We start from the raw sequence: 57671 nt of genomic DNA on the forward strand, positions 1-57671 counted from the left end.
ACGGTGGTGGCCCCCGAGGGCGCGTTCCGCTCCGCCATCCGCAACCCGAACATCAGCAACATTGCCCTGGTGTCGATGTTGGCCATCGTCGGCTATTTCGGCATCAGCTTCTGGTTGCCGCAGTACCTGGCGTTTGTCGCCCGCTACAACTTTGCCGAGGCCGCGGCCTATTCGGTGCTGTTCACCATCACCGGTGGTATTGGCCAGATCGCCTGGGGCTGGATCTCGGACCGGGTGGGCCGCAAGTTATGCCTGATCCTGGTATTCGCCTGGCTGGCCGTCGGTATCTACCTGTTCAAGTTCTCCTCGGTCAGCCTGACCTGGCTGATCTGCATCCAGCTGTTTGCCGGCTTTGCCATGAACGCGCCCTACACGCTGCTGTATGCGATTGCTTTTGACTCGGCCAAGCCTGGCTCTTCGGGTATCGCCGGTTCGATCGTCAACGTGGGTATTTACGCCGGTGGCTTCGGCCCGCTGGTGATCGGCTTGTTTATCGGTGCCGGTGGTGGTTTCGACCAGGCGGCAGGCTACAACTACGCGCTGTATTTCATCTCCGGGCTGATGGTGATAGCCGCGTTGATCACCGCGTTCTTCACACGGGAAACCACCGGCTGGTTCCTCAAACATGATCGGGCGCTGGTCTCCAAAGCGTCCTGCAACATGGCCACCTGAAGAGCGGCGTCGCGGCTTGTGACGCCACGTCAACAGACCCTCGGCAACACCTGAAACCTATAAAAAATCCCCATGGGATAGCCAAAATCAGGAGAAACACCATGTCAGTAATGAGCAATCAACAGTGGTTGACGCAGTTTGCCGAAACACTCAATAGCGATGCCGACTGGGTACAGGCCGCGCGTTATTTCGAGGGGCGGATTCAGTTCGACCACGACAGCGGTTCGGCGACCCTGAGCGTACTCGGCGGCAAGGTGGTGGGCAGCACGAACGAAGCCAACCCCCTGGGCGCAGATATCGTCGTGGTCGGGCCGGATGATGAGTGGCAGCGTGTGCTGGATGGCCGCATCGATTGGTTCGAGGCGCTGTCGCCGGGCCTCGGCCGGCTCGAGTTGCGCGGCAATGTGGTGGCGGCCTGGCGCCATGTCGATGTTATGGCGCGGGCCTTCGACGCAATGAGCCGCGTCGGCAAGAGCCAACAGCAGGAGGCGGTTGCCTGGTCTCCCGAGCCCAAACCGTCGGGCAAGGCCACCACCGGCCATTACATTACCGTTGATGGCATCCGTGTGTATTACGAGGAGGCCGGCGAGGGCCATCCGGTGGTCTGCTTCCACGCCGCCTCGCAGGACTCGCTGATGTACCGCCATGTGCTCGACGGGCTGTCCGATGAGTTTCGCGTAATTGCGATCGATGCACCGGGGCACTCCAAGTCGGAGCTGCCCGCTTCCGGCCCCTTCCACAGCCTGACGCGGCATGCCGAGTTCAACGAACGCTTGATGCAGGCCCTCGGTCTTGAGCACCCGGCCATCATCGGCTGCTCGATGGGCGGCAACCTGGTGCTTGAGTTGGGTGCGCGTAAGCCTGAAGGCTATGGCGCGATCATTTCCGCCGAAGGCGCGGACTACACGCCGACCGTGTCCGAGTTCTTCCTGGACATGCTGCTGATGAATGGCACGGAGATTATCGGCGCCTGGTCGCGTTCGATGACCGGATACCGCACCCCGCCGGATCGCGCCCGCGAAGTGGTCTGGCAAATATCGCGCACCACACCGCAGGTGATGCGCGGCGACCTAACGGGTTATGCCAATTTCGATCAGCGTACCCAGGTGGGCAAGATCAAGGCGCCGGTGATGCTGCTGCGCGGAGATGCCGACTGGCTGGTTTATCAGGAGAAAGTCGAGGAAACCGCCTCACGTATACCGGGCAGCAAAATCGCCGTGCTGGCGGGCACCGGCCATTATCCGATGACCGAGAACCCGCTGGAGTTCTGTGAGACGGTCCGCGAGTTCCTGCATGAAGCCGGGCTCGGAAATCGGGGCTGACTTGCCCCGCTTGGTGTATCACCGCGCGGTTGCCGAACAGCACCGTCGCGGCTCAACTGACTGATTCCCGTAAATAGATGAGTTTATGACATGACAGATTCCAGACATTCCGGGCGCGTCGTGCTGGTCACCGGTGCTGGTGGCGGTATCGGCGCGGCTATCGCTGAGCAGTATTGTCGGGAAGGCGCGGCGGTGGCCTTGGTGGACGCCGATGCGGCCAAGGTCGAGGCGCAGGCCGAGCAGTTGCGCGAGGCCGGCTTCAAGGTGAGCTGGGCGCATGCCGACGTAGCCGATTACGCCGGTTGTGCCCAGGCCTGCGAGCGGCTGAGCCAGGCGCTGGGGCCTATCGACACCCTGATCAATAACGCCGGCATCTCGCCCAAGCACAACGGCGCCCCGGCGCCGATCTGGCAGATGACGCCGGACGAGTGGCAGCGTGTTGTCGCGATCAACCTCAATGGTTCGTTCAACCTGGTGCGCATCCTGACGCCGTCCATGGTGGAGCGGCGCTTCGGGCGTATCGTCAACATGTCATCGGTGGCCGGCAGTGCGTTTCTGCCGCTGGTGGCGGCCCATTACAGCGCGACCAAGGCAGCCATTATCGGCTTTACCCGCCACCTGGCCGGCGAGCTGGGACCGTTTGGCATTACCGCCAACGCCCTGGCGCCGGGGAGGATCGAGACGCCGCTGCTCAAGACGGTATCGGCAGAGGCGAATCAGGCGGTGGTCGATGACACGCCACTGCGTCGGCTCGGCACCCCGCTGGAAGTGGCCCGTGCTGCCTGCTTTCTGACGTCGAGCGAAAGCGAGTTTATTACCGGCCAGGTCGTCGATGTGGCGGGCGGCTGGTTGATGCGCTGAGTGGTCAAGGCGTAGCCGTGAACCGGTTAGGCAATGTGCAGAGGGTCTGAGTCATGGTTAAAACAATGGGATTTCCGGGCCGCTACGAGCAGGGCCCCGGAGCATTGCAAGAGTTGGGCAGGGTGCTGGCGGACATGGGCCGGTCGCGGCCGTTGGTGTTGTGCGATGAGTTTGTGGCCGAGCATTTGTGGCCCGATGTCGCCCGTGCGCTGCAGGCATACGGCGTCGAGGCCACGCCCATTGTGTTCCCCGGTGAATGCACGCGGGCGGCGATTGCGCAGTTGTCCGAGCAGGCGCAGCCACTGGCGCCGGACACCGTCGTGGCGCTGGGCGGCGGCAAGACCATCGATACCGCCAAGGGCCTGTCGGTCAATCTTGGGGTGCCGATCATCGTCTGCCCCACCATCGCCTCAAGCGATGCGCCCACCAGTCGGCTGATCGTGCTGTATGACGAGAGCCACAAGGTGGTTGGGGTGGAGTACCTGAAGATGAACCCCTCGGCGGTCATCGTCGACACTCAGGTGATCGCCCAGGCGCCGGCGCGTTTCTTCGCCGCCGGCATTGGCGATGCCATCAGCAAGAAGTTCGAGGCCCACCAGTGCCACGCGGCGGGCGGCAACAACTCCTTCGGCACGCCGGCCCTGCACACCGCGCTGATGCTGACCGACATGGTCTTCGACACCCTGATGCAATACGGCGTCGCCGCCTACCAGGCGGTGTGCCGTAACGAGGTCAATGACGATGTCGAGCGGGTGGTGGAAGGCACGGTGCTGATCAGTGGGGTGGGCTTTGAAAGTGGCGGCCTGTCGCTGTCCCACGCGCTGGTTCGTGGCCTGACCTCGATCCCGACCATGGCCGCAATGCTGCATGGCGAGCTGGTTGCGTTCGGCACCCTGGTGCAAATGGCTGTCGAGGAGCGGCCAGTCGCGGAAATCAGTCGGGTCGCGCACCTGCTGCAGGCCGTGAAGCTGCCCGTCACCCTCGCTGAGCTGGGCCAGACCCAGCCGCTGAGCGCCGCCGAACTCGACACCTTGGTCGGCGCAACCTTGTCGGCCGCCTATGCCAAGAACATGCAACCGGCGTTGACCTACGAGCGTCTGGTCCGTGGCTTGGCGGCCGCCGACCACCTCGGTGCCGGGCTCAAGAGTACCAAGCCTGCCGCTGTGTGATGCGGCATTAACCGCCAGCCTGGGTGCTGCAAATAACTACAAGAGTGAGATCAATAAAATGACCGAGAAAACCGTTCCCCACGTCCACGACCTGCTCAAAGACTCGCCGAAAAACTGGGGCAAATGGGGCCCCGATGACGAAGTGGGCGCGCTCAATTACCTGACAGGTGTTGAAGTGCTGCAGGGCATTGCCGAGGTTAAGCAAGGCAAGACCTTCACCCTGCAGGTGCGTATCGGTGACCCCAAAGGCGACCCGGTTTGGCCGGGTCGCTCCCAGGCCCGACGCATGAACATCATGGACCGTGGCCACTACAACTGCGGCAAAGGCCCGCACTTTCCCGGCTCTTATGAATACGCCGATGACGTGATGTTTTTCCACCTCCAAGGCTCGACGCAGTACGACGCCCTGGGCCACGTCTGGTATGACGATCAGATCTGGAACGGCTATGACGCCGACACCACCATAGGCTCCCTGGCCAAGGCCAGCGTCGCGCCGATTGGTGAGCGCGGCGTGGTGGGGCGCGGCATTCTTATCGATATGGCGCGTTACCGCGGCAAGGCTGTGCTCGACCCCGGCGAAACCTTCAACCACCTGGACCTGATGAACGCCGCCAAAGCCCAGGGCGTGACCATCAACAAGCGCGATATCCTGATTATCCGCACCGGCTGGATCGGCTCCTTCTACCACCGCGAGTCCGAGGAGTTTTACAAAGACTTTATCGAGCCTGGGCTGACTTACAGCCCTGAGCTGGTCCAGTGGTTCCAGGAGATGGAAATCCCCAACATCGTGACCGACACCATCGCCAACGAAGTGACCGTGGACCCGGTCTCGGGCGTGGCCTTGCCGCTGCACAATGCGCTGATGCGCAACCTGGGCATCACGCTCACCGAGATCGCGCTGCTCGACCCGCTGGCCGAGGACTGCGCCGCTGATAATCAGTGGACCTTCCTCTACACCGCAGCGCCCCTGAAAGTGGTCGGCGGGACTGGCGCACCGGTCAACCCTATCGTCATCAAGTAACGCGGCTGTCAGCTGGGGCTCTGTAGAGCCCCAACGCTTTAGCTCGCCTGTAGAACGCACTCCCGGGGTCTATCTGATCCTGTGAGTTGAGGTGTGTGTCGGTGCATTGTTCCTTCTGTGCTCTGGCGTCATAGGTGGTGTGCTCTTGGCGCTATTTTCACGGCCAGATCGCTGCCATAACCTCTGAATCAGCCGTAATCGCCATGCAGAGCCCGTGCAGCGATTGCGAGAAAACCAACTGAAGAGGACTCAACGTGAACACTCCTGTTAAGCCTGATGAACTGGCGATTCCCTACCAATTGCCGCAAGTCCCGTACATGACCCCCGACATGGTTCACCCCGGTGTAATGACCACCTGGCTGGAAGATGACAACCTGTGGGTGCCGGTAACCAAATCCGTGTCGTTCAAGCCCCTGCTGCTCAGCACCACCGGCGGCTACTACATCAACCTGCTGCGCGTGCGCCAGGCCGGTGTACTGTCGCGTCATCGGCACACCGGTGGTGTCCACGCCATCGTGCTCAAAGGCCGCTGGTATTACCTGGAGCACGATTGGGTCGCTGAAGAGGGCTCGTTCGCCTACGAGCCGCCGGGCGAAACCCACACGCTGTTCGTGCCCGAAGACGTCGAAGAAATGATCACCTGGTTCCATGTGCAAGGTGGCTACACTTACGTCGACCCCCAGGGTGTCGCGGTAGGCTATGAGGACGTGTTCACCAAGCTCGAAACCGCCCGTGCCCACTACAAGACCCTGGGCCTGCCGGATGACTACATCGAGCAGTTCATCCGGTAAACCGGACGGTCTGAAAAAACGCGCTCCGGCGCGTTTTTTTCAGCGCCCACTTCGGCACCGCGTCGCGACCATTACGCAGGACGATGCATGGACAATTACTCACAATTACTCGCGTTTATCTGGTCCACGGAATGTGGCAGTTTTTCGGCCGCTGCCCGGGTGCACAAGATGACGCCATCAGCCGTGAGCAAGCTGATTACCCGGCTGGAGAATCGGCTGCAGGTGCGCTTGTTCCAGCGCGGCTCCCGGGTGCTCACCCTGACCGAAGAAGGCGCGGCCTACCTGCGCAGTGCCAAGGCCGTGGTGGATGCAATGAATGAGGCCGATTCGCTGGCCGAGGCGTTACCGTCCAGGGTCAGCGGCACGCTGCGGCTGCACACCATGACCTCGTTCGCCAAACACCAGATCGTGCCCTGGTTGCCCGAGTTTATGGACCTGTACCCGGCGCTGGATGTGGAAATACAACTGGGCGCGCAATTCGTCGATCACTTCGAGCAAGGGCTGGATATCGCCATCCACAGCGGCGTGTTGCCCAGCTCGTCGCGCATCGCCAAGCGTATCGGCGAGACGCAGTGGCTGATCTGCGCGTCGCCACAGTACCTGGCCGAGCATGGCACCCCCGCGGTGCCGGCGGACCTGCTGCAGCATCGCTGCTTTAATTTCAGCTTTGTCAGCCCGTGGAACAAGTGGTCGTTCTTGCAGGAAGGCGAGGGGATCTCGGTGCCCATCACCGCCAGGGCGTCGTTCACCCAGGGCGATTTGCTGCGCGACATGGCGCTTTCCGGGGCCGGCATCGTCAAGCTGGCGGACTTTCATATTGGCCTGGACATCAAGGCCGGCACCCTGGTGCCGCTGCTTGAGGCGTTCACTACCGGGGTCGTTGAACCGGTCTATCTGCTGTATTCAGACCGCAAACACCTGAGCCCACGGATTCGGGTGTTTATCGAATTCTTTCAGGAAAAATGGCGGCAGCATCCCTGGAAGTTGAACTAGCGCCTAGCTGGTTTCTCCACCGCCAAGCTCTCTTAGCCCGCATACGCGCGGCATTTCTAAGCGCCACTGCGCGGCGCCTACCATCCCCCGTTCCCCGCGCGGCGCCGCCCTGGCCCGTGCATCTGCTGCGGCTAAGCCATAGGCTTTGACCCTGCTGTAGCGGCTGGGGACTCTTCTGCCCAGGTTGCGCTGCGCAACGTTATTCACGAATAGATTCGCGCCTACCAAGGCATTGTTTTGCTGACGCCTTGACGTGGGCTTGGCGCGCCTTCAGGTAACGGCACGTCAGGGAGGGCAATGAGAAACCAATAATATTGGTTTACAAGATACTTATCTTTGATAAATATAAGGCCCTGTGCAGGCACGACCACTGCGCGTTGCGGGAGGTTCGCTCACGGGAGCTTCTGCCGCGTGAATGCTGAATGCACGCGGCCAGGTGCGCGCTGGCTGTGCAGGTATCACCGAAACCCTTGTGTAGAGCGCCGGTCGCCGGCTGTGGTTCGAGGTTACTGTTCCGTTCTAATTGCCATCAACACTAACAAGAATAGGAAAATAGTATGGATATGATGTCTGCTGCCCGGCTCCATGACGTGGCCAGCCCCTTCGTTGTCGACCGTGTGCCGGTCCCCACCCCGGGGGACGATGATGTGCTGGTACGGGTGCGCGCCTGCGCACTGGTGCCGAACCTTAAGAACGTTGCCTACCACTACCCCGAGTGGTTCCCGTTCTTGCCGTTACCGCCGCTGCCGGCCATCTATGGCCTCGATCCGGCCGGTGAAATTGTCGCCGTGGGCAGCCATGTCGGTGGCCTGAAGCCGGGCCAGCGGGTTTACGTCAACCCGGCTCGTTCGTGTGGCGCGTGCATCAAGTGCCGGCGTGGCGATACCGTGAGCTGCTCGTCGTTCACCCTGGCCGGCTATTTTGGCTGCGGGCCTGGCTCTAAGCAGGTGTTCGAGCGCTACCCGTCGGGCGGTTTTGCCGAGTACATGATCGCCCCGGCCTCCGCCATCGTGACGCTGCCTGATGAGGTGACGTTCGAGCAGGCCTCCCGCTTCGGTTACCTGGGCACCTCCTATGCGGCGCTGTGCCATGCCCAGGCCGGCCCGCAAACCAGTGTCCTGATCAATGGTGCGACAGGCACCCTGGGGGTTGGCGCGACCCTGCTTGCGCTGGCGATGGGCGTGCCCAAGATTCTCGCCGTGGCCCGCAACGAGGCGCTCTTGAGTGAACTCAAGGCTCTGGATCCGAAGCGCATCATCACCTACTCGACCAAGGCCGGCCCTTGCACCGACTGGGCCAGGGAGAATACCGACGGTTTTGGTCCTGACTGCGTGATCGAGGCATTAGGCCCCGATGCCCCGCCGGAAGCGACCATGGCGGCCATTCAGTCGGTATCCCGAGGCGGTCGGATTGTCACCGTGGGCGGCATGGATAAAGAACTGCCGATCAGCCCGATCTGGCTTATGGTCAATCAGATTTCCTACATCGGCTCCGCCTGGTTCACCACGGCACAAGGGCAGGACATGGCGGTGATGGCCCAGTCCGGTACGCTCGACCTGTCGCGCCTGGAGCAGCAGTGCTTCGAGCTGGATCAGGTCAATCATGCGCTGGATGCGGCCCATCACCGTGAGCGCGGCGGCTTTATCAACATAGTGGTGAAACCATGACTACCTCATCAACGCACACTCAACCCACCGACGGCGCCACGCTGCGGGTTGTCACGGTAATAGGCGCGGATGGCCGTTCTGGCATTCACGACAATCAGCTCGGCCCACGGGTCTATTACTACCGGCACATCCCCGGGATGGCCACCTCCATCCTTTGGGCCACCACGGCCGATGCCGTGCTGCCCGAAGGCTTTGTGGACCCCGTGCCGAGCCTGGCATCGCTGCACCCAAGCCCAGGTGGCAGCGTGTTCATGACCCTGACGCTGCCGCCCGATGCGCTGTTTGCCACGCCAGGGTTCGACTTTGCAGCCGCAGCCCTCGAGCAGGCTCAGCAGGCACCGGGCCTGGCCGAGCTGTTTGAGCCTGCCGCGCCGGGGTTTCATACCACCGAGACGGTCGATTACGTGACCGTGCTCGATGGTGAAGTCTGGCTCGAAACCGACACCCAAGAAGTCCGCCTGGGGCTGCACGACAGCGTGGTGCAAAACGGCACGCGGCATGCCTGGCGCAACAAAAGCAGCAAACCCGCCACCTTATCGGTGGTGCTGGTGGGCGTGCATCGCCAGCCGGTTACGGCGCGCGACTAAGCCAGAAAAGCCCTCGCGGCTCCAGCACTGGAGCCCTTACGAGCGCGGACTTCTGCATTGAACCCCGCGCTCGTCCCTCATACGCCCGCCACCTTTTGGCCGGTTTCGTCTGCGCCTTGCCTGCGCGCCGCCCCTCTATTTTGCCCAGGCCGCACGCCTGCACAGATGCCTGTGCGCGCCCTGATGACGCGGCGCGCAGGGGCGCCTGACAGGCTGTCGGCGTGCTTACAAATTAGGCCAATCACCGGTTGATTTATATTTAATTTATACTTATCGTTGATAACGAGATTGGCCGATCTTACCGGGCGTGCCACTCGCGGGCGTGATCCAGTTGGGAGAAATAGCTCCCTGCCAGGGCTGCGACCGATGGTCTGCAAAAAAAGCTCCTTGAGAGCCAATAACAAAAACAAAAAATCTGGAGACACCCCATGGTATTGCGACTGCATGCGTTGAGCAGCACCTCTGGTTTGCTGGCATTTAGCTCACTGCTGGTTGGTTTGTCGGCCTCGCTGCCGACGACGGCTGCAGAGAACGGGCAAATTCACTACCCCATCGGGGTAAACACCATCATGAATGCCGCCTTGCCTGCCCCAGGCGAAACCGGCTTCTACCTCTATACCCAGTACTACGAAAGCACGCGTTTGAATGATCGCAACGGCGATGCCATCGACGCCGATTTCAAGGCGCAGGTGTATGCGGTGGTGCCCCGCATCGTGCATACGTGGAAGGACACCTACGGGCCGTTCTCCTTATCCTCGGGCGTCATTCTGCCGATGACCCGCGTCGAGCTTGAGGCGTTCGGCCGCAGAGACACCAGCACCGGGATGGGCGACCCCGTTCTGGCGCCGCTCTACGTCAACTACGTCAACTCCACGGGAACCCTGTTCGCCTATGCCGGCCCGGAGATTTACGTGCCGGTGGGCAAGTACGACAAGGACCGGCTGGCCAATAACGGGCTCAACTACTGGGCCGTGGCGCCCACGGCCAGCGTGACCTGGCTACCAACCCCGCGCTGGGAACTCTCGGCGACGCTCTATTCCGAGTTCAACCTGAAGAACGAGGACACCGATTACCGCTCCGGTACGAGCGTGAGCCTGGATTTCGATGTGGCGTATCGCCCACTGACTGCGCTGCCTAAGCTGAAAGTAGCGGTGCAGGGCTTTGCTATGAAGCAATACACCGATGATGAGCAGTTTGGCCAAGACATTCCCGGCGGCAATCGCGGCAGAGCGTTTGGCTTGGGTCCACAGGTCTCCTATGACATCGCCGGAGTAGGGGCTGTGCTGGTCAAGTACCAGAAAGAGTTTGGGGTCGAAAACCGCTCTTCAGGCAATCGCTTCTGGTTTGAGCTGGCGCTGCCGCTGTGAGCATTCTTCACGCTAAATAAAAATTAAACGAAGAGGTGTCGTATGGAAAACATGCTTGCCGCCCGGCTCCACAGTGTTGCCCAGCCGTTTACTGTTGATCGGATCGAGATACCTGTCCCTGGCGATAACGACGTGCTGGTGCGCGTACGTGCGTGCGGGATGGTGCCTAACCTGAAGAACGTGGCTTATCACTACCCCGAATGGTTCCCTTTTCTGCCCTTGCCCAGGCTTCCCGCCGTCTATGGGCTGGACCCGGCCGGCGAGATTGTGGGCCTCGGGCGACAAGTAGATGGCTTGGCCATTGGCCAGCGGGTTTACGTCAACCCGGCTCGCTCCTGCGGCGCCTGTGAAAAATGCCGGCGTGGCGACAGGGTCGCCTGCTCATCTTTCACCTTTGCCGGCTATTTTGGCTTTGGCCCAGGCTCGGCCAAGGTGTTTGAGCGTTACCCCAGTGGTGGCTTTGCACAATACATGGTGGCGCCTGCCTCCAGCATCGTCAGCTTGCCCGACGAAGTCAGCTTTGAAGAAGCCAGCCGCTTCGGCTATTTAGGCACCTCCTATGCCGCACTGCGCCACGGCCAGGTCGGGCCCGATACCCGCGTTTTAATCAATGGTGCATCGGGCACCCTGGGTGTGGGTGCAACGCTGTTGGCCCTGGCCATGGGCGTGCCGAAAATTCTTGCGGTCGCGCGCAATGAAAAACTGCTGGCCGAGCTAAAAGCGCTCGACCCCAAACGCATCGTGACCCATTCAACCTTGCACGGCCCCTGTACCGAGTGGGCGAAGGCCGAGACCGACGGCCACGGCCCTGATGTGATGATTGAAGCGCTAGGCCCCGATGCGCCGGTGGAGGCAACGCTCGCGGCCATGCACTCGGTCAGTCGCTGCGGGCGGATTGTGACCATTGGCGGCATGGAAAAAGACCTGCCGATCAATCCCATCTGGATCATGTGCAGCCAGATTGCCTACCAGGGGTCGGTCTGGTTCACCACCGCGCAAGGCGAGGACATGGCCAAAATGATCAAGGCCGGCACCCTGGATCTCTCGACACTGCGCCACCAGCGTTTCGGGTTGGATGAGGTCAACCAGGCCCTGGACGCCGCGCAGCACCGTGACCATGGCGGTTTCAACAACATAGTAGTGATGCCCTGAGCGGCACCGTCACCGGCGCCCTGGCCCTGTGATGGGCAGGGCCTGGGCGCGTCTTGGCCAGCAGGGCTGCTGCGTGAGGAATGAACAATGGCCTCCACGATGTTTCACAAAGTCTTCAGCCGCCACCTGGTTGAGCCGCAAACTGCCGATTGCCCGGCCGTGCTGTATGTCGATTTTCACCTGCTTAACGAAGTCACCTCCCCGCAAGCGTTCGCCCAGCTGCACGCCCGCGGGCTGAATGTGGCAAGGCCCCGGCAAGCGCTCGCGATGATCGACCATGCCACGCCAACGCTGCCGGCCAGCCCCGACGGGCAGCGGGCCTATGTGTCGGTGCAGGCGCGTGAACAGGTCGAGATGCTGGCGCTAAACGCCGCGCGGCATGGCATTGATTTTTTGGGATGGGAGGACCCGCGTCGCGGCATCGTCCATGTGGTGGGACCGGAGTTGGGCTACACCCTGCCAGGCATGACGATTGTCTGCGGCGATAGCCATACCTCCACCCATGGCGCCTTTGGCGCGCTGGCGTTTGGTATCGGCACCTCCGAAGTGGCGCATGTCCTGGCGACCCAGTGTTTGCTGCAGACGGAGGCCAAAACCCTGCGGGTCAACATCGAGGGGTCGCTGCGCCCCGGTGTCACGGCCAAGGACCTCGCCTTGACCGTGATCACCGAGCTTGGCGCGGCCGGGGGCACCGGCTACGTGATTGAGTATGCCGGCGAGGCCGTGCGCAACCTGACCATGGAAGGGCGGATGACCCTGTGCAATATGACCATCGAATGCGGCGCGCGCGCCGGGATGATCGCGCCCGACCAGGTCACGCTTGACTGGCTGCGCGGTCGCCCGGCGCTGCCCGCAGATTTCGAGGCGCGAGTGGCGGGGTGGCTCAGCCTGGCCACGGATGCCGGAGCACTGTTTGACCGGGAAGTGCAGATTGATGCGAGCACCGTCGCGCCGATGATCACCTGGGGCACCACGCCCGATACCGCCATTTCTGTGCAGGGCGTGATCCCGGCACACAGCGGCGATAGCGTCCACGAACAGGCGCTGCAGTACATGCAATTGCGTCCGGGCCAGGCCCTGCTGGGCATACCGATTGATGTGGTGTTTATCGGCAGTTGCACCAACGGGCGGTTGGTCGATCTGCGGGCTGCCGCGCACATCTTGCGTGGCCGAAAAATCGCCCCGACCGTCACCTTGCTGGTCGTGCCTGGTTCGCAAGCCGTGCGCGCCCAAGCCGAGGCAGAGGGCCTGGACCGCATCTTTATCGAGGCCGGCGGCGAGTGGCGCCTCTCCGGCTGCTCCATGTGCCTGGGGATGAACGGCGACCTGGTGCCGCCCGGTCAGCGGGTGGTCTCCACCTCCAACCGCAACTTTGTCGGGCGCCAAGGCCCTGGCTCGCGCACCGTGCTGGCCAGCCCGGAGACGGCGGCGGCCTGCGCATTAATGGGGGCGATTGCTGACCACCGCGAGGTACACCGCCATGGCTAAGCCCTTTGTGCGCCTGAGCAGCGGCCTCGTTGTGCTCGATCAAGACAACATCGACACCGATCAAATAGTGCCAGCGCGCTTTATGACCACCCTGAGCAGCGCGGGGCTGGCGCAAGCTTTGTTCGCCGATGCCCGCAATATCAACCTCGGGCAACACCCCCTGGACACCGCCTGGCCCGAGCAGCAGCGAATTTTGCTGGGTGGCCATAATTTTGGTTGCGGCTCATCGCGCGAGCATGCTGTGTGGGCGATTCGTGACTTTGGCTTTGAGGCGGTGCTGGCGCCACGGATTGCCGATATTTTCCGCAGCAACGCACTCAATAACGGCCTGCTTGCGCTGGAAATCTCGACAGGTTTGTACGCCCGCCTGGTCAGCCAGAGAGATGCGCGCCTCACCCTGGACCTGCAGGCGCAAACCTTGAGCGACGACAGCGGCGCGGTCGAAACCTTTGCCATTGATCCTTTCGCGCGCTACTGCCTGCTGCGCGGCATTGACCGGTTGGACTACCTGCTGCAGAAAAACCAGCAGGTGAATGCCTACGAGGAGGGCCGTTAGCCCTCAGCTAGTCATGGAAATCGAACAGCTCACTGCGCCGCGAGCCTTGGCGGAACATCTTTTTAAGCAGCGCCATCAGCATGTCGCGTTCGACAGGGGTGAACCCTTCGGTGTAGCTGTTTTCGAGTTCAACCACGCGCTCCTGAATGCTCGCCATGAAGCTCTCGCCTTTCTCCGTCAGCGCCAGGCCGGTGGCGCGGCGGTCGTGGGGCAGGCGCTGGCCGATGATCAGGCCGGCAGCGGTCAACTCCTTGACCAGGCGAACCATGTTGGGTTCGCGAAAAGCCAGCAGCGAGGCCACGAAACCCTGGCGCACGCCTGGGTTGGCGCCGATCAGCGCCAGGGTCGCGTAGCTGCCGGGGGTCAGCCCGGTCTCGCCCAGTATCTCGTAAAAACCACGAAAGGCCTGCACCTGGCAGGCGCGGATCAAAAAGCCAAAAGTATCCGTCAGCACTGACAGATCGCATTCCTCCGCTGGAGCTGCATTGGGTTCATCAGCGGCAATCGAGCGCGGGCGGCGCACCGTTTTACTTACTCGTTTCACGTCGTATTTCTCTCTTTTTTCTTAGCCGTCGCGGTTACTCGTCTGGGCGAACTGACGCGACCTAGTCCCCACAAGTGTGTGCTGCGCGATACGCCTCAACGACCTTAAACGCGGTCGTAAGTGCCCACAGCATACGCGCTGGCATAGCCCCTGCCCATCACGCGGGAGGGCGCCATGGAAAAGCCTAATCACGATACCGGAGCGCTTGACAGCATGAAACTAGAAATCTAGGATACTTATCAATGATAAGAAAAATACTGTGAACGGAGCCCCTCATGAACCTAAGCCCTGCGACCGATCGCACCTTTCCCATGAACAGTTGGTATGTCGCTGCCTGGGACTATGAGTTGGAGCACAAGCTGTTGGCGCGCAAGATCTGCGACCAGCCGGTTGTGCTCTACCGCTGCAAGGATGGCACGCCGGTGGCCCTGGAAGATGCCTGCTGGCATCGCCTCCTGCCGTTGTCTGCCGGCTCGCTGGTCAACGACGAGGTGCGCTGTGGCTACCATGGCCTGGTGTTCAACCCGCAGGGGCGCTGCACCCACATGCCCTCTCAGGAAACACTCAACCCCTCGGCCTGCGTCAAGACCTATCCCTTGGTCGAGCGTCATCGCTTCGTCTGGATATGGATGGGGGAGGCCGCCAAGGCGGACCCTGACCTGATCCCCGACGTATTCCAGAATCATCACCCGCAGTGGTCCGGTGATGGCGGCATCACCGACCTTGCCTGCGACTACCGGTTGTTGGTCGACAACCTCATGGACCTGACCCACGAAACCTACGTACACGGCTCCAGCATTGGTAACGATGCGGTGGCCGAGGCGCCCTTCACCGTGCGGCATACCGACGACAACGTCTTCCTGACACGCTGGATGCTGGACATTGATCCGCCGCCCTTCTTCAAGAAGCAGCTCGGCAAGCCGGGCAACGTGGATCGCTGGCAGATGATCACCTTCCACAGCGCCGCCACCGTGACCATTGATGTCGGCGTGGCACCTACCGGCACGGGTGCGCCAGAGGGGGACCGCAGCGCCGGCCTGAGCGGTTTCGTCATCCACTCAGCCACCCCGGTCAATGCCACGAGCTGCCGCTATTTCTGGGCCTTCCTGCGTAACTACAAGCTGGCGGACCAGCGCCTTACCACCGAATGGCGCGAGGCGGCGCGGCGTATTTTCGGCGAGGACAAGAGCGTACTCGAACTGCAGCAAAAGGCCGTTGAGCAGTACCCGGACCGCGAATTCTACTTCCTCAATATCGACGGCGGGGCGATGTGGGCCCGTCGCCTGATTGATCGCCAGATCGCGGCGGAAATCGCCCAGCCGGATACCGCCAAGCTGATCCTGCGCCAGGCCGCAGGCTAAGGCCTGTAGCCCGCACCAGCGCCTGTCGGCTGTTCGACTTTCACCTTTTGTCGAGTTCTAAACCATGCACTTTCATGACGCATCCATTACCGCCGTTGTGCCCCTGTGCGAGGACGTGCGGCGTATCGAGATCGAGTTCCCGGTCAGCCTGCCTGTCTTCGATCCGGGCAGTCATCTGGACCTCAAAATCTACGTCGGCGGGCGCAGCGAAATCCGCTCCTATTCCGTGGTTGAGCACAGTGCGCCCCGGCGTCTGGTGATCGCCGTGCGGCGCTTGCCGCAGAGCCGTGGCGGCTCGCTGTATATGCACCAGTTGCAGGCCGGCGACCGGCTCGAAGCCACCCTGCCCAGCAACCACTTCACCCTGGGGCTGGACGCCGAAGAAGTGCTGCTGATTGCCGGTGGCATCGGCGTGACGCCGCTCATTGGCATGGCCCGGCAACTGAAGGCGCTGAACATCCCGTTGTGCTTTGCCTACCTGGGCCGCTCGCGCGCTGCCATGCCGTTTCTCGACAGCCTGAGCGAGGAGTTTGCCGAGCAGTTGCTGGTCTGGGCGGACGAGGAGCGCGGCGTGATTGACCTGCACGCCCTACTGGCGCCGCTCTCCAGTGCCGGCGAGGTCTACATGTGCGGGCCGGTGCCCATGATGGACGCCGTTCGTAGCCTGTGGCGCGCGCAACAGCGCGCGGCTGCGCGGCTGCGCTTTGAGACCTTCGGCGGGGCCGGTGTGATCCCTGCGCAATCCTTTCGCGTGCAGGTGCCTGCGCGCGGGCTGGACTTCATGGTGCCGGCCAACCGTTCGCTGCTCGATGCCCTCGATGAAGCCGGCGCGGAGCCGCTCTATAGCTGCCGACGAGGCGAGTGCGGCCTGTGCGCGGTCGAGGTGCTGGCGCTCGATGGCGAGCTTGACCACCGCGATGTGTTTTTCAGTGAGCGCCAGAAGCAGGAAGGCCAGCACCTCTGCGCCTGCGTGTCGCGCGTGGTTGGCAGTATCACCGTCGAGTTGCCCTAAACCGCAGTGTCAGGAGAACAATCATGAGTCAGGTTCAAGCCGCTGTTCCCGCTACCGAGCAAAGCAGGCGCGATGACTTCTATCGCACTCTCAAGAGCGAAAGCCTCGGGCCACTATGGGTGTCACTCAAAGGCCTGGTGCCCAGCGAGCCACGCCCCAAAGCGCAGCCCTATGCATGGGCCTACGCCAAGGTCCGCCCGCGTTTGCTGGAAGCCGGCGCGCTGATCAGCGCCGAAGAAGCCGAACGCCGCGTGCTGGTGCTGGAAAACCCAGGCTTGCCGGGTGTCTCGCAAATCACCGACACCCTCTACGCTGGCCTGCAACTGATTCTGCCGGGTGAAGTTGCCCCCGCGCACCGCCACTCGCAGTCGGCCTTGCGCTTCGTCATCGAGGGCACGGGCGCCTACACCGCCGTGGACGGCGAGCGCACCACCATGCACCCCGGTGACTTCATCATTACCCCCGCCTGGACATGGCACGACCATGGCAGCGCCGCAGACGGCCCGGTGGTCTGGATGGATGGCCTGGACGTGCCGCTGGTGCGCTTTCTCGGCACCGGTTTCCGTGAAGAGCACGACGAAATGGCGCAGCTCATCACCCGCCCCGAAGGCGACTCGGACGCCCGGTATGGCGCCGGCTTGCTACCCCTGGACAGCAAGCCCCGGGCGACCTCACCGATTTTCAACTACCCCTATGCGCGCACCCGTGAGGCGCTGCATCGCCTGACCCTCAGTGGTGAGCCAGACCCGCACCACGGCTACGCCCTGCGCTACGTCAACCCGACCACCGGCGACTGGGCGATCCCCACCATCGCCACCAGCATGCGCTTGCTGCCGGCCGGCTTTACCAGCCAGCCCTACCGCTCCACCGATGGCGCCGTATTGGTGCTGGTGGAAGGGCGCCTCAGCGCCTGCGTTGGGCAACAGACGTTCACGCTCACGGCCAAGGATGTACTGGCCCTGCCGGCCTGGACCCCCTACACCCTGAGCGCCAGTGAAGACGCGGTGTTCTTCCTTTATTCCGACCGCCCCGTGCACGAAAAGCTGGGCCTGTGGCGCGAGCACAAAGGCTGAGGGCGCGTCCCTCATACACCTTCCTGACCCCTAATAAGAGCGTCTTGTATGAAAATCTGCCGCTTTAATCACAACCGCATAGGCGTCGTTCAACAAGACGCTGTTTACGATGTCAGCCACTTGTTTGAGCGCCACCTGCACTGGCCCGCGCCCCTGGGTGACGCGGTTATCAGCCAACTGGAAAGCGTGTTGGAGCGGGTGCGCGAAGAGTTTTCCAGCCTCCAGCCGCTCAAACTCAGCGAGGTGCGCCTGGACAGCCCGGTGGCCAACCCCGGCAAGATCATCGGCGCGCCAGTGAACTACCACGCGCATATCGATGAGGCCAACCGCGACAACGAAATCAACAACGGCAAAACCTTCACAACCCTGGAAGCCTATGGGCTGTTCCTCAAAGCCAACAGCTCGCTGATCGGTACCGCCGACGAGATCCAGTCGGCATTTGCCGGGCGGCGTACCGACCACGAAGTTGAACTGGCCGTGGTCATCGGGCGCACCGCGCGGCATGTATCGGTCGACACCGCCCTGGACTACGTTGCCGGCTACACCATCGGCCTGGACATGAGCGTGCGCGGCGGCGAAACCCCCTGCTACCGCAAGTCCCCCGACACCTACAGCGTGCTCGGGCCATGGCTGGTGACCCCCGACGAGATTGCCGACCCCGACAACCTGGACCTTAGCCTGCACGTCAACGGTGAGCTGCGCCAACAGGCCAACACCGGCCTGCTGATCCTCAATGTGCGCCGCGTGATTGCCTATGCCAGCGCCCTGTACACCCTGCATCCCGGTGACGTGATCATGACCGGGACCCCGGCGGGCGTAGGCCCGGTGCTGCCCGGCGACACGCTGACGGCGTACGTCGAAAACATCGCGACCTTTGATATCCGCGTCGCCCGCCAATTTGCCGACCAGGTCGAGGGCTAACCGATGCGCGAATTTCGCTACGAACGCCTGCTGCAATGGAGCGAGTGCGATCCCGCCGGGATCATCTTCTTTCCCCACTACGCCCGCTGGATGGTCGAAGGGGTCAACCTGATGTTTCTCGCCATGGGCATCGACCCCAATGCCGTGACCGAAAACGGCATGCAAGGTGGGCTGCCCTCGACGGGCTTCAGCATGCAGTTTCTGGCCCCCGCCAAGCTGCATGATCAGCTTGTTCACGAGATTGTGGTCAGCCGGCTGGGCAGTAAATCCCTGAGTTTCAAACACCGATTTATGCGCGCTGAGCAATGCCTCGCCGAGGCAGAAGAGGTGCGTGTCTGGGCTGAAAGCGACGCCTCTGGCATGCGCGCTATCGCTGTACCCGCGCCCGTCAGAGCGCTGCTTGAAAGTAATGAGTTCCTCACCCACCCGCTGGTTATATCGCCCGCGCATTAATCGATCGCACCGTTCATTACACAAGGAATACGCACCATGGCAAGAAAAGTGATTGTCACCATCGCCCCCACCGGCGGCATGGCCAAAAAATCGCAGAACCCCTACCTGCCCACCCAGCCCGAGGAAATCGCCGAGTCGATCTACAAGTGCTACCAGGCAGGCGCCTCGGTTGCCGCCATCCATGCGCGCCGCCCCGATGATGAAGCCACCTGCAACCCCGCGATCTACAAAGAGATCAACCGCCTGGTGCGCGAGCGCTGCGACATTGTGATCAACAACTCCACCGGTGGCGGGGTGGATGGCGACCTGCTGATCGAACGCAGCGATGGCATGTTCGAGATTGATTTCGAGGAGCGCATCAAAGGCCTCGACGCGGGTGCCGAAACCGCCACCTTCGACGGCTTCACCGTCACCGCCTCCTTCGGTGGCCGTGAAATCATCAACCCCACCACACCGTCGCAGTGCGACCGTTTGGCGGCGCGTTTCAAAGAGCGCGGCATCAAGCCCGAGTGGGAGGTCTTCAACCCTGCGCATATCGTGCAAGACATGCTGCGCCTGATCAAAGCCGGCTTCGACAAGCCGCCGTACTACGTCAACATCGTGCTGGGCGCTGAGCGCGGCTTCCAGGGCGCCATGCCGTATACGCCGGAAAACCTGGCGATGATGGTCAGCCTCCTGCCGCCGGAGTCGATCTTCTGCGTCTCGGCAATTGGCCAGGCGCAAGTGCCGGCGACCACCCAGGCGCTGCTGCTGGGCGGGCATGTGCGCGTGGGGTTGGAAGACAACCTGATGTTCGCCAAAGGCCAACCCTCGACGAACGAGCAACAGGTCGAGCGCCAGGTGCGGATCATCCGCGAGCTGGGCCTTGAGGTTGCCACCCCTGCCGAAGCCCGGGCCATGCTCGGCTTGGCCGCCCTGGCCTGAGGTGTGCGCGATGCCGCTGATTCCCCTGAAGAATATCAACACCGTAGGGCTGGCCGGTGCCGGTGCAGTGGGCTACGGCTGGGCGGCATTGCTCCTGGCGCGCGGCTACCGGGTGATCGCCTGCGACCCTGCCGAGCAGGCCCCGGCGTTGCTGGAGCAGGCCGTCGTGGCGCGCTGGCCATCGCTGCGGCGTCTGGGCATCGCCACCGGCGAGCAGCCACCGCTTGAGCGCCTGCAGTTCACCCGCTCGCTGGCGCAGATGGCCCAGGCCAGTGACCTGGTACAGGAAAATGCGCCTGAAAGCCCGGCCATCAAACAAGCGGTGATCAGTGAAATCGACGCGCACCTGCCTGCCGACCGGCTGATCCTCTCCAGCAGCGGCGGCGTCCCGCCGTCCCAGTTGCAGTCTTACTGCCAGACGCCTGCGCGGCTGGTGCTCGGCCATCCGTTTCACCCGGCGCACATCATCCCGCTGGTGGAGGTGGTTGGCGGTGAACAGAGTTCGCCTGAGGCCGTGGCGCTGGCCCTGCAGTTTTACCGGGGCTTGGGCAAACACCCGATCCATCTCAAGCGCGAGATGGTCGGCCACCTGTCCAACCGCTTGCAGTTTGCCCTGCTGCGCGAAGCGTCCCATTGCCTCGCCAGCGGCGTCGCCAGCGCTGCGGATATTGATGCCGCCATGCGCTGGGGCCTGGGGCCACGCTGGGCGCTGATGGGCGGGCTGATGACCTTCAACCTGGCGGGTGGCTCGGGCGGTTTGAGCAGCCTGCTGGAGCGCTTTGGCGACGACATCCAGCACTGGTGGGATGCCCTGGCGCCGACCCAATTGACCCCCGCGGTGCGCACGGCTCTGGTGGCCGGGGCGCAGGAATTGACCGCAGATAAAACCAATGATGAGTGGGCGCAGTGGCGTGATGACACGCTTATTGAGTTCTTTCGCTTCGTATCGGATCACCCTTACCCAACAGACCCGTAAGCAACGCCCCTGAGTGGGCGCGCAAGCGCCGTTCGGAATCTCGAAGAGGCAGTTCAACATGAATGACACCGGATACATCAAGCAAGCAGAGATCATTCTGCGACACATCGAGGCCGTGCCGGCCTATGCGCGGTTGCGCGAGTTGCACGCGGACCCTGAGATGTTCGAGCGCGAAGCCCTGGGCATGATTCTCGAATCGGCTGCACGCTTTGCCGAGGAGGTGCTTTACCCCGCCAACCGTCAGGGCGATGCCCTCGGCTGCCGCCTGGAGAACGGCCGGGTGGTGACGCCTGCGCCCTACAAGGCGGCCTGGCAACAACTGGTCGGCCAGGGCTGGAACGCCATCGACCAGCCCGTGGAGTTTGGCGGCCAGGGGCTGCCCTCGTTCGTCAACGTGGCGTGCCGCGAACTCTTCGACCGCGCCTGCATGGCCATTGGCATGGTCACCGGCCCGCAACGGGCGGCCGCGTTGGTCTTGCTGGAGTACGCCAGTGCCGAGACCTGCACGCAATGGATCAGCAAGTTCGTCGAAGGCACCTGGTCGGCTTCCATCGGCATTTCCGAGCCAGACGCAGGCTCCGATGTGGGGCGCATCCGTACCCGGGCCACGCCCCTGGAGGACGGCGCGTGGCGCATTGACGGCGAAAAAATGTGGACCTCCTTTGGCGACAACGACCTGGTCGAGCGCATCGGTTGCCTGCTGCTCGCCCGCACCCCTGATGCCCCCGCCGGCAGCGCCGGGTTGAGCCTGTTTCTGGTGCCCAACAGCTTGCCTGACGGGCACGGCGGCTGGCAGCCCAATGGCGTCTTCGTCCGCCGGATCGAAGAAAAGCTCGGCCTGCATGGCTCGCCCACCTGCGTCATGGGCTTTGAGGGCGCCCGCGCCGAGCTGCTCGGCACCCTCAATCGCGGGCTGCCGCAACTGTTTGTGATGATCCAGAACATGCGCACCCTGGTGGCTATCGAAGGCGTCGGCATTGCCTTTGGCGCCAGCCAAGTGGCCCATGCCTATGCACTGGAGCGGCGCCAGGGTGGCAACCCGCAACAGCCCGCCGTGGTGATCGCCGAGCACGCGGAAATCCAGCGCCTGTTGCTCAACATGCACAGCCGCGTCGAGGTCTTGCGCGCCCTGGTGCTTGAACTGGCGCTGAACCTGGACGTGCTGCCCTACCTGAGCGATGAACACGAACGCGCGCAGACCCATGAGCTGACGCAGTGGTTGTTGCCGATTCTCAAAGCCACCTGCTCCGAGGCCGCGTTTGAGGTCTCCAGCGAGGCGATGCAGGTGCTCGGCGGTGCCGGTTACACCAACGAATGGCCGATTGAACAGTGGCTGCGCGACGCACGCATGATGTCGATTGCCGAAGGCGCCACCGGGATACAGGCGCTCGACTTGCTCCATCGGCGCCTGTGGCGTGGCAAAAGCGCCGGCCTGCTCAGCTTCCTGGCCGTGTCGCGGCGCGAGCTGGCCCAGGCCGACGCCGTGCTGGCGGCCCCGGCGCTGGCGCTACTGGCGCAACTGGAAAGCGCTGCCGCGCAGCTTCACGACTGGCAGCACACCCCGCGTGAAGCCGAAGCCGGGGCAACGGCCTTCCTGCAACTGGCCACCCTGGCCGCCACGGGCTGGATGGCCGTGCGGCTTGCCTCGCTGGCGGGCGACGACCCGCACACGCTGCGCCTGATCGCCCTCGGCCGTTACTGGTTGGTGGATCTGGAGGTGCGTGGGCAACGCCAGCTCGGCGAAGTGAACCTGGGGGCCGCACGGCTTTCCCTGTTCGCCTCGCTGTAACCCCTTATCTACACAACCGCAGGGACTCACCTTATGAGCGAATCAGCAGAAATCAGCTTCCAGATCGACGGCCACATTGCCCTGATCGGCATCAACCGCCAGCACAAACGCAATGCCATGCGCCAGGACATGTTCGAGCAAATCGGCGCTTATGTGGCCCAGGCGCAGCAAAAGGCCCGCGTAGGCATTCTCTTTGGCCATGGCGACAACTTCTCCTCGGGGCTCGACTTGGGCGAGCACAAGGAGCGCACGCCCATCGACACCTTGCATGCCTCGCGGGCACAGGGCGCGATCATGAACCAGCTCGAACAGGGCCAGATACCCTGGATAGCGGCCCTCTCGGGCGCGACCATCGGCGCCGGGTTTGAGCTGGCGGCCGCCACCCATATTCGCGTGGCCGACGAGTCGGCGTTTTTCGCCCTGCCCGAAGGGCGTCGGGGCATTTATGTCGGCGGCGGGGCGTCGGTGCGGGTGGCGCGGCTGATTTCCGTGACGCGCATGATGGACATGATGCTCACCTCGCGCGTGCTCAGTGCCCACGAGGCGCTTGCCGCCAATGCCGTGCAGTACGTCGTGCCGGCCGGCAGCGCGCTGGCCAAAGCGCGCGAGCTGGCGGCCGTGATTGCCGAGAACTCGCCGATCAGCAACTTCGCCATCACCAACACCCTGCCGCGCATTCAGGACATGAGCCATGATGACGGCCTCTTTGTCGAATCCATCATGGCCGCGCTCGTGCAGTCCAGCCCCGAGGCCCAGAGTGGCCTGAAAGACTTTCTGGAGAAGCGCGCGCGCCGCCTGGATACCCCAAAAAGCGCCTGAGTGAGCCCCAGCAAACAACTATAAAAACTGATATGGAGCCCGTTATGGACTGGAGTAGAGCCACAACCTTCGGCGATATGGTCGATCAGGCTGTCGAGGCGTTCGGTGACAAGGTGGCGTTTCGTGACAGCCAGCGCGAGCTGAGCTTCCGTGGCTTTGCTGATGAAATTGCCGCGCTCGCCGGTGCGCTCCTGGCCCAGGGCGTGCGGCCGGGTGAGCGCATTGCCATCCTGGCGCAGAACCGCATTGAAGTGCCGGTGCTGCTGGGGTTGTGCCGCGCCGGGTTTATCCCCGTGCCGCTCAACTGGCGCCTGCCGGTGGAGGACTTAGCGCAGCTCTTGCTCGATTGTCAGCCGGCGGCGTTCTTCGTCGAGCAGCGCTACCTCGATGGGCTAAGCGCGCTACCCGAGACGGGCATCCGTCTGACGGTAGCCATTGGCCGCGCGGCGCCGGGCCTGCCCAGCTATGCGGCGCTGCTCGCCGAGGCTGGCAGCGCGCGGCTGAGCCTGCCACTGGTCAGCCCGCAGGATGCAGCCTGCATCATCTACACCAGCGGCACCACGAGCGCCCCCAAGGGCGCGATCCTCAGCCACGCCGGGGTGGTGAAAAACTGCTGCGATTGCGCCCGTGAAGCCATTGGCTTTCGCCCGGACGATGTCTCGCTGATGGTCATGCCGCTGTTTCATGTGGGCGGCATCTGGTACTACATGTTCCCCAGCCTGTTTTCCGGCTGCACGACCATCCTGCGTGAGCGCTTCGAGCCAGAGGAGGTCATTGCAGCGTTCCGCGTCGAGCCGATCAGCAATATCCATGTGGTCCCCACCATGCTCGCGGACCTGCTGAGTCGGCCGGCTTTCATCGCGGCGGCGAGCACCCTGCGGCTTATCATCTATGCCGGCTCCTCAATGCCCAGCGAGCTGCTGAGCCGCGCGATGTCCACCCTGAGCGGTTGCGAATTTGCCCAGGCCTATGGCTCTACCGAAGCCGGCAGCATCACGGCGTTGGGGCCGCAGGCGCACCGTCTGGCCGTCGATTACCCTGCCCAGCGGCGCTTGTTGCGCGCCTGCGGCAAGCCGTTGAGCGACACCGAAGTGCGCATCGAGTACAGCAGCGAGGCCAGCGGCGCAGACGTCGTGGGTGAGATTCTGGTGCGCAGCCCCAAGTTGATGCTGGGCTACTGGCGCCGCGATGAGGCCACTGAGGAGCGGTTTATCGACGGCTGGTTCAGGACCGGCGATTTGGGTTACCTGGATCAGGACGGCTACCTGTACATCGTCGATCGCAAGAACGACATGGTGATCAGCGGTGGCGAGAACATCTTCCCCTTCGAGGTGGAAGAAGTGTTGTGCGCCCATCCGCTGGTGCAGGAGGCGTCGGTGTTTGGCGTTGCCGACCCGCGCTGGGTGGAAAAACTGGTGGCCGCCGTGGTGCTCAAACCCGGCGCGAGCCTGACCCAGGCGCAACTCATCGACCACGCCCGCGCGCACCTGCCCGGCTACAAAACCCCGAAAGTCGTGCACCTCGTTGCCACGTTGCCCAAGAGCCCGGTCGGCAAGGTCCTGAGGAAGACCCTGCGCGAGCAATTCGTCAATAGCTGAGCCACGCCCATCCGGCCAGCGCCTTGGCGCTGGCCGCGCGGCTCACCCCGTAACCTGAGAAGAACCCACGCCCATGACGCCCCACGAAATCCTTGCACACTATGGCCCCCGCGAGTCCATGGACTATGACGTTGTTATCGTCGGCGCCGGGCCGGCGGGCCTGGCGGCCGCCATCCGCTTGAAACAACGCGCCGCCCAGAGTGGCCGTGAGATTTCCGTCGTGGTGCTGGAAAAAGGCTCGGAGCCGGGGGCGCATATCCTCAGCGGAGCGGTCATGGACCCGCGCGCGCTGACTGAGCTACTCCCCGACTGGCAGGCCCTGGGCGCGCCCTTGCTGCAGCCGGTTACGAACGATGAAGTGCTGCTGCTGAGCAAAACCGGCAGCCTGAAAATCCCCCAGGCCCTGGTGCCGAATAATTTTCATAACGCCGGCAATTACGTCATCAGTCTAGGCAGTGTCGTGCGTTGGTTGGCTGCCCAGGCCGACCGCCTGGGGGTCGAGATCTTCCCCGGATTTGCGGCGGCCGAGGTGCTCTATACCCCGGACGGCGCGGTTAAAGGAGTCGCCACCGGCCATATGGGCCTGGCAAAGGATGGCACGCCAACCGAAGCCTTCACCCTCGGTATGGAGTTGCACGCTAAGTACACAGTGTTTGCCGAGGGCGCGCGCGGGCACCTGGGGCGCGAGTTGCTGGAGCGCTTTCAACTGCAGCAGGGCAAAGCGCCGCAGAGCTTCAGCATCGGCCTTAAAGAGCTGTGGGAAATCCCTGCTGAACAGGCGCGGCCCGGCACCGTGATACACACCGCCGGTTGGCCGATGGATGCGCACACCTTTGGGGGTGGGTTTCTCTACCACCTGGCCGGCAACCAGGTCAGCCTGGGCCTGGTGGTTGGCCTGGACTACAAAAACCCTTGGCTGAGCCCCTTCGAGGAGATGCAGCGCTGGAAGACCCATCCGGCCATTCGTGCCCACCTCGCCGGCGGTAAACGGCTCAGCTACGGCGCGCGGGCGATTAACAACGGCGGGCTGGCGAGCCTGCCAAAAACCCAGTTCCCCGGTGGCGCCTTGATTGGTTGCGACGCCGGCTTGCTCAACGCCAGCCGCATCAAGGGCAGCCATGCGGCGCTCAAAAGCGGCATGCTGGTGGCCGATGCGCTGTTTGACGCGCTTGCCAGCGGTCGCCAGCATGACGAACTCAACGCCTATGCCCAGGCATTCGAGCAGAGCTGGCTGCATGACGAGCTTAAAGCCGCCAGCAACTTCAAGCCCTGGTTCAAAAAGGGCAGGGCAATTGGCATGTTGATGACCGGGGTCGAGCACTGGCTGTTGCCCAAGCTGGGCATTCACACCCCGCCGTGGGTGCTGAAGAACCCGGCAGCCGATCACACCTATCTGCAGCCAGCCGCGGCGTACGCGCCGATCCGCTACCCCAAGGCCGACGGCACGCTCACCTTTGACCGCCTGAGTTCGGTGTTCATCAGTGACACCCACCATGCCGACAATCAGCCGGCCCACCTCAGGCTGATCAACCCCAGCGTGCCTGTGGCGGTCAACCTGCAGCAGTACGCCGGCCCCGAGGCGCGCTACTGCCCGGCCGGCGTGTATGAGTATGTGGCGGACCCGGCGCAGGGCGGCGAGCGCTTGCAGATCAACGCGCAGAACTGCCTGCACTGCAAAACCTGCGACATCAAAGATCCCACCCAGAACATCCTGTGGACGCCGCCAGAGGGCGGCGGCGGGCCGAATTACGCGGCCTTGTAGCGCGCCTGTCGAGTGCGAGTGTTTGGCCATCGTTCAGGCGCGCGCGGGGTGGCTCGCGCAGGTGTGTCAGAGCGGATAACGCTTTATCAATAGTGGCTATTTAACCTACGGCCTGTTTCGAAAGTGACCTGGCGCCCCCAGTCAGTCGATCAATAAGCGCGCATGTCCAACCTTTCTCCATCGTTGAGTATCCGCCGGCTAATGCGACGGCAAGCCCGCCATCTTTGATGGTTATGAGCGCTCCATCGCCGCGTTCAGCGTGAAATCGACCCGGACTGTGGTCTGGCTAAGAACACGGCGCAGTTGGTCACGCTGTTCGCGCTGTCGAACCTCTGGATGGCGCGCAGATATTTACTGACGAAGGCAGGAGAGGTGCGCCTGTAATGTGTGAAATGGCTGTGGCGAGGTTATCTCAGCGGCCAGAAACACTGAAATGAGCGGGCGACCTGATCGTTTTCGATCGGTTTGCTGCTTTCAAAATCGGCGGCGGCTGAAGTCGACCGGAAATACATGACTACTTCAGACCATCCCTAATGGCTTGGGACTGGCCGTTTTCTATCCGACTTCCACTCTGTTGCGACCCATGTTTTTAGCCTTATACAAGGCCTGGTCCGCTCTTTTCAGAATAGTGTCTTCATCGTCTTTTAAGTGGTATTCGGTGACGCCAAAGCTGATGGTGAACCTGGGGAGTTCAGGGATGTTCAGGTCTTCGATCTGTTGCCTGAGGGTTTCGGCTACCTGGCAAGCGGCTTCGGCTTTTTGTTGGGGCAGTAAAATTACGAACTCTTCGCCGCCCAAGCGGAATAGGCTGTCGGTTTTACGCAGCCTTTGGCTGATGCATTCAGTCAGGGCCTGCAGCACCTTATCTCCCACATGGTGACCAAACTGATCGTTGACCTTTTTGAAGAAGTCCACGTCCAGCAGGGCAATGCTAAAGGTGTTACCGCGCTCGGCCAGGCTCAGTTCCATGCGCAGTTGCTCATCCCATTTGTGTCGATTGAAGGCGCCCGTTAATTTGTCACGGGTGGCGAGTATCAGCAGTTGCTGTTCCACTTCCTCACGGTTCGAGATTTCCTGGGAGAGGCGCTGCACCATCATTTTCAGGTCATGTTCCAGTTCCGTCAGTTCATCTTGATGCACCGGGTGTTGAAAGACCGGGCTGGCAATGGGCTCTCCCTGTTCGATGGACTGGTGAACGGTTTTGATTTCGGCCTGAATGCGGCTAATGCGCAAGCGGAAGATGCGCAGAATATAAAAGCTCAGGTACAGGCCAATAAAAAATGCACAGAGGCCAAGCCCGGTATTTACCAGCATGAACTCGCTTTCGTGCTTGTCGGTATAGCGGCTGGCTTCCAGTGTCAGTTTTTCCATCTGCTGCAAAATACTGATAATGCTCTGGTCTAATCGCGCAGCGTCGTCTTCAAGTTGCTGCCAACGCTGTTCTGCAGTATGGCCTTGGCTTAGGGTTAACTGCAGTTCTTGTTCAAAGATGTCACTTTGCTTATGGTAATGCTCAATACTGCTGAGGATTTGCTGATGTGTTTCCGTGGCAAATCTGACCTGATGCTGTTGCAGGCTTCTATTAAGTACCCGGACGGCCTTGTCCAGTAAGAAGCTCAGCGCGTCACGTTGCGCGGCAAAGGTCGCTTCAGGTGTCAGCAAGGCTTTGGATTGATTGCCCTCCAGGCGAAATTTCTCGATAAGCAGGTGCTGCCTGAGTTGCATCATTTCCAGTTCGCTGACCATTTCAGTCAGCGGAACATCAACATCTGCTACTTCATGCATTTCTGCGCTAATCAGTTTTAGTTTGTAAATGGAGTAGACAATAACGATAAATAAAAAAGCCAACAGCACTACCAGCAAACTACCGATTTTTCGTTGTAGCGACTTGTTAAACCATTGCTGCATGAGGTGCATGGGTGTTTCCTGATGCCATTACCGATTTTTTCTAAGCATGAGTTTAGCTGGTTTCTGCCGCAGGCACTCAGGTTACTTGGGTGTCGGTAAGCACTCTTGACAGAATTGCGTCTCTGCTGCGTTTAAAAGTTGCAAGTCGGCTGCAGGTGCTAAGCGCGGATAGTCTTTTGATAGTTGCCGTCTGCTTGCGTTGGCAACAACAAGTGCAGGTAGGGCGTCGGGGCTGAAATGACGGCCACGAGATCGTGCGCTGCAGCCATGCGCGCCTGCAAAAGCGTCGGGCTACGCCTATGTCGGTGCTTTCTCAGGTATCGCGTTCGCCGATAGATCACATCCCAACAAGCGATTAGTCAGAGATCGCCCTGCACGTCAACCTTTGCTCGTCGTCAGGTTTATCCCCCCTTGACGGCGCCACTCCGGCATTTCGACCCCACCGGTCCGGACTGCCTTGCCCGGCCGGTGATGGCATACAAAGTTCGCCAACAAGAACAATAAGAGGGTTCGTTCGATGAAGATCCGCAATAGCGTTGCGCCGCAGCGCGTGCCTTTCGCTCTGACATTTGCCGCATTACTGGTGTCCGGGCTGCCTACCGCTCAAGCGTTCGAGATTCAGACCGGCAATCCAGATCTGAGTCTGCGCCTGGACAATACCCTGAAGTACAGCTCCGCCTGGCGCTTGCAGGATCCAAGCAGCAAGCTGACCGAAGGAGCTGTCTCGCGCAATCAGGACGACGGTGATCGCGCTTTCGAAAAGGGCCTGATCTCCAATCGTCTGGATATCCTCACCGAGCTCGATCTCGGTTACCGGGATTTTGGCGCGCGTGTCAGTGGCGCTGCCTGGTACGACACCGAGTACCAGAAAGATAACGACAACGACGACTCTGCCCGCGCCAACCAGCGCTCGGTGGCCTACGACGAATTCACCGATGACACGCGGAAGCTGCATGGTGGTGATGTCGAGTTACTCGATGCTTTCGTTTACTGGAACGGTGAGTTGTCTGATCGTGCGCTGTCCCTGCGCCTCGGCCGTCACGGGCTGATCTGGGGCGAAAGCCTGTTCTTCGGTGCCAACGGTATTGCCGGCGGCATGGCACCGGTGGATGTGGTCAAGGCGGTCTCGGTTCCCAATACCCAGTTCAAGGAAATTACCCGCCCGGTCAATCAACTCTCCGGTACTTTTCAGCTGACCGATGACCTCTCCCTGGGTGCCTACTACCAACTGGAGTGGGAAGAGACCCGCCTGCCTGGTGCCGGCAGCTACTTTTCCACCACCGACACCATTGGCGAGGGCACTGAAAGCCTGGTGATTGGGGCGCTTCCTGGAGGAACCCCGTTGGCCTTCTTCCATGGCAAGGACAAGAAGGCGCGCAGCTCCGGTCAGGGTGGCTTGCAGCTGCGTTATACGGCGGACACCGTGGAGTATGGGCTATACGCCATTCAGTACCACGACAAGTCCGGGAAGCTGTACCTCAAGCCCACTGCCACCGGCCCTGACTTCAGCACCGGCAAGTTTGGTGAGTACTACTGGGTTTACCCGGAAGATATCCGCGCTCTGGGCGCAAGCTTTGCCACCACCGCGGGGGCATACAGCTTTGCCGGTGAGGCATCGATGCGTTGGAACATGCCGCTGGTCTCGAATGGCCAGACCGTCACCCCAGGCCTGTCAGCAGACAATAACGACGACCCCCTTTACGCCGTTGGCCGTTCGGCGCACGTGAACCTCAACGTGCTGGCGTCGCTTGGCCCTTCGTTTATTTCCAATGAAGCGAGCTTGGTCGGTGAGGTGGCCTGGAACCGCCTGCTCAGTGTGACCAAGAACCGCAACGCGCTGGACCCCGATGCCACTGACGATGCCATCGGCCTGCGGATGGTGTACACGCCGACCTATCGCCAGGTTTTCCCCGGTATCGACCTCAGCGTTCCGCTCGGCATCAGTTATTTCCCCATGGGCAAGTCGGCAGTGGTGAGCTCTTTCGGCCCGAATAAAGGAGGGGATTTCAACATCGGGGTGAGCGCCACCTACCTGGACCGGGTCACGTTCGGCCTGACCTACACCCACTACTACGGCCCAGAGGACACCTTCCTCAATTCCGCCAGCCAGTTCAACTTCGAGCAGGCGCTGAAGGACCGTGATTACCTGGCCTTCTCCGTCAAGACCACATTCTAAGAGGACGTTTTCATGACTTCCCATTTCACCCTCAAGTCCCTCTGCCTTGCCCTGTTCGGCACCTTTGCGCTGAGCACTTGTGCCTTGGCCGCTGATGTCCAGGCGCTCGGCAAAAGCCTGACGCCGTTCGGCGCCGAGAAAGCCGGCAATGCCGACGGCAGCATCCCTGCCTGGGACGGCGGCTACACCAGGGTCGACCCTGGCTACAAACCGGGCGGCAAGCGCAGCGACCCGTTCGCGGCTGACAAGCCGCTGTTCAGCATTACCGCGCAGAACATGGCGCAGTACGCCGACAAACTCAGCGATGGCACCAAGGCGATGTTCAAGCGTCACCCTGAGACCTATCGCCTGGATATCTACCCGACCCGGCGCACGGCTGCTGCCCCCCAGTGGGTCTATGACAACACCCTGAAAAATGCCGAACGGGCGCGGTTGGTCGACAGCAGCGCCGGTCCTGTACCCGAAGGCGCCTACGGTGGCATTCCCTTCCCGATCCCGAAAAACGGCGATGAGGCGATGTGGAACCACCTGCTCAATTGGCGCGGCACGTCGTTGTCCTTGGACTTTCGCCATTACCTGATGACTGCTGACGGTAGCCAGGTGATGACCACCGACGGTAAAGCTGTCCAGGAAATGCCGTATTACTACGAGGACGGAACCCCCGAAGGCTTCAACGGCGACTACTGGCTGTTTCGTATGCTCAATGTGGGGCCAGCGCTGCGTGCAGGTGAGCAGATCATGGGGCGCACCAACCTTAATGGCGACCAGTCCCAGGCGCACGTTTACCTGACCGGTCAGCGGCGTGTGCGCAAACTGCCTAATGCCTGCTGTGATACGCCAACGCCGGCCACCGCCGGGGTGATGTCCTTCGACGAGTTGAGTGTTTACTCGGGACGCTTGGATCGTTTTACCTGGAAGCTGGTCGGCAAGCAGGAGCTGTACATCCCCTACAACACCAACAAGGTGCAAACTCTGGCCGATCCCTCGGCACTGTTCGCCAAGCACCATCTGAATCCGGATCAGGTGCGCTGGGAGCTGCACCGCGTGTGGGTGGTGGAGGCCGACCTGGCACCGGGCAAGCGTCACCAGTTGCCGAAGGGCCGCTATTACCTGGATGAAGACACCTGGCAGGCCATGCTTGGCGACCGTTGGGATGCCAACGGCCAGTTGGCCAAGACCCTCTGGTCGCTGCCAGCGGTATTGCCCGATCTGCCAGCCGTTGCCCAGCTGTCTTCCGGCTTCTACGACCTGAACTCCGGCGCCTGGTTTATCCAGAACCTGTATGCCGGCAAGGACTCGCAGTACGCCGCGGTCGAGCGCTACAAAACCTCGGAATTCTCACCCGCTGCCATGGCTGGCCGCGGCGTGCGCTGACGCATCGACAGAGGCGGATGGCAACGCTGTTGCCATCCGCCCGTTACGACTGAGAGTTCGAGGTGATTGATGAAGCGACTTCAACAGCTGGGGTGCGTGCTGTTGGCTCTGGCCTCGCCTTTGAGCCAGGCCCAGAGCGATCTGCTGGTGGGCGATGTACTGAGTACCTCAGCCATGCCGATCGCCCAGGCTCAGCAGGCGGTATTTATTGACCTGGCCCGCGCCGGCGAACGCCTGGTGGCGGTCGGTGAGCGTGGCCTTGTGCTGCTTTCCGATGACCATGGGCAGAGCTGGCGTCAGGCAAGGGTACCGGTTTCGGTCAGCCTGACGGCGGTGCAATTTGCCGATGCGCGCCATGGTTGGGCGGTCGGCCACGCCGGGGTGATCCTGGCGACGCGTGACGCAGGCGAGACCTGGCAGGTGCAGCTCAGTGGCGTGCAAGCCGCGCAACTGGAGCTGGATGCTGCCCGCCGCGAGCTGGCCGACAGTGCCGATCCTGAGGCGGGCGAAGCGCGCCTGCAGACTGCCGAGCGCCTGGTGGCCGAAGGGCCGGACAAGCCTTTTCTGGCCCTGGCATTCACGGATGCGCAGCACGGCCTGGTGGTAGGTGCCTACGGCATCGCCCTGGCGACGGATGACGCTGGCGCCACCTGGCATTCGCTGGTTGGCCGCATCGATAACCCTCTGGGGCTGCACCTGTATGCCGTGGCCCGGCACGGTGACGACTGGTTTCTGGCTGGCGAACAGGGCTATCTGGCGCGCTCCGCAGATGCGGGGCGTTCCTTTCAGATGCTTGAGAGCCCTTACGCCGGTACCTTTTTTACCCTCGCCAGCGGGCCTGATGGCGCGCTGCTGGTCGCCGGTTTGAAAGGCCATGCCTTTATCAGCCATGAGCGTGGCGAGCGCTTCGAGGTATTGCCGGTCCCTGTGCCGGTTTCCTTCAATGATGCCTCGACGCTGCAGGACGGTCGCGTGCTGCTGGCCAACCAGGGCGGCATGTTGTTTCGCAGCACCCCTGCGGGCGCCTTGAAGCCCTTCGGCAAGCCACTGGGCATGCCGGTTTCCAGCCTTGTGCAAGCCGCCGATGGCAGCCTGATCGTCGCCGGGTTCACGGGCTTGTCCCGTTTGCCGCTGCATGACACCCCAGAAGCGGAGTGATCCCATGAAGTCCCGCCATTCGTCCGATGTCGATAACGCCTCCCTGGCCGGCTTCGATACGCGCTCCGGCAACCTGCTCGAGCGTCTGCTGTTCAACCATCGTCCCTGGGTGCTGTTGCTGTGTCTGCTGGCCACGCTGTTTCTCGGCATGCAGGCGACGCGCATCGAGCTCAATGCCAGCTTCGAGAAGATGATCCCCACCGGGCATCCGTACATCGTCAATTACCTGGACAACCAGAAAGAACTCTCGGGCCTTGGCAACGCGCTGCGTATTGCCGTAGCCAACCGCCACGGCGATATCTACGACGCCGATTACCTGGCCACACTGCAGACGCTCAGCGACAAGATCTACCTGCTGCCCGGCGTGGACCGCGCCTTTATGAAATCCCTGTGGACGCCGGCCACGCGCTGGGTCTCGGTGACCGAGGATGGCCTGGATGGCGGTCCGGTAATTCCAGACGCCTACGATGGCAGCCCGGCGACCCTGGCCGAGCTGCGGCGCAACGTGCAGTTGTCCAATGAGATTGGCCAACTGGTCGCCTTCGACCAGCGTTCGAGCATCATCTACGTGCCGCTGCTGGCGCGCACCAGCGACGGTCAGCCGCTCGATTACGCAGCGCTTTCGGCCGATCTGGAGGCACTGCGCGCGCAGTACCAGAGCGATGCCATCGACATCCACATCACCGGTTTCGCGAAAAAGATCGGTGACCTGATCGAGGGCCTGGAGCAGATCCTGCTGTTTTTCGCCGGCGCCATTCTGATTACCGCTGGCGTGCTCTATGCCTACACCCGCTGCCTGCGCAGCACCTTGCTGGTGGTGCTGTGTTCACTGGTCGCGGTGCTCTGGCAACTGGGCTTGCTGCCATTGCTGGGTTATCAGCTCGATCCCTATTCGGTGCTGGTACCCTTTCTGGTGTTCGCCATCGGCATGAGCCATGGCGCGCAGAAAATGAACGGCATCATGCAGGACATCGGCCGTGGCATGCATCGCGTGGTGGCGGCGCGTAACACCTTCCGCCGGCTGTTCGTCGCGGGCCTGACGGCGCTGCTCAGCGACGCGGTGGGCTTTGCCGTGCTGATGTTTATCGACATCCCGGTGATCCAGGACCTGGCCGTCGCCGCCAGCATTGGCGTTGCCGTATTGATCATCACCAACCTGATCCTGCTGCCGATTCTGCTTTCCTACCTGGGTGTCAGCCCGGCTGCCGCCCAGCGTAGCCTGCGTGAAGAGCAAGCCGACAGCGGCCCCGCCCAGCGTCACCGATTGTGGCGCCTGCTCGACCTGTTCACGCAGAAACGCTGGGCCAGTGTCTGCGTGATCTTGGCCGCCTGCATGGCCGTGGCCGGGTACCTGGTGTCGATGAACCTGAAGATCGGCGACCTGGATGCCGGCGCCCCCGAGCTGCGCGCCGATTCGCGCTACAACCTCGACGATGCCTTTATGAACCGCGCCTTTGGCGCCAGCAGCGACCTGTTCGCCGTGATGGTGCGCACGCCGGCGGGGGAGTGCGCGCGCTACGACATTCTGCGCAAGGTCGATGCCCTGGACTGGCAGCTGCGCACCTTGCCGGGTGTGGACTCGACCAACTCCCTGGCGCTGCTCAACCGACGCATGCTGGTAGGGCTGTCAGAAGGCAGCCCCAAGTGGTACGAGCTGCAAAACAACCAGGCGATGCTCAACATGATCACCGCCAGTGCGCCGCGGGGCCTGTACAACGAGTCCTGCAGCCTGCTGACGCTGTACGTCTATCTGACGGACCACAAGGCCGAAACCCTTACCGGCCTGGTCGAGCACGTCGAGCGCTTTGCTGCCGCCAACAACACCGCCGATGTGCAGTTCATGCTCGCCGCTGGCAATGCCGGGATCGAAGCAGCGACCAATATCGTGGTCAAGCAGGCCAACCGCGAGATGCTGTTCTGGGTCTATGGCGCGGTGATTCTGCTGTGCCTGATCACCTTCCGCTCCTGGCGCGCGACGCTATGCGCGATCGTGCCGCTGGTGCTCACCTCGATCCTCTGCGAAGCCCTGATGGTCTGGCTGGGCATCGGTGTCAAGGTCGCCACGCTGCCAGTGATTGCGCTCGGGGTGGGCATCGGTATCGATTACGCGCTCTACGTGATGAGCATGCTGCTGGTCTACCAACGCCAGGGCGCGAGCCTGTCCGAGGCCTATTACCGGGCGCTGGTGTCCACCGGCAAGGTGGTGATGCTGACCGGTGTGACCCTGGCCATCGGCGTGATCACCTGGCTGTTTTCCCCCATCAAGTTCCAGGCCGATATGGGCGTGCTGCTGGCTTTCATGTTCGTCTGGAACATGGTCGGCGCGCTGCTCCTGCTGCCGGCGCTGGCCTACTTCCTGTTGCCCGCCCAGCCCCGTGCCGACGCGGCCGGCGAGCCGCAGCCTGGGTCACACGAGGAGGCCACGCCGGTGCACCCCAAGCCCCAGGTGCAGCAACGCAGCGCCCGTGCGCATGCCCTTACCAGCGATTGAACGATAACAACAAGAGAGAGACGTCATGAGACAACTGAGCCTGCTACTGCATGCGTTCTGGTCCGGCTTACCCGCAGCCGTCATCTGTTTTGCCGGTGCAATCTGTGCAGTCACGCACGAGGAGATGAGCGATGAGCGCTGATCGCCAGGCCGGCTTGCCGCAGTCCCTCTTGCTGCTGCTCGGCAGCTGTTTGCCAGTGCTCGGTGCGGTGTTGCTGGCGCCGATTCTGCCGCGCATGCAGAGCCACTTTGCCGACACGCCCGGCGCTGCCGCGCTGGTGCCCATCGCCCTGACCATTCCGGCTCTGGTGATCGCGCTGCTGGCGCCTTTTGCCGGGATGATCGCTGACCGTTTGGGGCGTAAGCCGTTGCTACTGGGCTCCATGGTGTTGTACGGCATTTTCGGTTTGCTGCCGCTGTGGTTGGAGTCACTGCCGGCCATCGTGCTGAGCCGGGCGGGGCTGGGTCTGGCCGAGGCGGGCATCATGACCTGCTGCACCACGTTGATGGGCGACTATTACAGCGGCGCCCGCCGCGAGCGATTGTTCGCGTTGCAGATGGTCGCCACCTCGTTGTCGGCGGCGGTGTTTATCGCCGTTGGCGGCGTGCTCGGCCAGGACGACTGGCGCTTGCCGTTCGTGCTCTACGCGGCGGGTTTCATTTTTCTGCCGCTGATGGCCTGGCAACTCTGGGAGCCCCGCAGCCAGCAGGTACAGCAGGTGGTCGAGAGCCCCTCGCGCTTTCCCTGGCGCGCTTTGCTGCCGCTCTATGGGCTGACACTGCTGGCCGGCCTCAGCCTGTTCATCGTGCCGGTGCAGGCCGGCTACCTGCTCAACCTGCTGCACGTCGACTCACCACAGCAGATCGGCATGACCATGGGGGCCAACCAGTTGGGCGTGCTGGCCGGTGCCTTGGGTTTTCGTCTGCTCGATGGCGTACGTCCAGCCCATCTGCTGCTCCTGGCGTTCGTCACGGCGGGGGCTGGCGGTTTGCTGATGGCCTATGCAGACAGTCACTCGATGATGATTGTTGCCGTGCTGGTCAATGGTCTGGGGATTGGCCTGATGCTGCCGACGCTGATTACCTGGGTAATGGCCCAGGTGGCTTATCACCATCGCGGGCGTGCTACGGGTGGTTTCACCGCTGCGCTGTTCGCGGGTGAGTTTGTCAGCCCGTTGGCAGTGCTGGCGCTGAGTGGTGGGGTGGCGGTCGCCTTACCGGGAGCACTGGTGGTGGTCGGTATCGCGCAGCTGCTGGTGGCCTTGGCGTGCCTGGCGATTCCCCGGCTGTTCAGCTCGCAGGCAACACAGGCCACGCCCTCCCTCTGATTTACCAAGGATCTGCTTATGAACCAGCCACTCGACAGTGCGGCCCTCGACCAGCTGTTTCTCACGGCCCGCTCATATAACGCCTGGCTCGACCGTGAGGTGACGGATGAGCAGCTGCAGCGCTTGTATGCGCTGCTGCGCCAGGGGCCAACCAGCAACAACTGCTGCCCGGCGCGTTTCGTCTTCGTGCGCAGTGCCGAGGCCAAGCAGCGTCTGCTGCCAGCGCTCAAGGGGCACAACGGCGAGAAGATGTTGCAGGCCCCGGTCACCGCTATCGTCGCCTACGACATGCGCTTCTTCGAGCGTCTGCCGGAGCTGTTCCCGATCTACGACGCCGCCGCAGCCTACCGCGACAACCCAGCGGCAGCGCAGACCGCGGCGCTGCGCAATGGCAGCTTGCAGGGCGCCTACCTGATGCTCGCGGCCCGTGCCCTGGGGCTGGACTGCGGGCCGATGTCCGGCTTCGACAATGCCCAGGTGGATGCGACTTTCTTTGCCGATAGCCAGTGGAAGAGCAATTTTCTCTGCTGCCTCGGTTATGGCGATGTGACGGCGCTGCGCTCGGCCGGGCCGCGTCTGGCGTTCGAGGAGGCGTGTCGCGTCCTATGAACAGCGCACTGTTTTCCCTCGATGGGCAGGCCGCGCTGATCACCGGCGCCTGGCACTGACGCCTTTGCGCCATGTCGGCCAGCCCGATGAGGTCGCCGCGTTGGCGCTGCTGTTGGCTGCCCGTGGTGGCGCATTTATTACCGGACAGAACCTGATCGTTGACGGTGGCACGACCATCGGTGACGGCAACTAGTTGAGGACTTAACCATGCAAGCACTTCCCGGTTTCAAACGAGTGGTGACTGGGCACGATTCGGCAGGGCGGGCGGTAGTCGCGTTCAGCGGCCCAACGACCAACAACTTCCCCCTCAAGGCCGTGCCCGGCACGGTGTTTTATGAGGTGTGGAACAGCCCGAGCAGCCCGGCACCGCTGGACAATGGCGACGACCCCACGAGCAAGCCGCTGCAGCTCAGCCCAAGCCTGCTGGGCAGTGTGATCCGTGTGGTCGACATCCCGCCGGACAGCGTGCAGAACCAGGTCAGCGCCGAGGACGCCGCTGCCGCGTTCGTCGAGATCGGCCAGGCCCATGCCGGCACGGGCAAGGGCGACTCGAAGCACAAACTGATGCACCGCACCGAGACCCTGGACTACGGCATCGTCACCGAGGGCGAGGTCTGGTTGGTGCTCGACGGCGAGGATGTGCAGCTCAAGCGCGGTGACATCGTCGTGCAGCGCGGCACCAACCATGCCTGGAGCAATCGCACCGAACAGATGGCGCGGATGGTCTTTATCCTGCTCGACGGCCGCTATGCCGAAGCACTCCAGGAGGTGCTGAAATGAAGTTCGCCACACTCAAAGACGGCAGCCGCGATGGGCGCCTGCTGCTGGTTTCCCGCGATCTTGCCTGGGCCGTTGATGCCAGCGATATCGCGCCCACCCTGCAGACCGCTGTCGAGCATTGGTTGCGCGTGGAGGCCGGCTTGCGCGCGCGTTACGACGCCCTGAATCAGGGGACGCTGGAGAATGCCTTCGCCTTCGACTCGGCCGCCGTCAGCGCCCCCTTGCCACGTGCCTGGCAGTGGCTGGATGGCTCCTGCTTCCTCAGCCATGGCGAGTTGATGCAGAAAGCCTTTCACCTCGACCCGATAGAGGGTGTCGAGCACACGCCGCTGATGTACCAGGGCGCTGGCGATGACTTTATCGGCCCCCGCGACGACATCCCCTTGCCCAGCGAAAGCCATGGCATCGACTTTGAGGGCGAGTTCGCCGTGCTCACCGATGAAGTGCCGATGGGCTGTTCGGCCGAGCAGGCCATGGCGCATATCCGCCTGGTTCTGCAGCTCAACGATGTCAGCCTGCGCGCCCTGGCGCCGCGGGAGATGAAGACCGGTTTTGGCTTTGTGCAGGCCAAGTCGTCTTCCAGTTTCGCCCCGGTTGCGGTGACCCCGGACGAACTGGGCGAGGCCTGGCGCGATGGCCGCGTGCACCTGCCACTTAGGATCGAGTGGAACGGCCAGTGGTTCGGTCATCCCCACGGTGGCGCCATGCACTTCGGCTTCCATCAGCTTGTCGCCCATGCCGCGCTGACCCGCCGCCTGAGTGCTGGCACGCTGATCGGTTCGGGTACGGTGTCGAATGCCGACCGCACGGTGGGCTCGGCCTGTATTTCCGAGCGCCGCGCCATCGAAATGATCGAGCAGGGCGCGCCACAAACCGGCTTTATGCGCTTTGGGGATCGGGTGCGCATGGAGGCCCGCGACCTGGAGGGACATCCGCTGTTTGGCGCCATCGACCAACAGGTGGTCAGCGGGGCACAACCATGCGCGTCCTGATCACCGGCGCCAATGGTTTTCTGGGGCGTGCCCTGACCCAGCGTTTGCTGGCCGATGGCGTGCTGCGTGGGCAGGCTATCGATACCCTGATCCTGCTGGACAAGACCCTGAGCGGCTTTGCCGATGACCCGCGCCTGCGCCTGCATCCGGTCAGCGTCACCGAACCGGCGTTGCTGCGCCGCGCCTTGGCCGATGGCGTCGACGTGGTCTTTCACCTGATCAGCATCCCCGGTGGCGCCGCCGAGCAGGACTACGCAGTGGGGTATCAGGTCAATTTGCTCGCCAGCCTGGAGCTGCTTCAGCAGTTGCGCGCCATGCAGCATGCGCCGGTGTTCGTCTACGCCAGTAGCGTGGCGGTGTATGGCGGCGAGCTGCCGGCACGCATGGACGAACGCCAGCCCGCACGGCCGGAGTTGTCCTACGGCGCGCACAAACTGATGGTGGAAACGGCGCTGGCCGATCTGACCCGGCGCGGCGAGGTGGACGGGCGCGCGCTGCGCCTGCCCGGCATCGTCGCCCGGCCGCGTGAGCCCAACGGCCTGCGCTCGGCCTTTATGAGCGACCTGATGCACGCCGTCGCAGCTGGCCAAGCCTATCGTTGCCCCGTGTCGGCCCAGGCCACGGCCTGGTGGATGTCGGCGCGCTGCTGTGTCGACAACCTGCTGCACGCCGCTGAACTGAATGACCCAGGTACTCAGCGTGTATGGCAACTGCCGGTGCTGCAGCTGTCGATCAACCAGGTGCTCGATGCCCTGCTGAGCACTTACGGTCAGGAACGCCGCGAACTGATCGAGTTCTGCCCAGATGCAGGGCTGGAGGCGCTGTTCGGGCGACTTCCCCCTCTGCGTACCCCCCACGCCCGTGCCCTGGGCTTTCGGCATGACGGCAATGCCCTTGCGCTGGTGCGCAATGCACTGCTGCCAGCTGCCCGGGTGCGGCGTATACGCGCCCTTACTGAAACTGCCGGAGCCCCACAGCCATGAGCCTGACAAAACGCCGCCTGGTCGACCTGTCCGTGACCCTGGACAACAACCCCTATACCGATCCGCCGCCCTTGCTGCCGAAGATCGATTACATGGACCACCAACAGGGCTGGCCGGAGATGGCCGCGATGTTTCCCGGCTTGTCCAAGGCGCAGATGCCGGGCGATGAATCCTGGGCCGCCGAGCGCCTGAGTATCACCACCCACAGCGGCACCCACATGGATGCGCCCTGGCACTACGCCTCGACCACCGACGGCGGCAAGCCGGCGTTCGGTATCGACGAGCTGCCGCTGGACTGGTGCCTGCAACCGGGGGTGAAGCTGGATTTCCGTCATCTGCCAGACGGCCATGTGGTCACAGCGGCCGAGGTAGAGGCCGAGCTCGCACGTATCGAGCATGTGCTGCAGCCGCTGGATATCGTGCTGGTGAATACCCGTGCCGGCGCACTGTTCGGCCAGCCGGGCTACCTGGATGCTGGCATCGGCATGGGCCGCGAAGCCACCCTGTACCTGCTCGAACGCGGCGTGCGCGTGGTTGGCACCGATGCCTGGAGCTGGGACGCACCCTTCAAGTACACCCGCGAGCGCTTCGCCGAAAGCGGCGATGCCTCGATCATCTGGGAAGGCCACAAGGCCGGTCGCGATATAGGCTACGGGCAGATGGAAAAACTGGCCAACCTCGACAGCCTACCGGCCAACGGTTTTCTGGTGTCCTGTTTCCCCTACAAGATCAAACACGCCTCGGCGGGCTTTGTGCGGGCTGTGGCGATCTTCGAGCAGTAGCTGGATGAGGTCAGTAGGGTGCGCCGTGCGCACCGACACCCTCGACGGCCGGGCCGAGTGCCGGGCATAGCCTTTCTACCGCATCTACGGAGTAACCAGCATGTATCGCACCAATCTGCTTTGGGGCCTGATTGCGCTTGTATTAGTCAATGCCACGGCCCAGGCCGACGAGGAAGCGCGGGCGCGCCAGTTGCTGCAGCGGGCCGTCGACTATTACCAGGTACAAGGCGACGCGGCCTTTGCCGCGTTCAGCCGTCAGGGCGAGTTCATTGATGGCGAGCACTATGTATTCGTGGTCGACACCCAGGGCACCATGCTGGCCAGCGGTGGTACCTCGGCCGTGCTGATCGGTCGCGATGTCAGCCAGGCGCTGGAGCCCGAGTTGCGTGATGGGTTCCGTCAGGCGCTCGCCGGCGGTGAAGGGGAGCTGCGGCAGACCGAATACCGCTGGATGAATGCCCGCGATGGTCGGCTGGAGCGCAAGCGGGTGTTCTTCCAGCGGGTGGGAGATCGGGTCATCGCCGTTGGCCTGTACCTGCCGCGGGCGACGCCACAGCAGGCCGAGCAGTTGCTGGAGCGTACCGTGCAGGCGTTGAAGCAGGACCCCGAGGCCAGCATCGCGGCAATCAACGGGCTGTCGCCGCGCTTTCGCGAAGATGATTTGTACGCCTTCGTGATTGACCTGCGCAGCGGGCGTTATGTCGCCCATGGTTACAACCTGCGTCTGCTCGGCGTGCCCTTTGCCAGCATCCACGACCCCGATGGCAAGCCAGTCGGCGCGCCTATTCTGGCGCTGATGAAGACGCGCGATCAGGGTGGTTATGACTACCGCTGGAAAAATCCGGTGACCGGTAAGGTCGAAGACAAGTACGCGCTGTTGCGCAAGGCCGGGGATTTTCTGGTGGCTGTTGGGTACTACAAGAAAACCGAGTAACCCTGGCGCAATCCCGCGTATGTCCCGGGTGTCGCTGCGCTCGACCCAGGCTACGACGCCTGCAGTCTGGTTGTTCGGGGCATCGGTAGGAGCGAATTCGTCATTGACCTGCGCAGCGGGCGTTACGTCGCCCATGGTTACAACCTGCGTCTGCTCGGCGTGCCCTTTGCCAGCATCCACGACCCCGATGGCAAGCCAGTCGGCGCGCCTATTCTGGCGCTGATGAAGACGCGCGATCAGGGTGGTTATGACTACCGCTGGAAAAATCCGGTGACCGGTAAGGTCGAAGACAAGTACGCGCTGTTGCGCAAGGCCGGGGATTTTCTGGTGGCTGTTGGGTACTACAAGAAAACCGAGTAACCCTGGCGCAATCCAGCGCATGTCCCGGGTGTCGCTTCGCTCGACCCAGGCTACGACGCCTGCAGTCTGGTGCATCGGTAGGAGCGAATTTATTCGCGATAGGGCCGCTGAGTCCTGTTGCGCACCCTACGGTTGCACTAGTCCATAAAAAACTCCCGGGCCAATGGCACCGGGAGTTGAAGGGCGAAGAGCCCGTTGTGCCGAGTTCTTCGCGTATGGAGCACGGCTTAAGCCAGGGCCTGTCAGTGCTTGGGTGGCGGACCGCCGGGCGCCCACTTTTCCTGGTAGCGGAACAGGAAATACTGCGAGTTGTCGGCGCCTGGCGGTGCGACGCGCGCGGTCCAGCTGTCGTCGTGCAAGTCCATGTCCGCGTCGTACTCCACATGGCAGCCCATCGGGCTGTTGAAGTACCAGAACCAGTTCGAGCCGAGCTGGTGCCGCCCTGGCCCCCAAAACGACTCGTAGCCTTTATTGACGAAGCGGGTACCGGCCATCATCACCTCGGTCGGGCCGCCCATGTGGAAGGTGAAGTGCTCGATGCCTTTCATGAACGGTGGCGTCTGGATCAGGAACAGGGTGTGGTGATCCAGTGTGCCGGCCGGGCGCAGGAAGGGGCCGGTGTCGATGAATCTATCGGTGCAGACGAAGCCCAGGCGGGTGTAGAACGCCTCGGCCTTGGCGTGGTCGGGCACGAAGTAGACAACGTGGGACAAGCTGCGCGGCAGCGCCGCCATTTCCTCGCTGGCGCCCAGGCTGTTGAGCGCGCGGGTATGGGTTGCGCCAGGTGCGTTGCTGAGTTCGCCTGGCAGATCCAGAGTCCGCCGTTGGGTGATCTGGAAACCCAGGGCAAAGCCCATGTCGTCGACGGCGCGCAGCACGCCATCTGCACCACGGCTGACGGCGCGGTCTTTCGATAGCTCCGCTTCGATGGCCTGCAGGCTGGCTTCGTCGGCGACGCCGTAGACGGTTTCGCGCAGGGTGGTGGCCGTTTCCATGGGTGCCGGCAGGCGCGCATCGCTGCGCGAGCGAATAAGGATGCCGGTGCCATCCAGGGCTTCCAGGTAGCCGCCGGTTTCGTCCAGGTTGCGCGGCTTGAGGCCGTAGTCGCTGAGGTACTGCACGCAGGCCTCGACGTCGTCGACGCCGAATACCAGGTAGTCAGGTCCAATGATTTTCATAGGAAGTTCTCGTCAGTAGGCTCAGGCCGTGCGGCCGCCGAGGGTTTCGGCGACCCAGTCGGCGATGTACTGGCCGGCATTGATGGAGTTGTCGAAGCTGGCGTGCTGCACGCCGCCTTCGCGTTCGGTGAAGATCTTCAGTTCGCGTTTCGGGCTGTTGACCAGTTGTTCGTAGGTGCGCTGGGCCCACTTGAGCGGGATCTGCGAGTCCTTCTCGCCGTGGGTCACCAGGAAGGGCACCTTGATCCGCTCGACCACACCGTCGAGGTGGACGTTCTCGGCGATCTGCATGAATTCCTCGATGTCCTTGCCGCCCCAGACCCAGCGCACGTGCTCCCAGTAGTGCGGCACCGGCAGGCTGCCTTCGCGCTCCAGGCGGCGCTTCTGTACTTCGCGCCAGTCGTGGTTGGCGCCCCACACCACACCGCAGGCGAAGCGCGGCTCGAAGGCCACCACGCGCGGGCAGTAGTAGCCGCCGAGCGATACGCCCTCGCAGCCGATGCGTGTGGCGTCGACGTCGTCGCGTGCCTCCAGCCAGTCGAACACGCGACTGCCCCAGTGTTCGGCGTCGTAGCGGGCTTTCAGGTCGTGCAGGCGCAGGGCTTCGCCGGTGCCGGGCTGGTCGATGATCAGCGAGGAAACGCCGCGTTTGGCCAGCCAGGCCGGCAAGCCGACGCGGTATTTCATTTCCTTGGTGGAATCCAGGCCGTTGAGTTGCACCAGCAGTGGAGCCGGGCCGTCGACGCCTTCGGCGCGCACGTAAAGACCGGAGATCACCTTGCCCTCGTAGGGGATTTCGACGCGCTGGCAGTTTTCCCGGGACAGTTCGATGCCGCGGGCGAAGGTTTCCAGCACGCGCTGGTAAAGCGCCTGGCGGCCAGGGGCGCCGTGGGCCTGCAGGCGTTCGCAGGTCAGGTAATAGGTCGCGGCGCGGTTGTACTTTTCACCGGCGGACAGCAGGCGGCCGCGGTCTTCATCTTCGCGGGCCAGCTCGCAGAGCTTGTCGGCCATCTTCGACCAGGTTTCACGGAAGGCCTGGGTGCCGGCGGCGTCCGGCTGGGTGGCAGCGTCCTTCAAGGGGTCGCACATCTCGGCGATCTCGCCGATGCGCGCGCCCATCTCGATGGCGAGATTCACCGAAAGGTCCCAGACATAGTTGGTGGGGAAATAGCGAAACATATTGTTGTTTTCCTTAGTGCGTTCCAGGTGGCGGCCAGACCCGGCATCAACAGGATTGGGCAGGAACACAGCGGTCTGGCAGGTGGGCCGGCCCCTGGTTGTTTCGCCTGAAATGATCGCAACGCGAGCGATAGGGCGGCGAACGCCAACCCGCAGGGAAGCCGGCCAGGTCAAGCTCGCATGGGGCTAGGGATTCAACAAATCGCTTGTTCGGATGCCAGGCATCGGCCAGCGCGATACCTGCGACGGTCAGGCGATGACGGCGGAGCCGGGGCGGCTGGTCATGTCCACCAGCTTCTCGCGTAGCCAGCGCAACATGGGGTCACGGTCCAGACTGCGGTGCCAGCTCATGTGCTCCTGCATCGTCGGCAGCTCCACCGGCGGCGGCAGAATGCGCAGCGGCAGGCTGCGGGCGTAGAGTTGGGCCAGGCGGTTGTGCATGGTGGCGATACGTCGGGTGCCGATCACCAGTTGGGGCAGGGTGTTGAAGTCATGGGTCAGCACTTCCAGGCGGCGTTTGCAGCCGTACTGGCTCATAAACCACTCCTCGATGCCGAGTGTGCGATTACGCCCGAAGGCGACGCCGACATGGCCCATGTCCATGTACTGCTCCAGGGTCAGGCGCTCGCCAATCTCCTGGTTGTCGGCGCACACCACGCACACATGCTGCTCGTCGAAGAGCAATTGCGAAGGGTGTTCCTTGGCGATGAAATGCTCGGGCGCGATCATCAGGTCAACCTCGCCGCGCATAAGCATCTCCGTGGCGGTTTCACCGGGGCTGAGCAGTTCGAAGGTGATGTGCGGTGCCTGCTGGTTGACCTCGCGGACCACCTCTGCAAAGAGCACGCTGATCAGGTAATCCGATGCCATGACGCGAAAATGCCGCTTGCTGTCGGCGATGTCATGGACGGGTTTGGCGGTGATCGAGGTCTGGATTTTCAGCAGCACTTCGCGCACTGGAATTTCCAGTTCCTTGGCCAGCGGCGTGGGCATCATCTTGCGGCCAACCTGCACCAGCAGGTCGTCCTCGAAGTAGGTGCGCAGTCGGCCCAACACACCGCTGGTGGCTGATTGGGTCATGTGCAGGCGGGCGGCAGCGCGGGTGATGTTTTGCTCTTCCAGCAGCACATCCAGCGCCACCAGGAGGTTCAGATCCAGGTGCTTGAAACGCATGGCAGGCGACTCTTTTTGTATTTATTTTCGCGATACCCTGCATCCTGACTAACGATTAGTCAAATTCTTCGTGCCTTCCTAGCCTTGTCTGCCAAGGGGCACCCTGCGCCTGAATCTGCACGCGTTTCAGCGTCCCGGTCGCCCTTGTATTCGCACTGCTCGCACGGGTTTATCGCGCGCGATTTCCTGTGCGCACCACAACAAAAACAAAGGAAAAGGTCATGAGCGAAGTCAGCAAGATTCTGATTGTGGGTGGCGGTATTGGTGGCCTGTGCGCGGCCATCGCACTGCGTCGCGAAGGGTTCAGTGTGGACCTGGTAGAACTCAAATCCGAGTGGACGGTTTACGGCGTCGGCATCATCCAGCAGAGCAACGTGGTGCGTGAGATGGCCAGGCTCGGGGTGCTGCAGCGCTACCTGGATGCTGCCTATGCGTTCGAGGATGTCGGTATCTACAACCTGCAGGGCATACCCCTGGCACGCATTCCTGGCCAGCGCCTGGCTGGCCCCGCATACCCCGCCAACGTGGGCATCTCCCGTTTGGCCCTGCATGACGTATTGAGTAGCTCTGCCATTGAGCTGGGCACCCAGGTGCGCCTTGGCCTGAGTATCGAGTCGTTCGAGCAGGACCCCGACGGCGTTGATGTGCGCTTCACCGATGGCAGCACGGGCCGTTATGACCTGATGGTTGGTGCTGACGGCGTGTACTCGAAAGTCCGTGGCATGCTGTTTGGCGACAAGTACCAGCCGCGTCATACCGGCCAGTCCGTGTGGCGCTACAACTTCCCGCGTCACCCCTCCATCGACCACCTGGCCAGCTACACCGGCGCCGAAGGCAATGCCGGTCTGGTGCCGCTGGCCGATAACCTGATGTATATGTTTTCCACCTCCCACGAGCCCGGCAATCCCTGGCTTGACCCGAGCCAGTTCGCCGAGTTGATGCGCGACCGCATCAAGAAGATTGGCGGCCTGATCGGCGAGTTGCGTGAGCAGATCACCGACAGCAGCCAGGTGGTGTACAAGCCCATGGAAGTGGTGTTTGTCGACGAGTCCTGGTTCAAGGGCCGTGTGCTGCTGATCGGCGATGCGGCTCACGCGACCACGCCACACCTTGGCCAGGGTGCAGGCATGGCCATCGAAGATGCACTGGTGCTGAGCCTGGAGCTGCTGGGCGATGACCCCATCGAGAGCAAACTGCAGCGCTTTATGCAGCGCCGCTTCGAGCGCTGCAAATACATCAGCGAGCGGTCGATCCTGGCGGGCGAGCGGGAAATGGCCAAGGACCACAGTTTTGACCGCGTCGGCCTGACCAAAGAGATGCTCAGCCGCACCGCCGAGCCGGTCTGAACCGGGCAACAAACCTCCTCGCCTGAGGCGGCTGCAAGGCCGGCCTCAGGCGCTCTCCACTGGTCTGCCGCAATACGCGGGGCATGTGCCTGGCATGAGGTTGTACGTGTCTGCGATCCAGCGAACTTCGGCTTTTCTTTGTCACGACACTGACCTGCTGGAAGGCCAGGCCAGAGGTTTTGACCCCTGGGAGGAGGGCCGCGACACCGTCGTGGCTCTGCGCTGGCAGGGCCAGTTGCGGGTTTACCGTAATAGCTGTCCGCACTGGCAGGTACCCATGCAGTACCGCAAGGATCGTTTTATGTCCGGCGATGGCCAGCACATCGTGTGCTTTGCTCACGGAGCATTGTTTCAGCCAGATAGCGGGCTGTGCGTACAGGGCGCCTGCCTGGGGCAGTCGTTGCAGAGGCTGGAGGCGTCTCTGCGCGATGATGGCAATTGGTGGGTGGTTGGGACTGAGGAGGCTGCTAGCTAGCTCTGTCGCATCTCTGCAGTGGTTTATGTATAGAGTGCGCTCAACTTAGCCTTTTAGACGATGAGCCCTCCCATGAGTCAACCGCCACAGCCCCAGGGTGAGCAGGCCCCTGTTTCTGTCAGCCTGTTCCAGGCGTTTGTGTTCTGGCTCAAGCTGGGGTTTATCAGCTTTGGCGGCCCGGCGGGGCAGATTGCCTTGATGCACCAGGAACTGGTGGAGCGGCGGCGCTGGATTTCCGAGCGGCGGTTTTTGCATGCGCTGAACTACTGCATGCTTTTACCGGGCCCGGAGGCGCAGCAACTGGCGACCTACATTGGCTGGTTGATGCACCGCACCTGGGGCGGGGTGATTGCTGGGGTGCTGTTCCTGCTGCCGTCGTTGTTTATCCTGATCGGCCTGTCATGGCTGTATATCGCCTTTGGCGATGTGCCGCTGGTGGCCGGGCTGTTTTACGGAATCAAACCGGCAGTGACCGCCATTGTGGTGCAGGCGGCTTTTCGTATTGGTTCGCGCACCTTGAAAAACGCCTGGCTGTGGGCGTTGGCCGTGGCGTCGTTCGTCGCTATTTTCGCCCTCAACCTGCCGTTCCCGCTGATCGTGCTGGGCGCCGCCGTGCTCGGTTATCTGGGTGGGCGATTGCTGCCGGATCAGTTCAGTCTGGGCGGTGGGCATAGCGGGGCGACAGCCTCCTTCGGCCCGGCGCTGATCGATGACGCCACGCCGACCCCGGAGCATGCGCGCTTTCGCGGTTCGCGCCTGGCGCTGTTGCTCGCGGTGGGGGCGGTGCTGTGGCTGGTGCCCATGGGCCTGCTGACGCTGCTGTTCGGCTGGCAGGGCACTTTCACGCAGATGGCCTGGTTCTTTACCAAGGCCGCGCTGCTGACCTTTGGTGGCGCCTACGCGGTGCTGCCTTATGTGTACCAGGGCGCGGTTAGCCACTATGGCTGGCTGACCCCGACGCAGATGATCGACGGCCTGGCGCTGGGTGAAACCACACCGGGGCCGCTGATCATGGTGGTGGCCTTCGTCGGTTTTGTCGGCGCTTATGTGCAGCAGGTGTTCGGCGCCGATCAGGCGTTTGCCGCAGGCGCACTCGCGGCGGTGTTGGTCACCTGGTTTACCTTTCTGCCGTCGTTCCTGTTTATCCTCGCCGGTGGTCCGCTGGTGGAATCGACCCACAACGAACTGCGCTTTACCGCGCCCTTGACCGCCATCACCGCGGCGGTGGTTGGGGTGATCTTCAACCTGGCGCTGTTCTTCGGTTATCACGTGCTCTGGCCGCAAGGCTTTGCTGGGACCTTCGATTGGCCGTCAGCGCTGATCGCCCTGGCCGCAGCCGTGGCCTTGCTGCACTTCAAGCGGGGCGTCATCGAAGTGCTGGCCGTGTGCGCGTTGATCGGCATGGCCCTGCAGCATCTATAAGGGTCAGCGACACATCCCTGACGTTGCTTATGTAGCCATATAATTAATTTGAATAACTATGCTGTTCGACTGAGTGGTGTGCCATTTCGTTGGCTCGCCGAATATCGAAATTCATTATTAACTCGCTGATTTAAGGTGTTTTTTTGACTGATCGAGCCCTCGGCACGGTAGCAGTTTCGTTCGATTTTTCAGGATAAAGGTTAATTGACATAACTATTTGCCTTGCGTACTGTCGCCCTACGTTCAACCCACATGACGAAGGTGCGACATGACAAGTTATGAAGGCCGCTGGCAAACCGTGAAGGTCGAGAATGAAAACGGCATCGGTTGGGTCATCCTCAACCGCCCGGAAAAACGCAACGCCATGAGCCCAACCCTGAACCGGGAAATGGTCGATGTACTGGAGACCCTCGAGCAGGATCCAGCCGTGCGCGTGGTGGTGCTGACCGGCGCTGGTGAGTCCTGGACGGCGGGCATGGACCTCAAGGAATACTTCCGCGAGGTCGATGCCGGCCCGGAAATTCTGCAGGAGAAGATCCGCCGCGAAGCCTCGCAGTGGCAGTGGAAGCTGCTGCGCATGTACACCAAACCGACCATCGCCATGGTCAACGGCTGGTGCTTCGGTGGCGGTTTCAGCCCGCTGGTGGCGTGCGACCTGGCCATCTGTGCCGATGAAGCCACCTTCGGCCTGTCGGAAATCAACTGGGGCATCCCGCCGGGCAACCTGGTAAGCAAGGCCATGGCCGATACCTGCGGCCACCGTGCGGCGCTTTACTACATCATGACCGGCAAGACCTTCGACGGTAAAAAGGCCGCCGAGATGGGCCTGGTCAACGAAAGTGTGCCGCTGGCGCAACTGCGCGAAGTGACCGTCGCCCTGGCCGAGAACCTGATGGAGAAAAACCCGGTGGTCATGCGCGCCGCGAAGATCGGCTTCAAGCGCTGCCGCGAGCTGACCTGGGAGCAGAACGAGGATTACCTCTACGCCAAGCTCGATCAGTCGCGCCTGCTCGACACAGAAGGGGGCCGCGAGGAGGGCATGAAGCAGTTCCTCGACGACAAGAGCATCAAGCCCGGTCTGCAAGCCTACAAGCGCTGAGCACGCGTTAGCGGGCTGGCGCGCCAGCTCGCCTATTCAGGAGAAGGCAGCATGTTCGAAGCATCTTTACTGATTGGTGGGCAGCGTCGCGCAGCCAGCGATGGGCGTACCTTCGACCGCCACGACCCGCTCACGGGCGCCGTGGTCTCGCGCGTCGCTGCGGCTTCGCTGGAAGACGCCGATGCCGCGGTGGCTGCGGCGCAGGCAGCGTTTCCGGCCTGGGCGGCGCTGGCCCCGGGCGAGCGTCGGGCGCGCTTGTTGCGTGCGGCAGACCTGCTGGAAAGCCGCGCCGAGCAGTTTATGGCCGCCGCCAGCGAGACGGGCGCTGCCGCCAACTGGTACGGCTTTAACGTTCAGCTCGCGGCCGGCACGTTGCGCGAGGCGGCGTCGATGACCACGCAGATCCAGGGCGACGTGATCCCCTCCAACGTGCCGGGCAACTTCGCCATGGCCTTGCGTCAGCCCTGCGGTGTGGTGCTGGGGATCGCGCCCTGGAATGCCCCGGTGATTCTCGCCGTGCGCGCCATCGCCATGCCTCTGGCCTGTGGCAATACCGTGGTGCTCAAGTCGTCCGAGCTGAGCCCCTTCACCCACTGGCTGGTGGGCGACATTCTCGATCAGGCCGGCCTGGGTGCCGGGGTGGTCAACGTGATCAGCAATGCCCCGGCCGACGCTGCCAGCGTGGTTGAACGATTGGTCGCCAACCCGGCGGTGCGCCGCGTCAACTTTACCGGCTCGACCCATGTCGGGCGGATCATCGGTGAGCTGGCCGCGCGTCATCTCAAGCCGGCGGTGCTGGAGCTGGGCGGCAAGGCGCCGTTGCTGGTGCTTGACGATGCCGACCTCGATGCGGCGGTCGATGCGACTGTGTTTGGCGGCTACTTCAACCAGGGGCAGATCTGCATGTCCACCGAGCGTCTACTGGTGGACAGCGCAGTGGCGGATGACTTCGTTGCGCGCCTGGCTGCTCGGGTGACTAGGCTCAAGGCCGGCGCGCCGGGCGAGCCGGGTGTGGTGCTGGGCTCGATGGTCGATGCCCGCGCGGTGCAACGTATCGCCGAGCTGGTCGAGGATGCCGTGAGCAAAGGTGCGCGCCTGGTGGTGGGCGGCGAGCGCAGTGGCAGCGTGATGCAGCCGGTGCTGCTCGACGGCGTCACGGCAGGCATGCGCCTGTACCGCGAAGAGTCGTTCGGCCCGCTGGTGGTGGTGATCCGCGCCACGGGCGACGAGGCCTTGCTGGCGTTGGCCAACGATTCGGAGTTCGGCCTGTCCTCGGCGATCTTCAGTCGCGATATTTCGCGTGCCCTGGCCCTGGCCCAGCGTGTTGAATCAGGCATTTGCCATATCAACAGCGCGACCGTGCACGACGAGCCGCAGATGCCATTCGGCGGGGTCAAGGCCAGCGGTTACGGCAGCTTTGGCAGCCGTGCGGCGGTGGAGGCCTTCACTCAGCTGCGTTGGGTCACGATCCAGAGCACGCCGCGGCATTACCCGATCTGAGGCCCCGGCCTCGCGCACTCGACAACAATAAGCTGTGCGTCCGCGCCGCCTGAGGGCTGGTGCGGGACGCCTAGATAGAGGACGTGCACCGTGAGTTCCATCACCCATCCACCGCGTTATCGCCCCGTGTCCATTGGCCGCGCTGCGATCGACTATGAGCGCAGCGAGGCGGGCGTGATCCGCATGCGCTCCTGCGAGCCGTTGCTGCCCCCGCCGTCGCGCCTGCTCGAGCGCCTGCTGCACTGGGCGCAGACCTGCCCCGAACGTACCTGTATGGCCGCGCGCCAGGGCGATGGCAGCTGGCAGACCATCAGCTATGCGCAGATGCTGCACAACGTGCGGCTGATCGGCGCGCACCTGCTGCAATTCGAGCTGTCGGCCGAGCGTCCGCTGCTGATTCTGTCGGGTAACGACCTGCAGCACATTCAACTGGCGTTCGCCGCCCTGTATGTCGGCGTGCCCTATTGCCCGGTGTCGCCGGCCTACTCGCTGTTGTCCCAGGACCTGGGCAAGCTGCGGCATATCGTCGGGCTGTTGCAGCCGGGGCTGGTGTTCGCCAGCGATGCCGACGCCTATGCGCGGGCCATCGACAACCTGCTGCCGGGCGATGTCCCAGGGATTTTCAGCCAAGGTGAATTGCCCAGCCGACGCAGCCTGCGTTTTAGCGATTTGTTGCTGCCGGCCGATGTTGCCGCTGCCGACCAGGCCTTCGCCGCCACCGGCCCGGATACCCTGGCCAAGTTCCTCTTTACCTCCGGCTCCACCAGCATGCCCAAGGCGGTGCCGACCACCCAGCGCATGCTCTGCGCCAACCAGCAGATGCTCCTGCAGACTTTCCCGGTGTTCGCCGAAGAGCCGCCGGTGCTGGTCGACTGGCTGCCGTGGAACCATACCTTCGGCGGCAGCCACAACGTCGGCATCACCCTGTACAACGGTGGCAGCTTCTACCTCGACGACGGCAAGCCCACGCCCCAGGGCTTCGCCCAGACCCTGCGCAACCTCAAGGATATTTCCCCCACGGCCTACCTGACGGTGCCCAAGGGCTGGGAAGAACTGGTCGGTGCGCTGGAGCAGGACGCGCAGCTGCGCGAGGTGTTCTTTGCCCGTATCAAGCTGTTCTTCTTTGCCGCAGCCGGCCTGTCGCAAGCGATCTGGGACCGTCTCGACCGGGTTGCCGAAGCCCATTGTGGTGAGCGCATCCGCATGATGGCTGGCCTGGGCATGACTGAAGCTTCGCCTTCGTGCACCTTCACCACCGGGCCGTTATCGATGGCCGGCTATATCGGTCTGCCTGCGCCGGGTTGTGAGGTCAAGCTGGTGCCGGTGGGCGACAAACTGGAAGGGCGCTTTCGCGGGCCGCACATCATGCCTGGCTACTGGCGCGCGCCGACGCAAAGTGCCGAGGCCTTCGACGAGGAGGGTTATTACCGCTCTGGCGATGCGATCAAACTGGCCGACCCGGAGAATCCGCAACTGGGCCTGATGTTCGACGGCCGCATTGCCGAAGACTTCAAGCTGTCATCCGGGGTGTTCGTCAGTGTCGGGCCGATGCGCAACCGCGCCGTGCTCGAAGGGGCGCCGTGCGTGCAGGACGTGGTGGTCGCCGCGCCTGACCGTGAACGCTTGGGGCTGCTGGTGTTTCCCCGTCTGGAGCAGTGCCGGCGCTTGGCCGGTCTGCCGGCCGAGGCCAGCGAGCGCAAGGTGCTCGACAGTGCGCCGGTACGTGACTGGTTCAGCGCCTGGCTGGCGCGCTTCAACAGTGCTGCGACCGGCAGCGCTACGCGCATCGAATGGCTGCTGCTGCTGGATCAGCCGCCCTCCATCGATCAGGGCGAAATCACCGACAAGGGCTCGATCAACCAGCGCGCGGTGTTGCAGTGCCGAGCGGAGTTGGTCGAGGCGGCTTATCAAGGCGTTGCCCAGGGGTTGTTGCTGGCCCCGGCGCGTGATTAAAGGGGTCTAGGCGTTAAAAAAGGCTATGCCTCAATAGGTTGTTGCATGTCTGTAGGAGCGAATTTATTCGCGAAACTCGCGGCACAATCGCGAATAAAGGCTAGGCGCCCCCTTCGCTCCTACACAAGCCGATTTGAGCTTGCAACACGGTTTTGGGACATAGCCTTAAAAAACGCGGCTGAAATGCGCCCAGCGCGGGCGCGTTTTAGGCACCGCGATATAGCTTGCGCAGCAACACCAGCAGTTGTTCGCGCTCACTCGCATCGAGCCCGGCGGTGGCATCACGGTCGCTGTCGGCGGCGATGGCCTTGAGTTCCTTGAGGCGGGTTTCCCCAACCTTGCTGAGAAACAACCCATACGAGCGTTTATCCGGCTTGCAGCGCACCCGCGCGGCCAGGCCCAGCTGTTCCAGCTTGTTGACCAACACCACCGCTTGCGGCGGCTCGATGGCCAGGGCACGGGCCAGGTCAGCCTGCATCAGGCCGGGGTGCTGGTCGATGATCGCCAGGGCAGTGAACTGCGCTGGGCGCAGGTCATAGGCTTCCAGCTGGTTGGACAGGTGTTGGAAGACTTTGAGCTGGGCACGGCGCAGGACATAGCCGAGGTAGGTATCCAGGGCGCTGTCCAGTTCGTTGGCATCGGGCTCGACAGCCGGGAGGGCAGGTTTGGCCATTGGGGCAGGGCGCTCCTTGCGGAAATTTGCTTAATAAAGCTAACCATATTGCCTTAAGACGCGCTTGCAGGCCAGCAGACACTCACCACCGCCGCAAGCGACGCATCCGGGTAGGAGCGAAGGGGGCGCCTAGTGTCGTGACACGAATCAAATGTAGGTCAATGCCAGGTCGCGTGGGAGGGGCTTTAGCCGCGACGCTTTCAGCGCTTTCAAGGATTATCGCGAATAAAGACTGGGCGCCCCCTTCGCTCCTACAGTGCTTGTCGGGCATCAACAACGCGTTACAGCGCCTACGGCTTGTGCTTTTTCAGGCGGTAGGCGAACTGCGCCCGGCTCAGGCCGAGCAGGCGGCCGGCGGCGGCCAGGTTGCCCTTGCTGACCTGCAGGGCTTCCTCGAGCAGGCGCTGTTCGAGCTGCTCCAGGTCCAGGGGCGCATTCAGCTCGCGCAGGCTGTCGAGCAGGATGGGTGTTGCAGGCTGGCTGGGGCCGCGCTCGGGCGCCAGGTTGCCGTCGATACCCACCGAGTAGAGCTGCGGCGGCAGCGGTTCGTTGTGAAACAGGTGCAGCAGGTCGATCGGGCGGCCTTCGTCGCTGGCAATCAGGCCGCGCTCGACCAGGTTCTGCAGCTCGCGCACGTTGCCCGGAAAGTCATACAGCAGCAGCGCCTTAAGCGCGCGCATGGTCAGGCCCACGGGCGTGCGACCGTAGTCCTGGCAGTAGCGCTGGAGGAAGGCGTTGACCAGCAGCGGGATGTCATCGCGGCGTTCGCGCAGCGGCGGCAAGCCGATGGGGTAGACATTCAGGCGGTAGAACAAGTCTTCACGAAAATCCCCAGCCTTGACCGCCTCGCGCAGGTCGACGTTGGTCGCGGCCACCACCCGTACATCTACGCGGATTGGCTGGCTGCCGCCGACCCGTTCCACTTCGCGCTCCTGCAGCGCGCGCAGCAGCTTGCCCTGGCCCGGCAGGCTGAGGCAGGCAATCTCATCGAGAAACAGGGTGCCGCCGTGGGCGCGCTCGAAGCGTCCGGCGCGCGAGTGGGTGGCACCGGTAAAGGCGCCGCGCTCGACCCCGAACAGCTCGGCTTCTATCAGGTTTTCCGGGATCGCCGCGCAGTTCAGCGCAATAAACGGCCCAGCATGGCGTGGGCTCTGGCGATGCAGCTCGCGGGCGAACAGCTCCTTGCCGACCCCCGATTCGCCACTGATCAGCACCGTCGCCGGCGTCGGCGCGACGCGGCGCAAGGCATGGGTGGCGGCGTTGAAGGCGGCGCTGGCGCCAATCGGCTGCTGTGTCCCGCTCACCGGCGGCTCGGCGCGCAGCGACACCGCCTGTGAAGGTTCGGCGCGCGGTACGCTGCCAGCGCTGAGGTAGCGCAGGTCGGCGTCGACGTCGCCCCATTGCTCGGCGGTCTTGCCGATCACCCGGCAGACCGGGTGGCCCATTCCTCGGCACTCCACTTCACGGAAAATCACCAGGCGACCAAATAACCCGCTGACGTAACCGATGGCGTAGCCCAGCTCGGTCCAGCACACCGGGTCCTGGCCGATGCCATAGGCGGCGATGTGCTCGTCGGCTTCGCAGGAGTGGTGCCAGAGAAATTCACCGTCATAGAAACCGGTGTCGGCATCGAACTGAAAATGCAGCGGCTCGACCTTAGTCATACCCTCCAGTGTGTGCAGGCGGGTGCCGGCGAAAAACACCGAGGCGGCGTCGGCATCCGGCCAGCGCGTGCGGATCAGCCGGGCATCGCGCGCGCCGGAGAGATAGCCGGTGCGGGTGAACAGGCCGCGGGCCTGCTCAAGGCCGAGGCTGTCGATCACTTCCCGGCGCAAGGCACCGTAGGAGGAGCTGTGCAGCAGCAACATGCGCTGGTCGTTGAGCCAGATACGCCCGTCGCTGGGCGAAAAGAACAGGCACTCGGCAAGCTCGGCCAGGGTCGGCGACTGGCTGTCCTGCAGCTGTGAACTGTCGCCGCGCAGGCCCTCCAGGGCGGCGCTCTGCAACAGGTCGGTGAACAGGTGCTTGGGCGTGTCCATCAGCGGGCTCTCGGCGATGTGTTGAAATGATCACGGTTTAAATAGTTATTTAGCATAACTTTGATCATTTGCGTATCTGGCATTTGGCTATCTGCTCCATCCGCCGCCCTGCGATTTTCTGAGCGGCCTGTAAAAGCCGCGCGCTAGAGCCTCAGGGTTACAGGCGCGCGATGTCCACGGTGGCTTGGGCACGCCCCTTGCTCTTGTCCCTGTATGTGCATGACGCGTGAGCAAATGGCGATACGCGTCGCACCGGCCATGACAATCACAAGAGCCAGGAGTACGAGATGCGTGCAACAGATGACACGGGGTTTCTGCGCGAGGCGCAGTGGCAGGACAAGGTGTTCAACGGCACCTGGGTGCGCCCGCTGGGCGGTGTCAATCCGGTACGCGAGCCGGCTACCGGTGAGCCCCTGACCTGCACGGGCAATGCCGATGCGGCCGATGTGGCCACCGCCTGTATGGCTGCCGCTCAGGCGCAGCCAGCCTGGGCCGCCATGGACCCGCGCAGCAAAGCATTGATCTTCCGCGCGGCGGCCGGGCATGCCGAGGCGAACTTTGCCGAGCTGTCGCTGTTCGTCGCCCGTGAGACCGGCGGCAGCCTGCTCAAGGGCAACCATGAGGTGCGCGAAGCCATCGTCCTGCTGCACCAGGCCGCCGGCCTGCTGTCGCAGCCCCATGGTCTGCTGCTGCCCAGCGCGGCAGGCCGGCTGTCCTATGCGCGGCGTTTGCCCCATGGCGTGGTCGGGGTGATCTCACCGTTCAACTTCCCCCTGGTGCTGTCGATGCGCTCGGTGGCGCCCGCCCTGGCCGCCGGTAATGCGGTGGTGCTCAAGCCCGACCCGCAAACGCCGGTCAGTGGCGGTTTTCTGATTGCCCGC

At 62.8% G+C, this 57671-nt stretch carries 50 protein-coding genes and 2 pseudogenes (1 of these 52 running past the window's edge); 45 read left to right on the forward strand and 7 right to left on the reverse strand.

Annotation, left to right across the window (positions count from 1 at the left end; all coding sequences use genetic code 11):
• From BMW49_RS19600 to leuD, 13 genes are all read left to right on the forward strand, one after another.
• Positions 1-672, forward strand: a 672-nt coding sequence (locus tag BMW49_RS19600) for an MFS transporter (RefSeq protein ID WP_139205709.1), incomplete at its 5' end; no start/stop codon positions are given.
• A 101-nt stretch (positions 673-773) separates the two neighbouring features.
• Complete coding sequence (locus tag BMW49_RS19605; RefSeq protein WP_069519451.1) at positions 774-1994, forward strand: alpha/beta fold hydrolase; 1221 nt, start codon at positions 774-776, stop codon at positions 1992-1994.
• Positions 1995-2084: 90 nt separating this feature from the next.
• The gene (locus BMW49_RS19610; RefSeq protein WP_069519452.1) at positions 2085-2855 is read left to right on the forward strand and encodes an SDR family oxidoreductase; all 771 of its coding nucleotides are present in this window, start codon (positions 2085-2087) and stop codon (positions 2853-2855) included.
• Positions 2856-2920: 65 nt separating this feature from the next.
• Positions 2921-4024 carry a glycerol dehydrogenase gene (locus tag BMW49_RS19615; RefSeq protein WP_244168379.1) on the forward strand — a complete coding sequence of 368 codons (1104 nt, stop codon included), beginning with the start codon at positions 2921-2923 and terminating at the stop codon, positions 4022-4024.
• Between the two features lie 58 nt (positions 4025-4082).
• On the forward strand, positions 4083-5045 hold the full coding sequence (locus BMW49_RS19620; RefSeq protein ID WP_069519454.1) for a cyclase family protein: 963 nt from the start codon (positions 4083-4085) through the stop codon (positions 5043-5045).
• 254 nt (positions 5046-5299) lie between these two features.
• Complete coding sequence (locus tag BMW49_RS19625; protein ID WP_069519455.1) at positions 5300-5836, forward strand: 2,4'-dihydroxyacetophenone dioxygenase family protein; 537 nt, start codon at positions 5300-5302, stop codon at positions 5834-5836.
• Positions 5837-5923: 87 nt separating this feature from the next.
• Positions 5924-6829: a LysR family transcriptional regulator gene (locus tag BMW49_RS19630; RefSeq protein ID WP_069519456.1), complete on the forward strand. Its 906-nt coding sequence runs from the start codon at positions 5924-5926 to the stop codon at positions 6827-6829.
• Positions 6830-7386: 557 nt separating this feature from the next.
• On the forward strand, positions 7387-8496 hold the full coding sequence (locus BMW49_RS19635; protein ID WP_069519457.1) for an alcohol dehydrogenase catalytic domain-containing protein: 1110 nt from the start codon (positions 7387-7389) through the stop codon (positions 8494-8496).
• The gene (locus BMW49_RS19640) at positions 8493-9083 is read left to right on the forward strand and encodes a cupin domain-containing protein (protein WP_069519458.1); all 591 of its coding nucleotides are present in this window, start codon (positions 8493-8495) and stop codon (positions 9081-9083) included. Before BMW49_RS19635 ends, BMW49_RS19640 begins: the two co-directional genes overlap by 4 nt.
• A 428-nt stretch (positions 9084-9511) precedes the next feature.
• Positions 9512-10450, forward strand: a complete 939-nt coding sequence (locus tag BMW49_RS19645) for a SphA family protein (protein WP_069519459.1) — start codon at positions 9512-9514, stop codon at positions 10448-10450.
• Positions 10451-10492: 42 nt separating this feature from the next.
• Positions 10493-11602 carry an alcohol dehydrogenase catalytic domain-containing protein gene (locus tag BMW49_RS19650; protein WP_170829056.1) on the forward strand — a complete coding sequence of 370 codons (1110 nt, stop codon included), beginning with the start codon at positions 10493-10495 and terminating at the stop codon, positions 11600-11602.
• 87 nt (positions 11603-11689) lie between these two features.
• The gene (gene leuC / locus BMW49_RS19655) at positions 11690-13090 is read left to right on the forward strand and encodes a 3-isopropylmalate dehydratase large subunit (protein WP_069519460.1); all 1401 of its coding nucleotides are present in this window, start codon (positions 11690-11692) and stop codon (positions 13088-13090) included.
• On the forward strand, positions 13083-13646 hold the full coding sequence (gene leuD / locus BMW49_RS19660) for a 3-isopropylmalate dehydratase small subunit (protein ID WP_069519461.1): 564 nt from the start codon (positions 13083-13085) through the stop codon (positions 13644-13646). The genes leuC and leuD overlap by 8 nt, the downstream gene beginning before the upstream one ends.
• A 7-nt stretch (positions 13647-13653) precedes the next feature.
• Here the strand turns inward: leuD and BMW49_RS19665 are convergent, their stop codons facing one another.
• Positions 13654-14190, reverse strand: coding sequence for a MarR family winged helix-turn-helix transcriptional regulator (locus tag BMW49_RS19665; protein ID WP_083251762.1), 537 nt, complete (start codon positions 14188-14190; stop codon positions 13654-13656).
• A gap of 275 nt (positions 14191-14465) precedes the next feature.
• Here BMW49_RS19665 and BMW49_RS19670 point away from each other — a divergent pair, with 275 nt between their 5' ends.
• The 12 genes and pseudogenes from BMW49_RS19670 to BMW49_RS24655 form a co-directional block, all read left to right on the forward strand.
• On the forward strand, positions 14466-15551 hold the full coding sequence (locus tag BMW49_RS19670) for an aromatic ring-hydroxylating dioxygenase subunit alpha (protein WP_069519463.1): 1086 nt from the start codon (positions 14466-14468) through the stop codon (positions 15549-15551).
• A 64-nt stretch (positions 15552-15615) separates the two neighbouring features.
• On the forward strand, positions 15616-16563 hold the full coding sequence (locus BMW49_RS19675; protein ID WP_069519464.1) for a PDR/VanB family oxidoreductase: 948 nt from the start codon (positions 15616-15618) through the stop codon (positions 16561-16563).
• A gap of 23 nt (positions 16564-16586) precedes the next feature.
• Positions 16587-17636 carry a gentisate 1,2-dioxygenase gene (gtdA, locus tag BMW49_RS19680; RefSeq protein ID WP_069519465.1) on the forward strand — a complete coding sequence of 350 codons (1050 nt, stop codon included), beginning with the start codon at positions 16587-16589 and terminating at the stop codon, positions 17634-17636.
• Positions 17637-17684: 48 nt separating this feature from the next.
• Positions 17685-18557, forward strand: a complete 873-nt coding sequence (locus tag BMW49_RS19685; protein WP_069519466.1) for a fumarylacetoacetate hydrolase family protein — start codon at positions 17685-17687, stop codon at positions 18555-18557.
• A gap of 3 nt (positions 18558-18560) precedes the next feature.
• Positions 18561-19010 (forward strand): acyl-CoA thioesterase, encoded by a 450-nt coding sequence (locus BMW49_RS19690; protein ID WP_069519467.1) that lies wholly within the window; start codon positions 18561-18563, stop codon positions 19008-19010.
• A 36-nt stretch (positions 19011-19046) separates the two neighbouring features.
• Positions 19047-19934 carry a beta-keto acid cleavage family enzyme gene (locus BMW49_RS19695; protein ID WP_069519468.1) on the forward strand — a complete coding sequence of 296 codons (888 nt, stop codon included), beginning with the start codon at positions 19047-19049 and terminating at the stop codon, positions 19932-19934.
• Between the two features lie 10 nt (positions 19935-19944).
• Positions 19945-20910 carry a 3-hydroxyacyl-CoA dehydrogenase NAD-binding domain-containing protein gene (locus BMW49_RS19700; RefSeq protein ID WP_069519469.1) on the forward strand — a complete coding sequence of 322 codons (966 nt, stop codon included), beginning with the start codon at positions 19945-19947 and terminating at the stop codon, positions 20908-20910.
• Between the two features lie 58 nt (positions 20911-20968).
• Positions 20969-22699 (forward strand): acyl-CoA dehydrogenase family protein, encoded by a 1731-nt coding sequence (locus tag BMW49_RS19705; protein ID WP_069519470.1) that lies wholly within the window; start codon positions 20969-20971, stop codon positions 22697-22699.
• A gap of 33 nt (positions 22700-22732) precedes the next feature.
• Positions 22733-23518 carry a crotonase/enoyl-CoA hydratase family protein gene (locus BMW49_RS19710; protein WP_069519471.1) on the forward strand — a complete coding sequence of 262 codons (786 nt, stop codon included), beginning with the start codon at positions 22733-22735 and terminating at the stop codon, positions 23516-23518.
• A 44-nt stretch (positions 23519-23562) separates the two neighbouring features.
• Entirely contained in the window at positions 23563-25116 is a 1554-nt protein-coding gene (locus BMW49_RS19715) for a class I adenylate-forming enzyme family protein (RefSeq protein WP_069519472.1), read from the forward strand.
• Between the two features lie 73 nt (positions 25117-25189).
• A complete protein-coding gene (locus tag BMW49_RS19720) occupies positions 25190-26878 on the forward strand; it encodes an electron transfer flavoprotein-ubiquinone oxidoreductase (RefSeq protein ID WP_069519473.1) in 1689 nt (562 codons plus the stop codon).
• A gap of 279 nt (positions 26879-27157) precedes the next feature.
• Positions 27158-27262 (forward strand): annotated as a pseudogene (locus tag BMW49_RS24655) (IS5/IS1182 family transposase); the annotation flags it as partial.
• A 171-nt stretch (positions 27263-27433) separates the two neighbouring features.
• Here the strand turns inward: BMW49_RS24655 and BMW49_RS19725 are convergent.
• A complete protein-coding gene (locus tag BMW49_RS19725; protein ID WP_208600982.1) occupies positions 27434-28795 on the reverse strand; it encodes a GGDEF domain-containing protein in 1362 nt (453 codons plus the stop codon).
• A 508-nt stretch (positions 28796-29303) separates the two neighbouring features.
• Between BMW49_RS19725 and BMW49_RS19730 the strand changes: the two genes are divergently transcribed.
• From BMW49_RS19730 to BMW49_RS19790, 13 genes and pseudogenes are all read left to right on the forward strand, one after another.
• Entirely contained in the window at positions 29304-30962 is a 1659-nt protein-coding gene (locus BMW49_RS19730) for a DUF1302 domain-containing protein (RefSeq protein WP_069519474.1), read from the forward strand.
• A gap of 12 nt (positions 30963-30974) precedes the next feature.
• Positions 30975-32336, forward strand: a complete 1362-nt coding sequence (locus BMW49_RS19735) for a DUF1329 domain-containing protein (protein WP_069519475.1) — start codon at positions 30975-30977, stop codon at positions 32334-32336.
• A gap of 69 nt (positions 32337-32405) precedes the next feature.
• On the forward strand, positions 32406-33494 hold the full coding sequence (locus BMW49_RS19740) for a YCF48-related protein (protein WP_069519476.1): 1089 nt from the start codon (positions 32406-32408) through the stop codon (positions 33492-33494).
• Between the two features lie 4 nt (positions 33495-33498).
• Positions 33499-35985, forward strand: a complete 2487-nt coding sequence (locus tag BMW49_RS19745; protein WP_069519477.1) for an efflux RND transporter permease subunit — start codon at positions 33499-33501, stop codon at positions 35983-35985.
• Between the two features lie 131 nt (positions 35986-36116).
• A complete protein-coding gene (locus BMW49_RS19750; RefSeq protein ID WP_069519478.1) occupies positions 36117-37313 on the forward strand; it encodes an MFS transporter in 1197 nt (398 codons plus the stop codon).
• Positions 37314-37331: 18 nt separating this feature from the next.
• Positions 37332-37922 (forward strand): malonic semialdehyde reductase, encoded by a 591-nt coding sequence (locus BMW49_RS19755; protein WP_069519479.1) that lies wholly within the window; start codon positions 37332-37334, stop codon positions 37920-37922.
• A 55-nt stretch (positions 37923-37977) separates the two neighbouring features.
• A complete protein-coding gene (locus BMW49_RS19760; protein WP_371850876.1) occupies positions 37978-38115 on the forward strand; it encodes an SDR family oxidoreductase in 138 nt (45 codons plus the stop codon).
• Positions 38116-38129: 14 nt separating this feature from the next.
• Positions 38130-38702: a cupin domain-containing protein gene (locus tag BMW49_RS19765; RefSeq protein WP_069519480.1), complete on the forward strand. Its 573-nt coding sequence runs from the start codon at positions 38130-38132 to the stop codon at positions 38700-38702.
• Positions 38699-39694 (forward strand): fumarylacetoacetate hydrolase family protein, encoded by a 996-nt coding sequence (locus BMW49_RS19770; RefSeq protein WP_069519481.1) that lies wholly within the window; start codon positions 38699-38701, stop codon positions 39692-39694. Before BMW49_RS19765 ends, BMW49_RS19770 begins: the two co-directional genes overlap by 4 nt.
• Entirely contained in the window at positions 39682-40677 is a 996-nt protein-coding gene (locus tag BMW49_RS19775; protein ID WP_069519482.1) for an NAD-dependent epimerase/dehydratase family protein, read from the forward strand. The genes BMW49_RS19770 and BMW49_RS19775 overlap by 13 nt, the downstream gene beginning before the upstream one ends.
• Positions 40674-41459, forward strand: a complete 786-nt coding sequence (locus tag BMW49_RS19780) for a cyclase family protein (RefSeq protein WP_069519483.1) — start codon at positions 40674-40676, stop codon at positions 41457-41459. The genes BMW49_RS19775 and BMW49_RS19780 overlap by 4 nt, the downstream gene beginning before the upstream one ends.
• A 100-nt stretch (positions 41460-41559) precedes the next feature.
• Positions 41560-42393, forward strand: coding sequence for a cache domain-containing protein (locus BMW49_RS19785; RefSeq protein ID WP_069519484.1), 834 nt, complete (start codon positions 41560-41562; stop codon positions 42391-42393).
• Positions 42394-42489: 96 nt separating this feature from the next.
• Positions 42490-42753: pseudogene (locus BMW49_RS19790) on the forward strand (cache domain-containing protein); the annotation flags it as partial.
• Positions 42754-42995: 242 nt separating this feature from the next.
• Here BMW49_RS19790 and BMW49_RS19795 read toward each other — a convergent pair.
• The 3 genes from BMW49_RS19795 to BMW49_RS19805 all read right to left on the reverse strand — a co-directional run bounded on the left by BMW49_RS19795 (position 42996) and on the right by BMW49_RS19805 (position 46283).
• Positions 42996-43931, reverse strand: a complete 936-nt coding sequence (locus BMW49_RS19795) for a VOC family protein (protein WP_069519486.1) — start codon at positions 43929-43931, stop codon at positions 42996-42998.
• Positions 43932-43952: 21 nt separating this feature from the next.
• Positions 43953-45110, reverse strand: coding sequence for an alpha/beta hydrolase family protein (locus BMW49_RS19800; protein ID WP_069519487.1), 1158 nt, complete (start codon positions 45108-45110; stop codon positions 43953-43955).
• Positions 45111-45359: 249 nt separating this feature from the next.
• Positions 45360-46283: a LysR family transcriptional regulator gene (locus tag BMW49_RS19805; RefSeq protein WP_069519488.1), complete on the reverse strand. Its 924-nt coding sequence runs from the start codon at positions 46281-46283 to the stop codon at positions 45360-45362.
• A gap of 221 nt (positions 46284-46504) precedes the next feature.
• Here BMW49_RS19805 and BMW49_RS19810 point away from each other — a divergent pair, with 221 nt between their 5' ends.
• From BMW49_RS19810 to BMW49_RS19835, 6 genes are all read left to right on the forward strand, one after another.
• Positions 46505-47629 carry an FAD-dependent oxidoreductase gene (locus tag BMW49_RS19810; RefSeq protein ID WP_069519489.1) on the forward strand — a complete coding sequence of 375 codons (1125 nt, stop codon included), beginning with the start codon at positions 46505-46507 and terminating at the stop codon, positions 47627-47629.
• A gap of 115 nt (positions 47630-47744) precedes the next feature.
• Complete coding sequence (locus BMW49_RS19815) at positions 47745-48104, forward strand: Rieske (2Fe-2S) protein (protein WP_244168383.1); 360 nt, start codon at positions 47745-47747, stop codon at positions 48102-48104.
• Between the two features lie 72 nt (positions 48105-48176).
• Positions 48177-49526, forward strand: a complete 1350-nt coding sequence (gene chrA, locus BMW49_RS19820) for a chromate efflux transporter (RefSeq protein WP_244168381.1) — start codon at positions 48177-48179, stop codon at positions 49524-49526.
• A 268-nt stretch (positions 49527-49794) separates the two neighbouring features.
• Positions 49795-50625: a p-hydroxycinnamoyl CoA hydratase/lyase gene (locus BMW49_RS19825; protein ID WP_069519492.1), complete on the forward strand. Its 831-nt coding sequence runs from the start codon at positions 49795-49797 to the stop codon at positions 50623-50625.
• A gap of 51 nt (positions 50626-50676) precedes the next feature.
• Positions 50677-52125, forward strand: a complete 1449-nt coding sequence (locus BMW49_RS19830; RefSeq protein ID WP_069519493.1) for an aldehyde dehydrogenase — start codon at positions 50677-50679, stop codon at positions 52123-52125.
• A gap of 90 nt (positions 52126-52215) precedes the next feature.
• A complete protein-coding gene (locus BMW49_RS19835; protein WP_069519494.1) occupies positions 52216-54078 on the forward strand; it encodes a feruloyl-CoA synthase in 1863 nt (620 codons plus the stop codon).
• A gap of 205 nt (positions 54079-54283) precedes the next feature.
• Here the strand turns inward: BMW49_RS19835 and BMW49_RS19840 are convergent, their stop codons facing one another.
• Positions 54284-54751, reverse strand: coding sequence for a MarR family winged helix-turn-helix transcriptional regulator (locus BMW49_RS19840; protein ID WP_069519495.1), 468 nt, complete (start codon positions 54749-54751; stop codon positions 54284-54286).
• Positions 54752-55041: 290 nt separating this feature from the next.
• Complete coding sequence (locus BMW49_RS19845) at positions 55042-56790, reverse strand: sigma-54-dependent Fis family transcriptional regulator (protein WP_069519496.1); 1749 nt, start codon at positions 56788-56790, stop codon at positions 55042-55044.
• A gap of 287 nt (positions 56791-57077) precedes the next feature.
• Here BMW49_RS19845 and BMW49_RS19850 point away from each other — a divergent pair, with 287 nt between their 5' ends.
• Positions 57078-57671, forward strand: the beginning of a protein-coding gene (locus tag BMW49_RS19850; RefSeq protein WP_069519497.1) for a benzaldehyde dehydrogenase. The gene runs 882 nt beyond the window's last position; only the first 594 of its 1476 coding nucleotides appear in the window; it begins with the start codon at positions 57078-57080; its stop codon lies beyond the right edge, outside the window.

The sequence above is a fragment of the Pseudomonas cuatrocienegasensis genome, from assembly GCF_900110925.1.
Lineage (GTDB): Bacteria > Pseudomonadota > Gammaproteobacteria > Pseudomonadales > Pseudomonadaceae > Aquipseudomonas > Aquipseudomonas cuatrocienegasensis.

Coding starts and splice junctions, on each gene's coding strand:
- BMW49_RS19630 (WP_069519456.1), top strand. CDS start 5,924: ATGGACAATTACTCACAATTACTCGCGTTTATCTGGTCCACGGAATGT.
- leuC (WP_069519460.1), top strand. CDS start 11,690: ATGGCCTCCACGATGTTTCACAAAGTCTTCAGCCGCCACCTGGTTGAG.
- BMW49_RS19620 (WP_069519454.1), top strand. CDS start 4,083: ATGACCGAGAAAACCGTTCCCCACGTCCACGACCTGCTCAAAGACTCG.
- chrA (WP_244168381.1), top strand. CDS start 48,177: ATGAGTCAACCGCCACAGCCCCAGGGTGAGCAGGCCCCTGTTTCTGTC.
- BMW49_RS19610 (WP_069519452.1), top strand. CDS start 2,085: ATGACAGATTCCAGACATTCCGGGCGCGTCGTGCTGGTCACCGGTGCT.
- BMW49_RS19775 (WP_069519482.1), top strand. CDS start 39,682: ATGCGCGTCCTGATCACCGGCGCCAATGGTTTTCTGGGGCGTGCCCTG.
- BMW49_RS19690 (WP_069519467.1), top strand. CDS start 18,561: ATGCGCGAATTTCGCTACGAACGCCTGCTGCAATGGAGCGAGTGCGAT.
- BMW49_RS19785 (WP_069519484.1), top strand. CDS start 41,560: ATGTATCGCACCAATCTGCTTTGGGGCCTGATTGCGCTTGTATTAGTC.
- BMW49_RS19635 (WP_069519457.1), top strand. CDS start 7,387: ATGGATATGATGTCTGCTGCCCGGCTCCATGACGTGGCCAGCCCCTTC.
- BMW49_RS19675 (WP_069519464.1), top strand. CDS start 15,616: ATGCACTTTCATGACGCATCCATTACCGCCGTTGTGCCCCTGTGCGAG.
- BMW49_RS19840 (WP_069519495.1), bottom strand. CDS start 54,751: ATGGCCAAACCTGCCCTCCCGGCTGTCGAGCCCGATGCCAACGAACTG.
- BMW49_RS19710 (WP_069519471.1), top strand. CDS start 22,733: ATGAGCGAATCAGCAGAAATCAGCTTCCAGATCGACGGCCACATTGCC.
- gtdA (WP_069519465.1), top strand. CDS start 16,587: ATGAGTCAGGTTCAAGCCGCTGTTCCCGCTACCGAGCAAAGCAGGCGC.
- BMW49_RS19645 (WP_069519459.1), top strand. CDS start 9,512: ATGGTATTGCGACTGCATGCGTTGAGCAGCACCTCTGGTTTGCTGGCA.
- BMW49_RS19735 (WP_069519475.1), top strand. CDS start 30,975: ATGACTTCCCATTTCACCCTCAAGTCCCTCTGCCTTGCCCTGTTCGGC.
- BMW49_RS19800 (WP_069519487.1), bottom strand. CDS start 45,110: ATGTTTCGCTATTTCCCCACCAACTATGTCTGGGACCTTTCGGTGAAT.
- BMW49_RS19780 (WP_069519483.1), top strand. CDS start 40,674: ATGAGCCTGACAAAACGCCGCCTGGTCGACCTGTCCGTGACCCTGGAC.
- BMW49_RS19720 (WP_069519473.1), top strand. CDS start 25,190: ATGACGCCCCACGAAATCCTTGCACACTATGGCCCCCGCGAGTCCATG.
- leuD (WP_069519461.1), top strand. CDS start 13,083: ATGGCTAAGCCCTTTGTGCGCCTGAGCAGCGGCCTCGTTGTGCTCGAT.
- BMW49_RS19725 (WP_208600982.1), bottom strand. CDS start 28,795: ATGCACCTCATGCAGCAATGGTTTAACAAGTCGCTACAACGAAAAATC.
- BMW49_RS19795 (WP_069519486.1), bottom strand. CDS start 43,931: ATGAAAATCATTGGACCTGACTACCTGGTATTCGGCGTCGACGACGTC.
- BMW49_RS19705 (WP_069519470.1), top strand. CDS start 20,969: ATGAATGACACCGGATACATCAAGCAAGCAGAGATCATTCTGCGACAC.
- BMW49_RS19615 (WP_244168379.1), top strand. CDS start 2,921: ATGGGATTTCCGGGCCGCTACGAGCAGGGCCCCGGAGCATTGCAAGAG.
- BMW49_RS19825 (WP_069519492.1), top strand. CDS start 49,795: ATGACAAGTTATGAAGGCCGCTGGCAAACCGTGAAGGTCGAGAATGAA.
- BMW49_RS19695 (WP_069519468.1), top strand. CDS start 19,047: ATGGCAAGAAAAGTGATTGTCACCATCGCCCCCACCGGCGGCATGGCC.
- BMW49_RS19670 (WP_069519463.1), top strand. CDS start 14,466: ATGAACCTAAGCCCTGCGACCGATCGCACCTTTCCCATGAACAGTTGG.
- BMW49_RS19700 (WP_069519469.1), top strand. CDS start 19,945: ATGCCGCTGATTCCCCTGAAGAATATCAACACCGTAGGGCTGGCCGGT.
- BMW49_RS19805 (WP_069519488.1), bottom strand. CDS start 46,283: ATGCGTTTCAAGCACCTGGATCTGAACCTCCTGGTGGCGCTGGATGTG.
- BMW49_RS19650 (WP_170829056.1), top strand. CDS start 10,493: ATGGAAAACATGCTTGCCGCCCGGCTCCACAGTGTTGCCCAGCCGTTT.
- BMW49_RS19770 (WP_069519481.1), top strand. CDS start 38,699: ATGAAGTTCGCCACACTCAAAGACGGCAGCCGCGATGGGCGCCTGCTG.
- BMW49_RS19755 (WP_069519479.1), top strand. CDS start 37,332: ATGAACCAGCCACTCGACAGTGCGGCCCTCGACCAGCTGTTTCTCACG.
- BMW49_RS19750 (WP_069519478.1), top strand. CDS start 36,117: ATGAGCGCTGATCGCCAGGCCGGCTTGCCGCAGTCCCTCTTGCTGCTG.
- BMW49_RS19605 (WP_069519451.1), top strand. CDS start 774: ATGTCAGTAATGAGCAATCAACAGTGGTTGACGCAGTTTGCCGAAACA.
- BMW49_RS19765 (WP_069519480.1), top strand. CDS start 38,130: ATGCAAGCACTTCCCGGTTTCAAACGAGTGGTGACTGGGCACGATTCG.
- BMW49_RS19715 (WP_069519472.1), top strand. CDS start 23,563: ATGGACTGGAGTAGAGCCACAACCTTCGGCGATATGGTCGATCAGGCT.
- BMW49_RS19740 (WP_069519476.1), top strand. CDS start 32,406: ATGAAGCGACTTCAACAGCTGGGGTGCGTGCTGTTGGCTCTGGCCTCG.
- BMW49_RS19640 (WP_069519458.1), top strand. CDS start 8,493: ATGACTACCTCATCAACGCACACTCAACCCACCGACGGCGCCACGCTG.
- BMW49_RS19745 (WP_069519477.1), top strand. CDS start 33,499: ATGAAGTCCCGCCATTCGTCCGATGTCGATAACGCCTCCCTGGCCGGC.
- BMW49_RS19730 (WP_069519474.1), top strand. CDS start 29,304: ATGAAGATCCGCAATAGCGTTGCGCCGCAGCGCGTGCCTTTCGCTCTG.
- BMW49_RS19845 (WP_069519496.1), bottom strand. CDS start 56,790: ATGGACACGCCCAAGCACCTGTTCACCGACCTGTTGCAGAGCGCCGCC.
- BMW49_RS19830 (WP_069519493.1), top strand. CDS start 50,677: ATGTTCGAAGCATCTTTACTGATTGGTGGGCAGCGTCGCGCAGCCAGC.
- BMW49_RS19685 (WP_069519466.1), top strand. CDS start 17,685: ATGAAAATCTGCCGCTTTAATCACAACCGCATAGGCGTCGTTCAACAA.
- BMW49_RS19810 (WP_069519489.1), top strand. CDS start 46,505: ATGAGCGAAGTCAGCAAGATTCTGATTGTGGGTGGCGGTATTGGTGGC.